We start from the raw sequence: 57,671 nt of genomic DNA on the forward strand, positions 1-57,671 counted from the left end.
ATTTGTATTTTTGAGCATATTTCAGAAAAATGGCAAATTTAAAAGAGCGTTGGGGCATTCAAAGCAATTGGCAGATGGCTGTCATTTTTGTTGTTTTTGCCATTACCGGAACAACCGCTTCCTATCTTTCAAAACCAATTCTTGAAGCTTTGGGAATAACGCGCGACACTTTAAGTCCGTTTTTATATTGGCCGCTTTACATATTGATAATTCTTCCGGTTTACAAAGTTTTGTTGGTTACCATCGGAACTATTTTCGGGCAACATACCTTCTTTAAAAATTTCGTTTTCAAAATGCTTCGCGGCATGAAATTAGGTTTCATTGCAGATGCTTTCGGAAATAAAAAAGGAGCCTAAAAAGACTCCTTGTAATTCTATTTATTTTCTTCTTTCTTTATCAGATAAGTATAAATCCAGGTAAGTGTAAAGGTTGGAATAAAATCTACACCCGGTAATAATTCTTCCACAAAAACGGTTAATCCACCAATGGTTCCAACGGTTCCTTTGTACATTCTTGCTAAAACAAAACCTGCAATTGGTGCCCAAAACACATCGGTTAATTCTGCTACCAACGGAATTCCATACGAAGCATAACCAACCAAGTCTAAAATAATACTCCAGACTAATTTTTTGTTTTTACTATCGGTTTGCGTTTGTAACTCGGTGTTTGTCATTAATTTATCTTTTCTATACCTACTACAAAATAAATGCCAAATTTTATTTTTGACTTATTCTTTCAATTTCGATTTATAGTTTTTACGCAGTTTATCCAATTTCGGGCTGATCACTGCCATGCAATAGCCTTGATTTTTATTGCGGTTGTAATAATTCTGATGATAATCTTCTGCCGGATAAAAAACCGTAGCGGCTGAAGTTTTCGTTACTACTTTCTTCCCGAAAATGTTCTGATCGGTCAAAAGTTTTATGAAATTTTCCGCAGCTTTCATCTGATTATCATTGTGATAAAAAATTTCGCTTCGGTATTGGGTTCCAACATCGGCGCCTTGTCTATTTAGTGTTGTCGGGTCGTGGGTGGCAAAAAACACTTCCAAAATATCTTCATACGAAATTTCATTTGGGTCGAAAGTTATCTCAATCGCTTCGGCATGACCGGAATAACCTGAACAAACTTCTTCATAGGTTGGATTCTTCGTTGTTCCGCCAATATATCCGGAAACGACTTTTTTCACACCTTTCAATTCCAAAAATAAAGCTTCGGTACACCAAAAACATCCGCCGGCAACCGTGGCTACTTCCAATCCTTTTTGTTCGTTCATTGTATTGTTTTCCTTATTTTGTTCTGCAGACAGGCTTTTCTCTTTCGACTGACAACTTAGCGTCGAAAATGCAATTAAAAATACAAAAAATGCTTTCATGGCGATTCTTTTTTCAAATGTAACAATTCTTAAATCCTGATTTTTCATCGTTAACGAAACTTTATACTACTTACGGAATAATGAACGATTCGGATTTCATTCAACTCAAAATTTTCGTTTCTTTGTAGAAATTCAGAGCGATGATTCAGGCAAAAAACATTCATAAATATTTCGACAAACTTCATGTACTGAAAGGCGTAAACCTTACCATCAACAAAGGCGAAATCGTTTCCATTGTTGGTGCTTCGGGTGCAGGAAAAACGACTTTACTTCAGATTTTAGGAACGCTGGACAAACCTTCTTCCGAAAAAAACATGGAACTGCTTATCAATGACGAAGATGTTTTGAAGATGAACGACAAAGCCTTATCCAAATTCCGAAACCTGCAATTGGGATTCATTTTTCAGTTTCATCAATTGCTTCCTGAATTTACGGCTTTGGAAAACGTTTGCATTCCCGCTTATATCGCCGGAAAAGACAAAAAAGAAACTGAAGAAGAAGCCAAACGCTTATTGGATTATTTAGGATTATCACATCGTTACGACCATAAACCAGGCGAACTTTCAGGTGGTGAACAGCAACGTGTGGCAGTGGCTCGTTCCTTAATCAACAAACCAGCTGTAATTTTTGCCGATGAACCTTCCGGGAATTTGGATACACATTCGGCAGAAAATTTGCATCAGTTATTTTTTAAACTTCGTGATGAATTTGGACAGACGTTTGTAATCGTTACGCACAACGAAGAATTAGCCAATATGGCCGATCGAAAATTAGTCATGGTTGATGGTGATATCCGTAACGAAGTGACCAACGATAGCCCCATTTCTAACGAATAACATTTTGGATTTTACCGAATTAAAAGATTTTCTCGATAAAAAAGTCGAGTTGTACAACCATCCGAATTTTATCGAAAGTGATCCGATTCAGATTCCGCATCAGTTTTCGTTGAAGGAAGATATTGAAATTTCGGGTTTTCTGGCATCCGTCATCGCTTGGGGCAATCGTAAAATGATTATCAAAAACGCACAGAAACAAGTTGAATTGCTAGGAAATTCACCATATGATTTCGTAATGTGTCATTCGGAATCCGATTTGGAAAAACTCGAGAGCTTTGTACACCGAACTTTTAACGGTCAGGATTTTATCGGGTTCATCAAAAGCTTGCGCAATATTTACCAGAATCACAACGGATTAGAAGCGGTTTTTGCTAAAAATCAAGATTCGGATTCCATGCAAAGAAGTATTTCGGAATTCAAAAAAATCTTCTTTGAAATCAATCACTTATCCAGAACTGAAAAGCATTTACCAAATCCATTAAGCGGTTCTGCTGCCAAACGCATCAACATGTATTTGCGCTGGATGTGCCGCCAAGACAATAAAGGTGTGGATTTTGGTATCTGGAAAACTATTTCGTCGTATAAACTTTCATGCCCGTTAGATGTACATTCCGGAAACGTGGCAAGAAAATTAGAACTACTTTCCCGTAAACAAAACGATTCCAAAGCTTTAGCGGAATTGGATGCAAATCTTCGAAAATTAGACACAAACGATCCTGTGAAGTATGATTTTGCCTTATTTGGATTGGGCGTTTTTGAAGGATTTTAAAACTAGAAAACTTCCTAACTTCTACTACTAAATTTAGAAATTGTATCTTTGCCCAAAATATCCGTGTTATGAGCAGTTTTGAGCAATTTAACTTACCGAAGTCTTTACAGAAAGCCATCGACGAAATCGGGGTGACTACGCCTACTCCAATTCAGGAGCGTGCGTTTCCCGTAATCATGTCGGGCCGTGACGTAATGGGAATTGCCCAAACCGGAACCGGTAAAACTTTTGCTTACCTGCTTCCCATCTTAAAACAATGGAAATTTACACCAACGCATACGCCAAAAGTTGTGATTCTAGTTCCAACTCGCGAATTAGTAGTTCAGGTTGCCGAAGAAGTGGAAAAACTGACCAAATACATGTCTGTTCGTGTTCTGGGCGTTTATGGTGGTGTGAATATCAACACTCAAAAAACATCGGTTTATGAAGGCGTAGATGTTTTAGTGGGAACGCCTGGTCGTGTAATGGATTTAGCGCTTGATAACGTAATCCGTTTTGACGAAATGCAGAAATTGGTGATTGATGAGTTTGATGAAATTCTGAATTTAGGTTTCCGTTTTCAGGTAACTTCGATTTTGTCGATGATGAAACCGAAACGCCAAAACATCTTATTTTCAGCGACAATGACCGATGAAGTAGACGAAATGCTGGAAGAATTTTTCGATTTTCCGGAAGAAGTTTCCTTGGCACCATCGGGTACACCGCTTGAAAAAATCAAGCAATTAGGATATCACGTTCCGAACTTTTTGACGAAAATCAATTTACTGAAACATTTGCTTTCCGAAGATGAAACCTTGGAACGTATTTTGGTTTTCGTAAACAATAAAAAAGTAGCCGATATCGCTATGGATTTATTGGAAGAAGATTTTCCGGAGCAATTTGGAGTAATTCACTCGAACAAGTCACAAAATTACCGTTTGAATACTATGGCGAGTTTTCAAAATGGTGAAATTCGCGGTATTGTTACTACTGATATCATGGCGCGTGGTTTAGATATTTCCGATATTACGCACGTGATTAATCTGCAATATTCTGAAGTTCCCGAACAATATATTCACAGAATTGGTCGTACCGGACGTGCCGACAAAGAAGGTATCGCCATCAGTTTAATTGGTCCGAATGAGGAAGAATTGAAAATTGAAACCGAGCTTTTAATGGAAAAGGAACTGGAAATTCTGGAAATTCCTTCATCAGTTAAAATCGAAGAAAAACGTTTGGAATTCGAAAAGGAAAAGAAAAAAATCAAATTCCTTTTAAAGAAACCAAAACAAGAAGGCGGCGCCGCTTTCCACGAGAAATCGGATAAAAATAAAAAAGTGAATTTGGGCGGACCGGGAAAACGAACCCCGAGAAAATCAGCTCCAAGAAACCGTGAAGTGGAACGCAAAAGAGCGCAGAAGAGAAAGAAAAAATAATTATCTTTGAAAAATCTTTACAACTAAATGCAATTCAAACATCCTGAAATTCTGTATTTCCTCTTCCTGTTGGTGATACCAATTTTAGTGCATTTATTTCAGTTGCGACGTTTTAAAAAGGAATATTTTACCAACGTTAAACTTCTCAAAGAGCTTTCCATACAAACTCGAAAAAGTTCGACCATCAAAAAATGGCTGTTATTAGCAACGCGCTTATTGTTGCTGACTTGCTTGATTTTGGCTTTTGCGCAACCTTTTTTCAAAGCAAAAGATAGTGAAAGCACTGGTAATGAAATGGTTATCATTTTAGACAATTCCTTTTCGATGCAAGCCAAAGGCAGTAAAGGCGAATTACTCAAAAGAGCCGTTCAAGATTTACTGGAAAACACGCCGGAAAAACAAAGATTCTCTTTAGTGACCAACACCGAAACGTTTTGGGACACCGATATAAAGTCGCTACAGAAAGATTTACAAAACTTGCAATACAGCTCGACGCCTTTTCAATTAGATTTTTTGCTGACCAAAATCGAAACCAAGAAACACAACATTCCGCTTGATATCGTGGTGATAAGTGATGTCGTTGGAGTTGAACAGAAAGAAGTTCAAAAATTAGCCGAACGAAAATCGGTTTACAGTTTGCTTCCGGAAGCTGAAAATAAAAACAATATCAGTATTGACAAGGTTTCCATCAGCCAACAACTGGAAAATTTCTATGAAATTAAAGTCGACATTGCTGTTTACGGTAAAGTGGATACTGAAATTCCGATGTCGGTTTACAATGGTAACAACTTGATTGCCAAAACATCGGTTAAACCAGACTCGGACAAAAAATCGATCACATTTACACTGCCTAAAAAAGATTTTCACGGTTATGTGACAATTGAAGACAACAGTTTGACTTACGACAATCACTATTATTTCAGCATTTCCAAACCTGAAAAATCAAATGTTACTGTAATTGGTGATGCTGCTAAAAATCAATTCCTTACCCGAATTTATACCGCCGATGATTTCAATTTCACCAATACTGAATTAAACACTTTAAACTATAATTCTCTTGAAAATCAAGATGCTGTGGTTTTGAATGAATTGAAAGATATTCCGCAGGCGTTGGGAACAACTTTAAAAGATTTTTACGCAAAAGGCGGCAATATCGTACTGATTCCTTCTTCGGAAAATTCGGTTCAAAATTTAAATACTTTTTTAGGGAATTTTACCGGATTGAAAGCAAATGCAATTCAAAATCAGGAAAAACAGATTACGAAAATCGCGTTCAGCCATCCGTTATACCAGACGGTTTTTGAAAAGAAAATTGACAATTTCCAATATCCGAAAGTAAACTCGGCATTTACCTTTAACGGTAATACTGCTCCGGTTTTAAGCTACGCAGATCAATCGTTTTTCTTAGGTTCGGTGACCAATAAAATCGGAAACTTTTATGTGTTTTCCTCGCCGATTAATAAAACGAACAGTAACTTTCAAAATTCGCCATTAATTGTTCCGACGTTTTACAATATGGCGCAAAACAATCAGAAAACCGGAATTTCTGCTTATACAATCGGAGAAAATGAAAACCTGATTTTAGACGTTTTACTTTCTAAAGATGAAGTAGTTACCATCGCAAATGATGCTTCCGATTTCATTCCTATGCAACAGATTCTGAATAATAAAATCAAATTGTCTTTTGGGGATTATCCGGAAACTTCAGGCAATTATTCGGTATTGAAAAACAAAGAAAATTTAAAAAATATCAGCTTCAATCACGCCCGAACTGAAAGTGATTTGAGCCAACGCAACGACAACTTATTTGATAGTTTTACTTCAGCAGATTCAGTTTCTACAGTGTTTGACGACATTCATTCGGCACGAACCGGGAACGAAATCTGGAAGTATTTCATCATCGCAACACTACTCTTTTTATTACTCGAACTACTAATCCAAAAATTCGTAAAATGAACGTAATTTTTAAAAACGCAACGATACTCGATAAAGAAAGTCCTTTTCACAACCAAAAAGTGGATGTTAAAGTGGAAAACGGCAGCATCGCAACTATTGGACAAAATCTGTCTTCTGAAAATGGTTTTAAAGTGGTGGAATTAGACAATTTACACCTTTCGCAAGGTTGGTTCGATTCGTCGGTTTCGTTTGGCGAACCGGGTTTTGAAGACCGCGAAACTATCGCTAACGGTTTGAACACTGCAGCAAAAAGCGGATTTACGAACGTGGCGCTGCAACCCAATTCCTTTCCGGTAATCGATAACCAATCGCAAGTGAGTTTTGTTCTGAATAAATCAAACGGTTTTGCTACCCAATTGCATCCAATCGGAGCGTTTACAAAAAACAGCGAAGGAACCGATTTAGCCGAAATGTTCGACATGAAAAATGCCGAAGCGGTTGCTTTTGGGGATTATAATAAGAACATCGACAACGCCAATATTTTAAAAATCGGTTTACAATATGTTCAGGATTTCAACGGATTAGTGATTGCCTACTGTCAGGACAAAACCATCAAAGGAAACGGTGTAGTTCATGAAGGTTTGGTGAGTACGCGATTAGGATTGAAAGGAATTCCTGCTTTGGCAGAAGAATTGGAAGTAGCCCGAAACTTGTTTTTATTGGAATATTCCGGTGGAAAAATGCATATTCCGACAATTTCTACTGCAAAATCGGTGGAATTGATTAAAGCTGCAAAGGCTAAAGGACTGAACGTAACTTGTTCTGTAGCAATACACAATTTAGTTTTAACCGATGACGTTTTGAGCGGATTCGATTCAAGATATAAAGTAACACCACCATTACGCGACGAGAACCACAGAAAAGCTCTTATTGAAGGCATTTTAGACGGAACGATTGACATGATTACTTCCGACCACAACCCAATTGATATTGAATTTAAAAAGATGGAATTCGACAATGCTAAAAACGGAACTATCGGTTTGGAAAGTGCTTTCGGGGCATTGCAGACTATTTTACCTACTGACGTTATCGTTGAAAAACTAACCAAAGGAAAATCGGTATTCGGAATTGAATCATCGGCAATTAAAGAAGGAAATAAAGCTTCTTTCACATTATTCACCACAGCAGGAAATTGGGAATTTACCAAAGAAAATATTCTTTCAAAATCTAAAAATTCTGCGTTCTTAGGCCAACCGATGAAAGGTCGCGCCTACGGAATTTACAATAACGGACAATTAATCTTAAACTAATCGTCATGGAAAACAACACGGTAGAACAAGGAAAAACTACGGCAATTATAAGTTATCTAACCATTTTGGGAAGTATCATTGCGATTTTCATGAATCTGGAACCGAAAAATTCGTTTGCCAAATTCCACATTCGTCAGGCGTTGGGAATCAATTTAATGTTTTGGGTATTAGGCTATTTCATTGGCTATTTTGACAGTTGGATGATTTCATCTGCCTTCTATGTTTTTGGATTCATTTTATGGGTTTATGGTTTTATTGCTGCTGTTCAAGGTGAAGAAAAAGTAACGCCTTTGGTTGGTTCTTATTTCCAAGATTGGTTTAAAAATTTATAATTCATGAGTTTTTCATTATATCATTTAGTTCGAGAACCAAAGGTTAAACTCGACAAAAACCCATTATTGCTATTGTTACACGGTTACGGTAGTAATGAAGAAGATTTGTTTTCTTTTGCTTCGGAATTACCTGAAGAATATTATGTCATTTCAGCTCGTGCACCCTATTCACTTCCACCGTACGGAAATGCTTGGTATGCCATTCATTTTGATGCCGATGAGAACAAATTTTCCGATAATGACCAAGCGCGTGATTCCCGTGATTTGATTGCGAATTTCATTGATGAACTAATTGCAAATTACCCAATTGACAAAGACAAAGTTACTTTAATTGGATTTAGTCAAGGAGCTATTTTAAGTTATAGTGTTGCGCTTTCGTTTCCTGAAAAAGTACAGCGTGTAGTAGCTTTAAGCGGTTATCTGAATTTAGATATTATTGACGAGAACTTCCGAAACAACAATATTAGCGATTTAAAATTCTTCATTTCCCACGGAACCGTTGATCAGGTTATTCCAGTGGATTGGGCACGAAAGGCACCAGAATTTTTAAAAGATTTAGGCTTAGACATAGTCTACAAAGAATATCCCGTAGGTCACGGTGTAGCACCACAAAATTTTTACGATTTCAAGAACTGGTTACAGTCTTAAATAAAAATCCCGCTTTAATTTAAGCGGGATTTTTTTATTGTTCTACTTTATCGCTGCCGACAAATTTCTTTTCTTGTGCAATGGCCGAAACGTATTGAATTTCAGTTCCTTTCTTAAGCACGTAACCTTTCCAGGATTCCAGCATCCAATCGTTGTTTACATAAGGTTTTCCTTCGCTTTCTCTTTTCAGTATGATTGATTTGGAAGACGTTGGTAAAAACAATTCGGCTTTGTCTTGCTCTTCGTTGAAAATGATATAAGCATTCAAGGTTGCTTGCTCATTGTCTTCTTCAGTTGCTTCAGCTTCATTTTTATAAGGAGCCAAACGATAACCTTCTTCGAAAACACGAATACAACCGTTTTTAATTTCAGACCACATATAGCCCGCCGAAGTCACACAGCCTTTTTCGTCTTTATCCGTACCTAAAACGACTTTTTTATCTCCTAAATCTACTTCGTTATCTTTATCTCGCGGCTTCAAAATCAAGTCGCAAGACGCCAATAAAAAAGGGATGATAACTACTATGAATAAATTTCTTTTCATGATTCGAAAATAGCGGTTAATTAAAACTCGAAAAACAACAAATTATTGTCCTGGTTTTCTCGGTTGATGCAAAAGCGTTTGTATCGTTTCAAAATCGGTTGGTTTTCCTTCATTCAGGAATTATTTGATTAGAATTTCACCGCGAAAATTTCCGGAATACACATCGGCTATAATCCATCGGTGATTAATGATTTTAAATTTGTTGATGATGAATTTATTCCCGTCAATGGCATCATACGGCACTAAACGATTCCCCTTCGGATCATCATTCAAGGCCAATAACTCATTGCGAAGTTGCTCCGTAAGCTCAGTAATACTATAATTTTCCAGATAATTCTGAGATTCATCGTTCATTTCCAAAGAAAAATAATTCGCGTCAATCATCTGATTGTAAACAATGTTCGACGAATCGCGTACCATTTTAATTTTGGCATCACAATTTTCAATCTCTTTGCTTTGGGTTTTTAGAATCTTTGTCGAATTCATATATTGAAAAATGTTGAACAACAAAGACAAAATGAACAGATATAAGACGATTTTTTTCATGGTTTTAAATTGTAATTTCTAAATTATCGTAAGCCAAAAATACGTTTTTCGGCAGTTTTTTTTCTACTTCTTGGTGAAAACCTAGCAAATGACTGATGTGCGTTAAATAAGTTCGCTCCGGTTTGATTAGTTCTACGAAAGCCAAGGCTTCTTCCAAATTGAAATGCGTCGCATGTGGTTCTTCACGCAAAGCGTTAATTACCAAAACCTTAACACCTTTCAATTTTTCAATTTCGGCATCATCTATGGTTTTTACATCCGTTAAATACGCAAAATCGTCCACCCGAAATCCGAAAACCTGCAAATCACCATGCCACACATTAATCGGAATTGCTTTTTTATCACCAATAATGACCGTTTCTTGTTCTTGTATTTCAAATTCCTGAACAGATGGTGCTCCCGGATAACGGTTTTCAGTCGCAAATATGTATCCGAAACGTTGGTGTAAATTATTCAAAACTCGTTGATGTGCATAAATCGGTAAATCGCCCTGACGAAAATTATACGGACGAATATCATCTAAACCCGCAGTATGATCGGCGTGTTCGTGGGTAAAAAGGATTCCGTCGAGTCTTGTGCATCCGCATGCTAACATCTGTTGACGAAAATCGGGACCACAATCAATTACATACGAAAATTCTCCCCAATGCAACCAAACAGAAACCCGCAAACGCTTGTCTTTTGGGTCATTACTTAAACAAACAGGATGATTGCTCCCGATTACCGGAATACCCTGCGATGTACCTGTTCCCAAAAAATATACTTTCAAACGGATGATTTTTTACAAAAATAGAATTATTTATCTTTTGTAAAAATAGCTATTTTGTTAACTTTGTCAATATCTATTGAAAACATGAAGATTACCGAAGGAGAATTGATATTAAAAGGCGACCGAATAATTGAGCACGTTCCCGCCATTGCCGATAAGGCTTTACGAATAAATCTAAACAAAAACATTTACGGAACTTTTGCCGAAATTGGTGCGGGTCAGGAAACGGTTCGTCACTTTTTCCGTGCGGGTGCTTCATCCGGAACGATTGCAAAAGCGATGTCTGCCTATGACAAAGACTTCAGTGACGCCATTTACGGTATCGAAGAAGACGGTCGTTATGTAACCGAAAGCCGTTTGCGTAAAATGTTAGCCCACGAAACTCGTTTGATTGAAGAACGTTTGGGGCGTGAAAAACATCCGGAAAAATTATTCTTCAGTTATGCTAATACTGTTGCGACCATAGATTTTGCAAAGCAATTCAAAGGTCATGGTTGGATGGGCATTAAATTTCAGGTAGATCCGGGAGAAGATTACAACGAGATTATCCTTCACATTCGTTTCAAAGAAAATGATTCCAAATTACAACAGGAAACCCTTGGTATTCTTGGCGTTAACTTGATATACGGTGCTTTTTACAAGCACAATGATCCGAAAAAACTCTTACGTTATTTGTACGACCATTTGGATAAAGACCAATTGGAAATTGATACAATCAACTTTTCCGGACCGAAATTCAAAGACGTTGACAACCGTTTGATGAGTTTACAATTGGTTAAAAACGGAATGACCGAAGCCGTAATGTTCGGACCTGACGGTAATAATGTTTTACCAGCTGCGGTATTGTACAAGAAAAATATTTTGGCCCTACGCGGAAGTTTCCGACCGGTTACCAAAGTAAATATGGACATGTACGAGAAGTCGTTGGAGATGTTTTTGCAGGAGAAAAAAGTGGATAAAGAAAATGCCTTGGTAGTTTTCGAAATTACACTTTCCAATTTGCGCTCTGAAGGAGAAATCGACGAGCGTGACTTCATGGACAGAGCTGAATTGCTGTGTTCTTTAGGACAAACCGTAATGATTTCCAATTTCCAGGAATACTACAAAGTAGTGGAATATTTCTCCGAATATACCAAAGCCCGCATGGGATTAGCCATGGGTGTCAGCAACTTAATTGACATTTTCGACGAAAAGTATTACCGTCATTTGAGTGGTGGAATTCTGGAAGCTTTCGGAAAATTATTCTACCGCGATTTAAAAGTATTCTTGTATCCGATGGAAGAAAACGGCGAAGTAATCAATTCGCAAAACTTAAAAGTACATCCGCGTATGAAAGAATTGTACAAATTCTTCGCTTACAACGGAAAAGTATTGGATATCACGGATTTCGATAAAGACCACCTTAAAATATTCTCCCGTGAAGTTTTAAAACTGATTTCAAAAGAAAAATCGGGTTGGGAAGACATGCTACCGGAAGGTATTGCGGAAATCATCAAGAAAAACAACCTATTCGGTTGTGGTGAAAAGAAGGAACTGGAAGAAGCAGAATAGTTTGCAGTATTCAGTGGTCAGTTTGCAGTTGTAATACAGGCCACTGAATACTGAACACTCCTCACTTTTTACTGAACACTTAATATCTGAGCGCTGTGCTCTTTGGTTTTTACTTTCGTAATTACTTCGTCGATGATTCCTTTTTCGTTAATGATGAAAGTCGTTCGGTGGATTCCGTCAAACTCGCGCCCCATGAATTTCTTTGGTCCCCAAACCCCGAAAGTTTCAATCAGTTTTTTATCTTCATCCGCCAATAACGGAAACGGCAATTCAAATTTGTTCTTGAAATTCGACTGCTTTTTTTGCGTATCGGCACTCACACCCAACAACGAATAACCTGCTTTTACTAATTCCGAATAATTATCCCTCAAATTACAAACTTCGATAGTACAACTTGGCGTGTTCGCAGCAGGATAAAAGAAAACGATTAACTTCTTTCCTTTATAATCCGATAGTTTATGTGCAATTCCGTCTTGGTCAACCGCAGTGAAATTTGGTGCTTTGTCACCTTTTTGAAGCATTTTCATTATATTTTTATTTGAATGGTATAAAGTTTAAATTTGTTCAAAGTTGCCACATTTTCTAATAATAAAAAAATGACTAAAGACGAAAAAGTACAATTTATCATCAATACTCTCAACGAATTGTATCCTGAAATACCGATTCCGCTAGATCATAAAGACGCTTATACGTTGTTAATTGCAGTTTTGCTTTCGGCGCAATGTACCGATGTTCGGGTAAATCAGATTACACCAATTTTATTTGCCAAAGCCGATAATCCGTACGATATGGTCAAACTATCAGTGGAAGAAATTAAAGAAATCATCAAACCTTGTGGCCTTTCTCCAATGAAATCAAAAGGAATTCACGGATTATCTGAAATTTTGATTGAAAAGCACAACGGTGAAGTTCCTCAGAGTTTTGAAGCTTTGGAAGCATTACCGGCGGTTGGTCATAAAACGGCAAGTGTGGTGATGAGTCAGGCTTTCGGAGTTCCTGCATTTCCGGTAGACACACATATTCATCGATTGATGTATCGATGGAATTTAACCAATGGAAAAAATGTTCAACAAACTGAAAAAGATGCCAAACGAATCTTCCCGGAAGAACTTTGGAACGATTTACACCTTCAGATTATCTGGTACGGACGAGAATATTCACCGGCTCGCGGCTGGAATTTAGACAAAGACATTATCACCAAAACCATTGGGCGAAAAACGGTAATTGACGAGTATCACAAAGGGAAATAAACAAGAAATGCCCCGATTTCTTATCGAGGCATTTCCCTAATTAGCAAGGTTTTCAAAAGTTAAGTCACCTACTTTCGTAATGCTCAAAGCCTTTGAGTAATTGAGCAAAAAATTAACCGTTTCTTTCTTAGGCGACATTTTTGGACTTGCTTTTTTCTTCTTAGAGTAGAGTTTTGCCATTTTTTAGTATTTCAATTATACTACTATAACGCAACTCAAGTCCTAATATTGTCTAATTGGTCAAAATAATTTGATTTTTTTCAATAACCTTTCTCAAATTCATCAACGCATAACGCATTCTGCCTAAAGCCGTATTAATACTTACTCCGGTTGCGTCTGCAATTTCTTTAAAACTTAGATCTTCATAAATACGCATTACCAAAACTTCGCGCTGATCATCCGGAAGCTCGTTAATCAAGCGTTGTAAATCTTGTTCTACCTGAGCCGAAATAATTCTGCTTTCAATATTCGGACTGTTGTCTGACATGATTGAAAAAATAGAAAACTCCTCAGTTTCACGATAGTACGGCATTTTCTGATTTTTACGGAAATAATCCACAATCAGATTGTGCGCAATTCGCATCACCCAAGGCAAAAATTTACCTTCTTCGTTGTAGTTTTTTGCTTTTAAAGTTTTAATTACTTTGATAAACGTATCCTGAAAAATATCTTCAGTTACATCTCTGTCGGATACTTTAGAGTAAATAAAACCGTAAATTTTAGATTGATGTCTGTCAATTAATGTAGCTAAAGCAGTTTCGTCTCCACCTACATAATTTTTCACTAGGACTGCGTCCGGAAGTACAACATTAGCCATAATAATACCTTTTAGTTTTTGGTTTTGGGAATCGATGTTACAATTCTAAAAAGTATTTTTGTCGAATAGGCGAATGTTTTGGTGATGATTAATAACCCAAATGTACTGAATTTTATCTTTAATACACAAATAAAAATTCAATATTTAACATATTTTGATACAATAAATTCAAAATAAGCAATAGAAAATCTTCAAATTAGCAATTTCAAGCCTTTTTAACATTGAGAATAACAATAATAAAAACTTCAGCTTCAATTCTTTAAAAAGCAGTTTTTGGTTATCTTTGCAAATCATTGAATTTTGCTATGCAAACCGACATCACAACACTAGAACCGAAGAAAAATATCATCATTAAAGGCGCGCAGCTTCACAACTTAAAAAATGTGGATGTGGCGATTCCTCGAAACAAACTTGTGGTTATCACGGGCTTATCCGGTTCGGGAAAATCCAGTTTGGCTTTTGACACGCTTTATGCGGAAGGACAACGCCGCTATGTGGAAAGTTTATCTTCATACGCCCGCCAGTTTTTAGGCCGATTAGACAAGCCGAAAGTCGAATACATCAAAGGCATTGCGCCTGCTATCGCCATTGAGCAAAAGGTAAATACTACCAATGCGCGTTCAACGGTTGGTACTTCTACGGAGATTTATGATTATCTGAAATTACTCTATGCCCGAATCGGGAAAACTTATTCTCCGGTTTCAGGTTTAGAAGTCAAAAAACATACCGTTTCCGACGTAATCGAACAGGTAAAAACCTTTGATTTAGACAGCAAATGGCTACTTCTTTCTCCGATTCATTTAGAAGAAGGCCGAGCACTGGAAGACAAATTGAAAGTGCTTTTACAACAAGGTTTCGCCCGTATTTTGGTGGATGGCAACATGGTTCGTTTGGATGAAATTGATCAACATTCGCTTGATAATAAAGACATTCTGTTGATTATCGACAGAATTGTGGTTAAGGAAGAAGAAGAATTTTTCAACCGTTTAGCCGATGCCATTCAAACCGCATTCTACGAAGGAAAAGGCGAATGTTATCTGCAGGAATTGAATTCGGAAACTAAATTCACGTTCAGCAATAATTTTGAATTGGACGGAATTACGTTTTTAGAACCGAATATCCATTTATTCAGTTTCAACAATCCTTATGGCGCTTGTCCGAAATGTGAAGGCTACGGCAATGTAATTGGTATTGATGAAGAATTGGTCGTTCCGAATACGGCTTTATCGGTTTACGAAAACGCAATTTATCCGTGGCGTGGCGAAAGCATGGGTTGGTATCGTGACCAATTGGTTAACAACAGCCATCATTTCGATTTCCCGATTCACAAACCTTATTTCGAACTATCGGAAGAACATAAAACCTTAATCTGGAAAGGCAATAAATATTTTGTTGGCCTAGACGCGTTCTTTCAGGAATTAGAAGAGAAAAATTATAAAATACAGAATCGTGTAATGCTTTCCCGTTATCGAGGCAAAACCAAATGTAACATCTGCAAAGGAAAACGTTTGCGAGAGGAAGCGAATTACGTTTCAGTTGGCGGAAAAACTATTTCTGATTTAGTCGATTTGCCGATTAAAAACCTAATCGATTTTTTTAAAGAACTTACTTTATCAGAATATGACGAAAAAGTTGCTAAACGCCTTTTACTGGAAATTAACAACCGTTTGCGCTTTTTGGACGAAGTTGGCTTGAGTTACCTGACTTTGAACCGAAATTCCGCAACCTTATCCGGTGGAGAATCACAGCGAATTAACTTGGCGACTTCACTAGGAAGTAGTTTGGTCGGTTCGATGTATATTTTAGATGAACCAAGCATCGGTTTACACCCAAAAGATACTGAAAGACTTATTAAAGTTTTGGAAGATTTACGCAATTTGGGCAATACCGTAATTGTGGTGGAACACGACGAAGACATCATGAAAGCTGCGGATATGATTATCGACATCGGTCCCGAAGCAGGAACTTTTGGTGGTCGATTGGTAGCCCAAGGTACTTACGATGAAATCCTGAAATCCGATTCTCTGACGGCACAATATCTGAACGGTAAAATGGAAATTAAAGTTCCCGAGAAACGCCGCAAGTTCAAAAATCATATCGACGTTATCGGTGCGCGTGAAAACAACTTAAAAAACATTGACGTTACTTTTCCTTTGGAATGTTTAACCGTAATTACAGGCGTTTCAGGAAGTGGAAAAAGTACATTGGTTAAGAAAATACTATTCCCGGCGCTGCAGAAAAAACTGGAAGGTGTTGGCGAAAAAGCTGGTCAATTCACTGATTTGGCTGGAAGTTATTCGCACATCAAACATATTGAATACGTTGATCAAAACCCGATTGGAAGAAGTTCGCGTTCCAATCCGGTGACGTATATTAAGGCGTATGATGACATCCGTGATTTATTTTCAAAGCAGCAGCTTTCTAAAATGCGCAGTTATCAGGCGAAACATTTTTCGTTCAACGTAGATGGCGGACGCTGCGAAACCTGTAAAGGCGACGGTGAAGTTACCATCGAAATGCAGTTCATGGCTGATGTTCACTTGGAATGTGAAACCTGCAACGGTAAACGGTTCAAAAAAGAAATTCTGGAAGTTAATTTCGAAGGCAAAAACATCGACGATATTCTAACCATGACGATTGATGATGCGATTGCTTTTTTCAACGACCATAAACAAGTAAAAATTACCCAAAAACTGCAACCGCTTCAGGATGTTGGCTTGGGTTATGTTCAATTGGGACAATCCTCTTCTACCCTTTCTGGTGGTGAGGCACAGCGTATTAAACTGGCTTCGTTCTTAGTAAAAGGAGCAACCAAAGAAAAAGCGTTATTTGTTTTTGACGAACCTACAACCGGCTTGCATTTCCACGATATTAAAAAATTACTGGCTTCGTTTGATGCTTTGATTGAAAAAGGACATTCGATTGTCGTAATTGAACACAATCTCGATTTAATCAAATGTGCAGATTACATTATTGATATTGGCCCTGAAGGAGGCGAAAACGGCGGAAAACTAATCGCATTCGGAACACCGGAAGAAGTAGTAAAAAACACAAAATCCGAAACCGGAAAATATTTAAAAGAAAAACTATAAAAGAAAAGACCTCTTAATTGAGGTCTTTTTTATTCTATTACAAGTTTCTTCGTTATTCTTTTGTCGCCAGCTTCCAAAATACCTAGATACATTCCGGAGCTTAAGTCTGAAACATCAATAGTTTCTATTTGTTTGGCCTCTTTGAAAACATAATCTGCCACTTTCTTTCCGTTGATATCGACTATAGAAAACACATAATTCGGATTGGTTAAACTGCCCAAATTAATACTTAATTTTCCTTTTACCGGATTAGGAAAAACACTTACCTGAAAATCATCTGCAAATTCACTATTAGAAAGCGTTGTTGCTGCTTTGGCAAAGTGAAGTGTTGCGCCTGCCGCAGCTTTTGCCACGTTAAAATTATACACCGGGTCCATATTTACCAATAAATCATTAGTTGTATGTGCGTAAGGTGTTTCGTTGGTTTCAAAAAAACCGGTAATGATTTCATTGTTTTCTTCAAAAGGCATATAATCTGAGGCATAAGCATACGATAAAACTGGTGTTAAAGTTGAATACAAACTCACGCAGTTCATCAGTTCCTGTGTCATTGTGTTGGATAACGCATTGTTGGTTGTCGGATTCCCGGTATCGCGTTCACAGGTAATGGAATTGTTTGCCATTCCGGCTCTTCCGCCTACTTCATCAATATTGAAAACCAAACGGATGTCCATTTTGGGATTGGTCGCATTCACAACATTGGATACGTAATGCGAACTTCCGCGCAAACCGTCTTCTTCCCCACTGAAATTGATAAACTTCACAGAATATTCGGTTGGAATGTTCTGAAGCAATCGCGCTATTTCCAGAATCGTTATTACACCGCTTCCGTTGTCATTTGTTCCAGTTCCGGTAATCGAATCATAATGACCACAAACAATTACGTAAGTATTTGGATAAACCGTTCCGATTTTAGTAACCACAACATTTTTACAAGTTACCGGAGAACCTGAATAATTGTATGTATACGAATCTTCAACAATTTGAGAAGCCGTATAACCATAACTCAAATACTTGTTTTTAAGCCAATTTAAAGTGTTTTGTAAAGCCGACGAGCCTCTTACTTTTACGCCTAAACCTTCATACTCGGTCAAATTCGTGGTAACGTTTGATTGTGAAGTTTGATTGACAACATCAGCGTACGCCTGAATAAAAGTCTGCGCTGTGGTGGTTTGCAAACAAACTATTACTGATAACAACAGTAATAGTTTCGTGAAACATCGTTTCATTTTTAGTTAGTTTTAGTTAAGTCAGTTAGTTTGGTTCACGAATGTATAAAAATTTAACTTATTTGATGATTTATTTTAAAATATTATCATCTATAAATATAAAAACAATCTAACAACTAAAATTTTCTTCGCTCAACAAACACAATGATTATGAACACTTTAAACATTTCAACAAAAAAATCTAAACCCTACATTCATTTTTTGGCACGCAAATTGGATACTATTAAACAACAAGAAATTTTACTTGTTCGAGAAAGCTGAAAATCGAAAGAGTAAGCACAAGAATAAAATTAAATTGTCATGAAAAAAATTACTCTATTAGTAGCCAGCACTTTCCTGGTAGGAAGTATGGCTTTAGCGTCAGAAAATCCTGTTTTTTCTGACAACGGAAGAAACCCACGTCATTATGTGGATTATCGCAACGCAGAACCGATTATGTTCATGGAACGCGGAGTTGAGTTTTACGTATTCCCAAACGGTGAATTCGATTTCAACACCAGACCTTCAGGACCAAGACGAGCAGCGGTAAACACCACTTATGGAGCGCCTGGGGTTCGTGTTTCAACAACCTATTATGGTCCTGCAAATTATGGAGTTCGCGTAGAGCATGATAACTTCGGACGTGTAAGACGTGTAGGTAATGTGTTCATCAACTACGATAGCCGTAACCGTGTAAAACGTGTCGGTTCCATATACATGAGCTATAACAGTTATGCATTGACTCGTGTTGGTGGCTTAAGAATCTATTACAACCGCAGAGGCCAAATTATCGATGCGATAGGTTTTGTAAACGGATCAAGTCATGCGTATGCCTACAACCCATTCGCAACAACAGGAGGATATGGTGGAAATTATGGTGCCGATACCGATTATGACTACGGTTATGATAGCGGATCAGGTTACAACGACGACGATTACTACTACTACAAATCAGATGGTACAAAAGCCAAAATGAGTGCAGCAGAAATCGAAGAAGTTAAACAAGATGAGAAAGCCGTAAAGGCAAAAAATAAAAGATCGTAATTAAGATTTTGGTTGGTTAGTTTGGTTAGAATCCCGTGGAGCAGCAATGTGAAGCGGGATTTTTACTTTAATAGACTAGCCAGCTCTTTTGTCAAACTCTTACGACTGTATTGCTGTAAACCAACTGGAAACACTTTTAAATTCTGGTTTAAATACAAGTTGAAGTACTTCAGAATCGTTTCTTTTACTTTTTCTTTTTCGTCGTACAACGCGAATGTTCCGGTGTTGGTTTGTTGTAAGATTACCGAAAAATCTGCGCCTTTTGGGCCAATAGCTAAAATCGGACGTTCGGAAACCATGTATTCGAATAATTTCCCGGGAATGATGCTTTTAGTATCTTCGGAATCAATTTCAATCAACAATAAAACCTGTGATTTTCGTTGTTGTTCTACAGCTTCCTGATGCGAAACATAGCCTAAATTGTTCACAAAATCCGTCAGTTTGAATTCTGCAATCGTGTCTAAAACTTCCTGACTGGTGGCACCGATTAATTTCAATTCAAAATATTTGCGAAACTCTTCATTTTCTTTGGTCAGTTCACGCAAAGCTTTCCATAAAATTCGTGGATTGCGTTCCGATAAAAACGAACCGATATGCGCCAACGTAAATTTCCCATCCAAAGCCGGTCGTCCTACGTTTTCTATATCGTAACCGTTGGTGATTACGTGTATTGGTTTTGTAGTAATCGCTTCGAACTCCTTTTTCGTCGTTGGACTCGTTACCAAAAGAAAATCGGCAGTATTCATCACTTTTTTCTCTAAATCTTTATGCTTTTTAGCTGATGAATTCGATAGTTTCAACGCTTTATGATATCCAATAGTTGTCCACGGATCACGGAAATCGGCAATCCATTTTACCTTTAAATTTTCTTTCAGTTGCAAACCGATTAAATGTAAACTGTGTGGCGGACCAGTTGTTATTATCGTATCAATTCCGTTTTCCTTAATGTATTTTGTCAGATAGTTTACCGATGGCTTTACCCACAAAACGCGCGCATCCGGTATGAACAAATTTCCGCGAACCCAAAGCATCATTTTCTGAACAAACGATTGCTTCTTCTGATTTGGAATGATTCCGGAACTGATTTTTTTGGTACTTTTTTTCGAAAAAAACGACGCCCAGGCATACGGCTCAATAATTTTGTTTTTAAGAATAGTTACGTTTGCCGGCACTTCGGAAAGTAACTTTTCATCCATTAACGGATAGGTTGGATTCTCTGGAATGTAAACAATCGGTTCAATGTCAAAATCGGGTAAGTACTTTACGAATTTCAACCAGCGCTGAACACCGGGTCCTCCGGCGGGTGGCCAATAATACGTTATGATAAGTACTTTTTTCATTTACAATTTTGAAAGCATTAAACCTGCCCAAGTGGCGGTCAATCCTAAAATCACACTTAATCCGATGTATAAAAATGCTGCTCCGATTTGATTGTTTTGCATCAATTGTACATTCTCGTTAGAGAAGGTTGAAAAAGTCGTATAACCACCGCAAAAACCGGTTATCAAAAAGAATTTCAAATCGGAATTGGTAATGTTATTTTTCTCCAAATACCCCAAAAACAAACCAATAAGCAAACAGCCTAAAATATTAGCCGTAAACGTCGCATACGGAAAAACCGATGCAAAATTTTTATCAATAAACTGGGCAGTCAGGTAACGAAAAACGCTGCCTAAACCTCCGCCCAATGCTATTAATAAAAGGATTCGCATTATGCTATAACCTGTTTACGTTTTTTAATTTCTGCAAAAATTCCAAAGCCGATTAATGCAAGCATTCCAATGAAACTTACTAACGAAATCATACTTCCGGTTTTCACTACTTCTGGTTCGAATTTAAATTCGATTGTGTGTTTTCCTGCTGGAATTTGCAAACCTCTTAAAACGTAATCTACATTTAGAATCGTGGCTTCTTTTCCGTCGATTGTAGCAATCCAACCTTTTGGATAATAGATTTCTGAGAAAACTCCGAAACCTGCGTTTGCGTTGTTGGATTCGTATTTTATATGGTTCGGTTTGTATGCTTTTAACTGAATTGTTGCTGTTGAATCTTTCGTAAAACTTCCTTGCATCGATTTTATACTCATGGCATCATTCGACGCAAAGCTAATTACAGCTTCTTCTTTTGAATTCAATTTATCAAGAGCTTTCATTTCCTGATCTGCTGTCATAACATCCTTAACTTTAGACACAAACCAAGCATTTCCATTCGCTTTGGGATTTAACATCGGAATGTCTTGCCCTTGTTCGTCTTTCTGAATGATGTATTTCACGTTCAGCATGTTCAAGACTTCAATATTGTTTTTAGCAATCTGATAGTCGAACAACTGTTGCATTTTTCTAGGCTTGGCTGCATGATAACCACCAATCGATTTATGAAAATAAGACGAACGTGCGCTCGACATGTTTCCGTCCACTTCAAAAACGCGGTAATTTGTGGTGTCTTGTAAAATATGTTCGTCTGCTGGTGTTGCCTCGAATGGTAAATCCGCTTGACGGGCCGAAACGAAACTGTCATTATTCACGTAATTTTTATCCACGAAGAACAAATCGCCAACCATCAAAACGCCAACAATAATTATCGCTGTCAGTTCGGATAATTTATTTTTAACAAACAGCCAAAGTGTTCCTGCTGCCAACAAAATAAGGATTCCCGAACGCAACAAATCGGAAGTGTACATCGCTTTTCTTTGTTCAACCAAAGCATCAATGAATGGTGGTCCCATTTCGCCGTACATTTGTAAAAACATACTGTCGCTACCTCCTGTAAATCGGAACATTCCTTTTGCTAAAAACAGAATTACGATTGTGCTTAATGCTACTGCAGCAGTTTTCCATAAAGCTGAAAAACGTTCTTTTTCTTCGGCTTTAAAGAAGGCTTGTAATCCTAAAATTGCCATGACCGGCATACACAATTCTAACAAAACCTGAATCGATGAAACGGCTCTGAATTTGTTGTACATCGGCACAAAATCGATGAAGAAATCGGTTAGTATTGGAAAATGTTTTCCCCACGACAATAACAAAGATAAAATCGCACCGCCTAAAAACGCGTATTTGATTTTACGTTTATCCACAAACATTGCTAAAACAAACAAGAAGAAAACGATTGCACCAATATACGCCGGGGCTGTCACAATAGGCTGATCGCCCCAATAAGTAGGAACTGAGGAAGCAAAATCTTTCGCCTCAGCCGGTGATGCGCCTTGCGTTAAGACAAAATCATACATTGGTGAACCTTCACCTACGTTTTCATGGTTAGAACCACCAAACAAGCGCGGTGCAATTAAATTGAAACTTTCTGCAATTCCGTAACTATACTCTGTGATGTAATCGTAAGACATTGCGTTGTTGCTTTCGGCTTTTTGACCGTCTGCTGAAAAAGTCAATTCGCTGTCACTTCTTGTGGAATATTTGGCGTATTCCGAAGTTGCCATTAAGTTCGTAGCATTCGCTCCAACAGCTAAAATCGCAGCGATGGCAAATACTCCTGCTACTTTCCAAAGTCCTTTAAAATCTTTCTCTTTTAAGTATTGAATTTTATAATAAATCGCAATCACCAACAACAAAAACAGTAAATAATACGTCATTTGAAAGTGATTCGCATTGATTTCCAAAGCAGCGGCAAGCATCGTGAGCAATCCACCAACAACATACCGTTTCTGATAAACCAGAATTACTCCGGCAACCACCATCGGCATATAGGCAATCGCGTGGGCTTTTGCATTGTGACCAACACCAAGAATGATAATCATATAGGTTGAAAACCCAAAGGCTAAGGCTCCAAAAAACGATTTCAGCGTATCAACCCGAAGCGATTTCAACAAAATGAAAAAACCTAAAAAGTATAAAAACAGATAATCGGCAGGTCTTGGCAAAAAGCGGAAAACACTGTCTAATTTCTTGATATAGTTGTGCGGATAATTCGCTCCTAACTGATAGGTTGGCATTCCTCCGAAAGCACTATTCGTCCAGTACGGTTCTTCGCCAGTGGTTTTTCTGAAATCGGCTTGTTCTTTTGCCATTCCGATATATTGGGCTATATCACTCTGGAATACTTTTTTACCCTGCATTACCGGATAAAAATAGATAATGGAAATAATCGCAAAACCTGCTATAACCAGCAAATAAGGGTAGATTTTGTTTAGGTTTTTCATAGAAGTATGTAAAATTGCTTCGATTCGCTTAAAAATCAGGCTAAAATAACAATAAAAACCCTTTTAAAAAAAGAAAACGAACAACTGCTGTTATTCGTTTTCGTATTGTTTACTCAATTTCTTCAAAATCAATATACTCGCCAACTTTTTTCTTCTCTCGAGGCATTTCATTTTTAGGTGCCTGCTGCTGATTTTGTTGTGAGTATTGCTGTTGCGTATTTTGCTGATAATTCTGTTGTTGCTGTCTGAAATTTTGCTCGGCTTTCTTCACTACTTGCTGAAACAAATACGGCGCTAATAAACGCATTAAAAATTTCAAAGCGTAGTAAATGAAAAGTATCCAAAGTAACGTTTTTAACAGTCCGGTAAATGAGGCCGTCTCCATAATCCAAATAAAATTTTTCAAATTTAAGCAAAGCTAACTTTAAAATTCGGTTTGATTTCTTAAAATAATAATAAAAATGCTATTTTTGAAAAGCTTAATAAAAACCGAAACTACAAGCATATGCAAAACATAAAAACAAAACTTCTTCCCTTTTTTCTTTTAGCCACCGGAATTTCTTTTGCTCAATATACAGAAGAAATTAACTCGAATCGTCCCGGAAAATCATTCGGTGCGTATTCTATCGGAAAAACTGTAATTCAGGCAGAAACAGGTATTTATTACCTAAAAGAAGAACATGATTTAGCGGAAACAGAATCAAAAGGTTTCGGACTGGATTTAGCACTTCGCTATGGTGCCTTTTTAGAACAATTGGAATTCATTGCTGAAATGCAGTACCAAACCGACAAATTTGAAACTCCGGTTTCAAGCGAAAACCGCAATGGTTTCAAACAATTAATCGTTGGTGCAAAATATCTGGTTTACGATCCGTGGAAAAATTACAAGGAAAAAGTAAATGTATACAGCTGGAAAGCCAACAAAAAATTCAAATGGAGAAAATTGTTGCCGGCTGTTGGAGTTTATGCTGGAGCCAATTTCAATGTAGGTGAAAATCCGTATACCTTTCCAAACGATCCGAGTTTCAGTCCGAAAGTGATGTTATTATTGCAAAATCACTTTGGAAACAAAACGGTATTAACGACAAACATTATCTACGACAAATTCACAACAGACTATCCATCAATGGGATACATCCTTACTTTAAGCCGTGCAGTTGGTGAGCGTTGGTCGGTCTATTTAGAAAATCAAGGCTATAAAAGTGATTGGTATGGCGACAGCGTTTTACGTGGTGGAGGTGCTTTCTTGCTGAAGAAAAACATGCAAATTGATGTTTCGTTAGGAACCAATTTTAAAGATACGCCGTCTATTCTTGGTGGCGCTGTTGGTTTTTCGTGGCGTTTTGACAAAAACTACAAACCGATTGAAATTAAAGAAGGTAAAGAAGTGAAAGGCGATTCGAAAGGAAAAGCTGCTGAAGAAAAGAAAAACCGTACCGACGAAGTAAAATAACATGATTACAATACAAGAGGTAACCTCAAAAAAAGAGTTGAAGGAGTTCGTTTTGTTCTCCTTCGAACTTTTTAAAAACAATCCGTATTGGATTCCGCCGATTATTGCTGACGAATTGGAATCGTTTGATGCGGAAAAAAATCCTGCGTTCCAATCGGCTACGGTAAAATTTTATTTAGCGTTTAAAAACAATAAAATAGTCGGAAAAGTAGCTGCCATCATCAATTGGGATGAAGTAAAATTACTTGGAAAGACAAAAACTCGTTTCGGTTGGTTTGATGCTATCGACGATATCGAAGTAACCAAAGCACTTTTGAATCAGGTAGCCGAATTCGGAAAAGCTAACGGCATGGATCATATTGAAGGGCCAATGGGGTTTTCCAATCTGGACAAAGTCGGTGTTTTAACCGAAGGGTTTGATCAGTTAGGAACGATGATTTCCTGGTACAGCCCGCCCTACTACAAAGAACATTTCGAAAAACTGGGTATGGCAATGGAAAAACAGTACTATGAAAGTTATTTTTCCATGGAAGCAGTAAATCCGGCACCCTTTCAACGAGCGAGTAAAATGATTAAAGAGCGTTACGGATTAAAAGTTCTCAACTTCAAAAAAACCGAAGACGTAATGCCATATGTTGATCAGATGTTTGAACTTTTCAACAGTTCGTATGCTTCGTTACAATCGTTTGTGGCTATTAATGAAGAAACTCAGGAATATTTCAAGAAAAAGTACATCAGTTTTATCAATCCGGAATACATCAAATTCATCATTGATAAAAACGAAAAAATGATTGGTTTTACGGTAGTAATGCCATCGTTTGAAAGAGCTTTACAAAAGGCGAAAGGCAAATTGTTTCCGTTTGGTTTTATTCATTTATTGTGGGCGAAAAAGCATTCTAAAGAAGTTGTTTTTTACTTGATTGGTGTAAGTCCGGAATATCAAAACAAAGGGATTACCGCTGTAATTTTTGATGAATATTACAAAGAATTCAAAAGTAAAGGTATCAAACGTTTCATCCGAACTCCGGAGCTTGAGGAAAACCATGCCATGCATAATTTATGGAAGAATTTCGATCCGACAATTCACAAATGGAGAAGAACTTACCGTAAAGATATATAAACAAAAAACCGAAGATCGCTCTTCGGTTTTTTTATAATTTGTCTTACTGAAATTACTCTGCAGAAACGTCTACTGTAGTTTTTTCAGCAATTGCTTTATAGGTTCCGTTGGATAATTTTTCACGAATAGCTTCGAAGGCTGATAATGTTTCATCAATATCCGCAATCGTGTGTGAAGCCGTTGGAATCATACGTAACAAGATAATACCTTTCGGAATTACCGGATAAACCACGATAGACAAGAAAATGTTGTAGTTTTCACGTAAATCGTTTACCATTACCATCGCTTCCGGAATTGAACCTTCTAAATATACTGGCGTTACACAAGTATTCGTATCACCAATGTTGAAACCTTTAGATTTTAATCCGTTTTGCAAATAGTTTACATTTTCCCAAAGTTTGTCTTTCAACTCTGGCATCGTACGCAACATTTGTAAACGTTTCAAAGCTCCAACGGTGAAAATCATCGGTAAAGATTTAGCAAACATTTGAGAACGTAAGTTGTATTTTAAGTAATCGATAATGTCTTTATCTCCTGCTACGAAAGCTCCGATACTTGCCATAGATTTTGCAAACGTTGAGAAATACACATCAATTCCTTCCTGACAACCTTGCTCCTCACCTGCTCCTGCTCCAGTTTTACCTAAAGTTCCGAAACCATGTGCATCGTCAACCAATAAACGGAAGTTGTATTTTTTCTTTAAAGCAACGATTTCTTTCAGTTTACCTTGTTGTCCTCGCATTCCGAAAACACCTTCCGTAATTACTAAAATCCCACCTCCTAATTCGGTAGCCATTTTAGTAGCACGTTGTAAATTTTTCTCTAAACTTTCAACATCATTATGCTTGTAGGTAAAACGTTTTCCCATATGAAGACGAACACCGTCGATGATACATCCGTGACCATCCACATCGTAAACGATAACGTCATTTTTAGTAACCAATGCGTCGATAGTAGAAACCATTCCCTGGTAACCAAAGTTCAATAAATAAGCTGCTTCTTTACCAACGAAAGCTGCTAACTCATCCTGTAATTGCTCGTGTAAGGTTGTGTGACCAGACATCATACGCGCACCCATTGGATAAGCGGCTCCGTATTGTGCAGCTGCTTCAGCATCAACTTTACGGATTTCAGGATGATTGGCCAATCCTAAATAATCGTTAATTGACCAGTTTAAAATTTCTCTTCCGTGGAATTGCATTCTTGGTCCTAATTCTCCTTCTAACTTTGGAAACACGTAGTAACCCTCTGCTTGTGAAGCCCATCTTCCTAAAGGACCTTTATTGTTTTGTATTCTTTCAAATAAATCTTTTACCATAATTCAAGAATGTATAAGTCTGATTTTAAATCGCTCCAAAAGTAATTATTTCTGTTTTCCTATCATAATTATTTTGAAAAGATAGTGGTAAAAATATTTATTTAAAAAAATGACAATATTCTAAAAGTTTGAATTACATTTGCACCCGAACGCACAGCAATGTGGTTACACGTTCAACTTAAAAGTCGGGGGCTCCACCTCGGCTTTTTTCTTTTATAAAAAGCTACACAGCTTTCCTTCACATATCAAAATACACTAGAGACAGTGACTTATTCCTATTTTCTAATATGAATACACTATAATTTCCGTCATAATTATTGGTAGTAAACATAAACTTGATATGCTGCTACCAAAAAAATAATTACAGCTAGAATAGCAATCCAAAATTTTTTAATAAAATTCATGGCTTATAGTTTAAAATTGATTTCTATCTGAAGATAGCAATAGAAGAACACTATTAAAATGTTCTTCTATTGCATAAAAAAGATTTTATCGTTGAAAACTGGATTCTTTATCCAAATTTGTGCTCTAACTATTTTTCAACAATGATAAAATCTGACCTTCTGTTTATAAAATGCTCGTCTTCAGAACATTTTACACCGTTACTGCACTGATTTCTTAATCGGGATTCTCCAAATCCTACGGCGCTTTCAATTCGCTCCGGAGAAATTCCTTTAGATAGAATATAGGTTTGTGTTGATTTGGCGCGGTTATCTGATAATTTTAAATTATACAAATCCTTCCCTCTGGAGTCTGTGTGTGATTCGATTCTGATTCGCACTTTAGGAAAGTTTTGCAAAACGTAAACCACTTTATCCAACTCTGTTGCGGCTTGTGGTGTAATGTCCCATTTGTCGTAATTGAAGAAAATCGGGTTGATGTCTATTTTTTCATTACCGTTATCTTTTACAACAAAATCTTCCAATTTACTGAGTTCAAAATCAAGTTTGTGAATGGCGCCGTCTTTATCCAGAGTTATCAGTTCTTTTTCCTGAGTACTGTAATCTGGTTTGGATGCACTGATTTTATAGGTGTGATTACAAGGTAACTGAAATTCGAAGGTTCCATCTGCTTTTGTAGGGAATTCATTTTTAAGATCTCCGAACGGATCAAACACTTTGATTGTTGCTCCTGAAAGTCCAATCTTATCTTTTGTGGTTACCACTCTTCCTTGAACAATTTGATTGCATTCCGGCTTTTTCTTGATAAAATGATAGATGTCATCGTCGCCTTTTCCCGTTTCACGATTTGATGACAAATAACCGTACTTTAATTCTTTATCAATGATGAATGCAAAATCATCTTTATTACTGTTTGCCGGCTCGCCTAAATTTTTAGGCTCGGAGAATTTTTTACCATGCTGTTTACTTTCTAAAATGTCCAATCCTCCAAAACCATAATGCCCGTCAGACGAGAAATACAAAACGCCATCGTTGTAAAAAGGGAACATTTCCCTGCCAATAGTGTTAATTTCAGGTCCAACGTTAATTGGTGTATTAATCTTTCCGTCTGAAAAAACCTCAGCCATGTATATATCTGTTTCTCCATAACCGCCCGGCATATCTGAAACGAAAAACAGCCACTTTCCGTCTGGACTTAAATTAGGATGCCCTACACTATAATCTAAACTGTTGAAAAACATTTTTTCGGTTTTAACTACCTTATCCCCTTCCAGCCATCCTTTAATGATTTGAAAATTATTGGTTCTCTTTTTCCCGTTTTTCAATCGGTTACCTTTTAAAGTGTTTGTCGTGTAATAAAAGGTTTTTAAATCTGGTGAAAACGTAATTGTTGCATCATGATAGCTAGAATTAATTTCTTTTAGAAACAGCTGCTCGTTGGTTAACGCACCGTCAGAAACACTTCTGTCTGCAACATACATGCTTAAAAAAGGCTGTTGGTTCCAAGTATAAATTTTGGTATCACCTTCAACACTCTCCTTACTTGATGAAAACACCAACTGATTACCATAAAATGTTGCTCCAAAATCTGAATTAGCGCTATTATTTTCAAGGTTTCTCAAATCATACAACGGTGTTCTTTTAGAAATACTGTCTATGTATTTCTGATTGTTAGCAAAATGAGTGATTTGCGTGTTATCACCCTTCTGTTTTAAAAAATCTTTGGCTATTTGATTCGCTTTATCGTAATCTCTGACACTTCTTAGAGTTTGAGTATAACGCAATATGTATTTATCCGACAAACTCAATCCTTGCATATCGTACAACTTTTGATACCACGTAAGCGCTTTTCGCATATCATTTAAATAATAATAGGTATCTGCAATATTTGAAATGGTTTCAGCTGATGTTATCGACGGATTAGTTTCCAAATACGATTCATATAACTTGGAAGCCTCAACATAAGACATTTCATCAAACAATTTTTCAGCAGCTTTTAATTTCGATTGGGCAAACAGGACGCTTGTAAACAACAATAATCCCAGTGTATATATAGTTCTCATATGCATTAGTATTAAAAGAAACGTGGCGATTTAATAGTAGATGATTTGGATGTTAATTGATATCGCAATATAATTTCGTGCGTACCATCGTTATATTTGTTCAGGTCTGTAACCGTATAATCGAAAGAATATCCTAAGAAGAAATCTTTAAGAAACTGAATACCAACTAAAGCACTGACAGAATCATCCCAACGGTAGGAAGCTCCTAAAGTGACTTTTTCCTGAAGCAGAAAATTTGCAGAAAGATCCGTAGACAATGGTGCACCTCCAACAGCTTTTAAAAGCACTGATGGTTTGAATTTTACCGATGATGACAAATCAAAAACATAGCCTCCGATAAAATAATAATGAAGTTTATCTGATACTACAGACTCTTGGACATCATCGTAATAATCATATCGCAAAAAGTTAGGTACAGATACTCCGGCGTACCATTTATCTGAATAAAAGTAGATACCGGAGCCTATTAAACCCATCATTTTGTTGTTGATATTGGTATTCAGCAACACATCGTTACTATCGTAATAACGACCTTTTGACCAATCGATATCCAACACCCGAATACCCGCTTTTGCTCCAAATGCCAGTTTTGTTCTGTAATTTAAATCTATAGCATAGGAAACATTTCCCGCAAGAGTATTTTCACTAGACGGCCCTAATTTATCACTGATAATATTAAGCCCCAAACCGATTTTTTTATTTCCTACTGGCGAATGAACGCCTAAAGTACCGGTTTGTGGCGCTCCGTCAATTCCAACCCATTGCTTCCTGAGCAATAAATTAGCCTCTAAAGCTCCTACCGAACCTGTGTATCCGGGGTTTACCATCATAGTATTGTACATGTATTGGGTATATTCGGGGCTTTGTTGTGACAGCGTTACTTGCGGAAGGAAAACCAAAGTCAATACTGTGATTAACTTTGATAATGTGGTATTTATCTTCGTTTTCATAAATTGTTTTTTTGTGGATTTTAAAAAGACTGATTTTCACTTATCGCATTATAAATAACCATCCTGACTTAATGATGTTTTCAGCATCTCCAGATTCGAAAGTATAGTAGTACGTGCCTGTTGCCAAAACATTACCATCAAAAGTGTTACTAACATTGGAAATTCCTCTCCAATCGTTTGCATAACCTCTGGTTTCGAAAACCAAATTGCCATAGCGATTATAAATTGCCAATTTGTTATTAGGATAAAACTCTGCACATTTAATATTAAAAGTATCGTTGGAACCGTCTTCGTTTGGAGTAAACTCATTGTAAACAGTAAGACAAGGATCTTCCCCAACGCCTCCAACACAAATTTCCACCACAATATTTAAGGTTTCAGAACTCGGTAGATTACAAACCAAGCTGTTGTTGTATGACACCCCAACTGAATTTACGCCCGGCTGCTGCCATGTTATAGTAACAAAGTCATCATTAACTCCTCCACCTGCAGTAATAAGACCATCGTCGCTTACAGTCCATATATAATTACTCATGCCGGATTCTGTTGTATACGTAACCGATGACAAAATACAAGTCGTGTTCAATCCTCCGTTAATTGTTGCCGGACCACTGGCATTAAAGTTAACCGTTATTCCTAAAAGTGTTGTACTCAAACATCCAGTAATCGAATCAGTCATTCCTGCGTAATAGGTAGTTCCATCTTCTAAAAGTGTGGTTGAAGCTAAAACATTTCCTCCAGTTGGTGCATCGTACCAAATTACTCCAGCTTCATTAACCTGAAGCGAAGCAATTGTTGGATTGTCAGCTTCGCAAAAATCTTGTATTGTTCCAGTGGTTGTAGGAGTCTGTCCCTCATCAAGATTTGCAGAGACTGCAAGAAGAATTTCACTTGAACAGCCAGTTACACTATCTGTAATTCCAGCATAATAAATTTGTCCGTCAACTAATAGTGTTGTTGATGATAAAACATTTCCACCTGTTGGCGCATCATACCAAATCACACCCGTTTCATTAACCTGAAGCATTCCTATAGTAGGACTATCCGAAGCACAAAACTCCTGAGTAGTATCGGTTGTGGTTGGTGTTGAAACGCTATTAAGGCTAACAGTAACCGCAAGAAGTGAGACGCTAGAACATCCAGTAACAGCATCCGTAATTCCAGCATAATAAATACCGCCATCCGTTAATGGTGTTGTTGAAATCAAGACATTTCCTCCCATTGGTGCATCATACCAAATAACTCCAGCCTCGTTTACCTGAAGCATTGCTATTGTTGGATTGTCAGATCCACAAAAATCCTGCGTTGTGTCATTTGTAGTTGGTGTAGCAGTACTATTAAGATTAACAGTAACAGCTAAAAGTGATGTACTCGAACATCCGGTAACAACATCCGTAATTCCGGCGTAGTAAATTCCATCGTCTACTAAAGCTGTTGTTGGAGCGATTACATTACCACCTGATGGTGCATCATACCAAATTACCCCTGTCTCGTTTACCTGAAGTGAAGCCACTGTTGGACTGTCAGCACTACAAAAATCTTGTATCGCATCGGTTGTAGTCGGTGTAGCAACAACATTTATTTGCGCGGTGACCTCTAATCGGGTTGAACTGGAACATCCCGTTACATTATCTGTCAAACTTCCGTAATAAATCATTCCGTCAACCAATGCAGTTGATGAAGAAATAATATTCCCATTCGCTGGTGCATCATACCAAATTGTTCCAGCTTCATTGGTTTGTAGCATTGCTACTGTTGGATTTTCAGACTCGCAAAAGCTTTGTATCGCTTCTGTAGTTGTTGGTGTTACAGTATCATTTACCTGAACGGTAACCGCTTTTAACGTTCCAGGCATATTGGAACAGGTCGTATCACTTGCCATCGAAATATAATACGTATACGGACTATTCAAAGTGGTTAATCCTGTAACCGTTAATACGCCGTTGGCATCTATCAGATAAGTAATTCCACCAAAAGTTCCATTTGAAACCGGTTGGGTTGTATCGTTTGTAAAATACCAGCTGAACTGCGGATTTGTCAGTGAACTGTTTGGTTCTAAAATTACTGGATTTCCAATACAAACATTTTGATTAGCAATTTGAATATCTGCATCTGTAGAAAATGGTAAAATTGTGAAGGTTACAGATTTTCTGTCTGGTTGTAATGTTTCACAATATTCATCAGAACTAACTCCGACATAATAGGTGTATGTACCTGGTGTCAATCCTGTTAATTGTAATACATTTCCGTTTTGTCCCGGTATCAAAACCTGATTGGTTCCGTCAAAACTATACCAATAATAAACCGGATTGGTTACTACTGCTGCTACTGAACTTAACTGTGCTGTTAAAGTGACATTTCCTGTATCGCTACAAATGGTCGTATCTGTCGTTGCATTCACCAAAACATCCATTAAATAAGGTTCAGGTGCAGCAGGCATCACTGTTACGGTTACTTTTGTACGTGATAAAACTTCGCAACCTCCACGAATCGGCTGAACAAAGAAATCATAAGTTCCTCCTGTAATATTGGCTGGAATTGTATATGAAATTCCATCCGCCAAAACATTCCCTCCCGTTGCAGCATCATACCAACGGTAAGTTGTACAGGCATCCGGAACAATACTTACGCTTCCTCCCTGACAAACTGTAATGGTAGTATCTGGAGTATCTGTGATATCAATTAATGCCTCACGTTTCACATAGTGTACTTGCACAAAATCTAAAACATTGGCAACACCTCCTAAACGGATTCTTACTCTGTCATAGGATGGTAATTGCGTGTTTGAAACAAAGATTATTTCACTACCCCCATTAAGCAGTTCTATATTTGCAGTGGAACCATCAGCGATAAGAGGATTTCCAACCGGAACATTGCCCATATAAGCCTGCACAGTAAATCCTGCCAATGCTCCTACGGATAATACCGAACCGGATTTAGTCAATTTTATTTTAAGAATATCTGTTGGTTGTGAAGCGGTTTTAAATTTAACCGTTAAATCTGAAGCTGATAGCACTCCTACTCCGTTGTACATTGTAGCAAAACTGTCATCATCATTATCAACGGCATTCCACGGATTTTGAACACTTGTTGTACTGGTTAAAACTCCTATTCCCAAATCGTAAACTCCATGAAAAACATCTTCTATATCTCCCGGTGAACAAACTGCGGGGTTTTCTTCAACATAATAATAAGCCTCATAAACTTTGGCATTTTGAGCCACACTTAGCACAGAGCCAACAATGATTCTAACACCATCGTATGGTTTGGGTCCCGTAATATTTGACGGTACAAACGTATACTCAAAACAATTCTCTCCTGGAAGCAAATCAAGTAAAGTCCCCGAAAGTGGCTGAATAACTCCGATGTCTTCCGGTACACCCATTCCGTTTCTTTTGGTTCCGACAACTGATATGGCTCCAATTAACGCTAAACCACTGTATTCGGTACCTAATTTTACGGTTAATGGCGTACCGGCCGGTATGGTTGAATTCCATTGAAGTGTCTGCCAAGTTGTACCCACGCCTAAAAGACCTAAACCAGTTGTAATTGTGGAATACGTTTGTGGATTGTTGTCTATGGCTTGGTTGTTATTTGAAACTCCACCTGTTATTATAGAACCTTCGGTTTGAGTTTCTGCATAAACTCTTCTTGTTGCTATGCCGCAATTCGCCGGATCATTAACAACAATTGTTACAGTTATTGTAGTATTACACAATGAATTACTCGCTACTGCAGTGAATGTAAAGCTTCCCGATGTAGTAAAAGGCCCCGCAATATTTGAAGCCAATGCATTACCATCTGAATCATACCAAATAACTGTTGCGTCTGAAGTGTACGTTAACGTTACACTATCTCCTATATTCACATTATAAGTAGTTGGATTAACTTGTAATACTGGTAACGGATTAACCGTAACGACCACTTCCTGCATAACCGAAGCACAAACATTTGAAGCATTTGAAGCCTGAACATAATACGTTCCGTTTACGCTAATATTTTGAGCATCTTCCGCTGTTATTGGATTACTAGCTCCATCAAAAAAACTGTAGGTTGTTGCACCGGTTGTGTCAAAACCGACAATAGCATCAGCTAGATTTACAGAACCACATCCTGATAGTGTCGGGGAAACTGTTAGCAAAGTCTGAGTTGGGAAAACAACTTCAACAGGTAACAAAGTATTCGCTGCATTTTCACACAAACCGGCTACTTCGACTGCTATGAAATAAGTCATTGGAGTATTTCCAGAATTCAAACCTGTTATGGTTAATTCACCGTTCGTTGTATTTTTAACATACGTAAGTCCCGAATGTCCTGAAAAACCAGTATCAATTTCCTGACTCATCAATTGGTCAGTGTAATAATTGAAAGAAGAATTTGCAATAAGCGTTGTTGGATTTAAAATGGCCTCACCCGAGCAACTTGCAGTTATTGGACTACTTATAGTAATGTCTGCTGCTGTTGGTAAATCTAACACCGTCACAACAACCGGAATCCTTGATGATAACTGTGGACATCCAATTTTGCGACTTGCCACATAATATGTTGTGGTAGTATTTAAAACTGGCGTGGTATATCCGACGTTAAATGCGGTAACCGCTATTGGAGTATTGCTAGTAGAAGAATCAAACCATACTAATTCGTTGTCATTGGCCGTATCTGCTAACAATGTAACCGATTGTCCTTCGCATATTGTTGCGTTTTGAGAACTTAACGCAATAGTTGGAGCAGCGGGTGATTTGTATACGTCATAAAAACGAACGCCTTTGGTAAGATTCAACTGAACAAGTGATGACAAAGTCAATTTAACCCTATCAAATGGTTGCCCAGGCGAAATCGGTATGGTGGCTTTTTGACCTCCACTTAATAAGCCTAACAAATCTAAATCTAGAACAGTTCCAACATCGAGGGTATGTACAACATTCGTTCCGTTTAAGGCTTCAATTTTAAAGCCATCAGACAAGCCAAGCGATAATATAGACGGATTATCCAACTGCACTGTAACATGCACCTGATCTGTTGGATTTGATAACGCGTCGAAATATACCGTCTGACTCATCGTTCCGGCCAAAGACAACACACCTAAACTTATATGGGAATAACTATTAGCATTAGTATCAATTGCATTTTCAGAATTAGAAACGCCAGCTGCGCCTAAACCTAGCAAATCAACAGTTCCACCGGTTCCGTCAAAAGAAGTTGCAAATGGAGAAATGCAGACATTCGTACCATCTGTATAATAAGCGTGATAAACCCGCATACTATTAAAAGTTCCCAACAGAAGTGCACTAGTAGTATCTGTAATCTCAACTCTATTATATGGCTGATTGGGCGTTATGGCAAAATAAAAATTCCCATTAACGTCTTTTATCAGTTTACCAGCTTCTGTAGAAAAGTTATTTTGACTGGAATAAATTGCTACTGTTGACGCATTGTTTTTGGCCGCAACCGTAAAATAATGATTCCCCAAAACAACTGTTCCTAAAAGATCTGCTAATCCTCCTCCTAAATTTCCTCCTAACAAGGCATTAAGAACATCCTGATCAAAATCGATTCTAATAAATGTTGTTTTACCTGCGGGCAAAGTAGATGGGAATTCGAGTTCAACTTTTCCACTATAACTCCCTAGACCAACAGCTACACCTCCATACGAATTAAGAGTCGTGTATGAATTATCATAAATAGTAGCATTTAAAGGGCTAGTTGCGTGATCTGAAGACACCAGTGTACTGGCATTCACATAGCTAACCTGTCCTGTAGCAACGGTTTGAATCATAAAAGACAATACCGAAAGACAGCATACAAGGAAAGATTTATCCCTGAGAGTAGGCTTCCAATTCATAAGCGATAATTTTACGGGTTAATTTATTTTTGCTTTATGAGCTTAACTCATATACTTGTAACCACTTAAAAAATCAAACTTTTCACCTCTCCCTTTCTTACTCTGTCTGATGCTTTTACAACACCTTCAAACCATCATCATTAAATCATTCTCATTTTATTTTTGCAGATTTAGGGATAATCTTTTGACTTAAGATGCATAAATCACTCAGATTTAATTTTTAAATCAAAAAATCGCAAAAAGTCATTTTATTTGAATGCAATTTTCTTTTACTTGACATTTAATATTTTTATTATTTGAGGCTTTTATCTTGTTAAATATTAATTTTAATAAATTTTTATATAGACTTCTTCTAAATAATCACAATTTCATTGTAAATATTTATTTTTTTTATAGCTTGCTAATCATCAACAAAATAGCTAGTCGTCTCTCACACACAAAGATTAGCGGCATTTGTTAAATTATTAAGGAGTGAGAAAATATTAATTATTGCGAATTTAAATCATTACCGTAACGAATAACTCGTCTTATTCTTACACTTTATAGTAAAGCTAGTCTAAAATTTATTCTTATGCAAGAAAATAATTCGCAATTTGCGAAAAATACGATAAAAGGATTGAAAAAATCGTTAAACGTAAAGACCGATCTCGAGTTAGCGAAAATTTTAGATGTAAAACCCAATACCATTTCTACCTGGAAAAAGAGAAACACGCTTGATTATCAAAAAATAATTCAGAAATGTCTTGAACACAGTATCGATTTACACGAATTGTTCAGAAAGGAAAACGAACAAATAACAGATGAGCAGGAAATTTCCATCATTTCTAAAGAATTAATCTATCAATACACTCGTGGTCAATTAAGTTCGCTATCAAGACTTCCATCGGCTAAGTTGCCTTTTAACTTTGATAAAGACACGCTTATTTTTCAAATTGAAAATCAAAAAAAAGAGAATCAGAGCCCCACGAGTACATTCGCAATCTGTAAAAAAATTGAATTACCAGAAACAAGAGAAAACGAGTTATATATTGTAATCAGCCAAAAGAAAGGTTTTTTTATCGCTTTTATCCAAAAAGATAGTGATTCCGAATCTATTATCTTAAAACAAGAAGATCAACCCGCTTTTAATGATTCGATATCCATTGCTCTTGATGATATTGACGAAATATGGGAAATAAAAGGAAATCTTTCTATTTGGTAGTTTAACACTTTAAAAGCAAATTGACTTCTTCTCGAATTTCAAGTACAAATTTTAATTCATCCGAAATCACAATTGTTTATAAACTCTATTGTCAAATTCAAAAACCCATAATCAGTATCTAAAAAAGTAAATTAGTTTTTTAGATACTTTATTCAAAATCAGACAAAATTTCACATACTGGATTATGCAATAAAGCAACTTTGATAATGTCATTTGTACTAAAAAAGCCTTCCACACGCAAAACTCTGTCGATATCCTCAAGGTCAAAATCAACTTTAAGATTTGGGTATATGAAAAGTAAATCACTTTTAATTTTCTGCATTTGTTTACCATTTTTAATAGAAGTTTTAAAAACTTCTATTTGATACTTACTTACATCATTCATCATTTTCCGTTTTGCATTAAGAATTCTTTTGTAGACAATTGTATTATTTTTAAAAACCCATTGAATATCACTTAAACTCATATCTGTTTTCATTATGGAAAGAAAATAATTTATATTACTTTTTCTTGTTATGTTTAATTCTGTTTTTGGCGATTTTTTAAGAAATTCATAATTAATCCAGAAAAAATCATATTCTGAAATATTTTTTAGATTAAAATGATAATTCTCCAGTTTTGCTTTTATCATATTTAAAAAATTAAGGTTTTATCTTTTTCTTGGATCTGTATTTTTATATTCTCTCAATACTTTTTGAAACGCAATAATATCAACAGGCTTATGAAACAATTCTATTGCTGAAGGGTATTTCAAAAGTAATTTTTGTGGTCGTGTTGGTCTTTTCTCGAAACCTCCATCGCAATTTGGGCATGTATTTTCTAATATATTTTGTACACAGTCTAAACAGAATGTACACTCGAAACTACATATCATGGCTTGATCGCTATCATTTGGAAGCGATTGTCCGCAATTTTCACAATTAAGTCTTAATTCTAACATAAACTATTATTTTGGGTTTAATTAGACATTGTTTAAATCTTCATAAAGCGTTCTTCACATACTTTATGATTGTAATTTTTACTTTTATAGTTGTTCTTAAAACGTCATTATTTTAAAGTAGCTAATAAATAGATTACATAACCCGATTTCCCTTTCACTTTATTGATTTCCCAATTGAAAGCATCTTGATTTTCAAGCCCTTTAACCAATTCTTTCATTTCTTCAACAGAATAGGTTCTTAAGGACGAAACTACTCCGTCCCATAAAACACAGATAGGAACTATTGGAATCAAATAGGTAAAAATTATGCGCCCAAAACTAAACGGCTTAATGAATGGCGTTACCAACAAAACCGATATTGGTGAAAGCAGCATTACCATAATACTCAGAAAACTTCGCTCCTGAGCTTCAAAAATGGCTATATTACTTTTGGTATTTACTGCATTTTGTAATATCTGCTTGGCGTCATCAGTTTCAAAATGATGGAATGACAAAAATTGAGTACGTAATCCTTTAAAATTCTCAGGAACATTGCGGGCATCCACAGGTTCTGCAACAAATTCAAAATTTTCGGCTTGTTTTTGAGTATAGCGAAAAGCTTTTTTGTTGGGATAATAGTCGGTCAAGAGAATTTTCAAATCTGGCTTAGTTTTTAAAAGTTCGGTATTGAGCCAAAGCAGACCACCTCCGCCGCCTGAAGCTAAATCTATTATTTGATTGTTTTTAGAAGCCTCTAATCCTTTTTCAATTACAGGAATTACAGGTTGGTACAATTTTGTTTTATTGGATAGAAACTGTAAAAAATCTGTCATGTAATTTCTAAGAAAAGTTGGAAACCATTTTTGGTCTTCAATTTCAAATAAGTGAATACGACTCATACACTTTTAATTTAATGATTGATATTAATTGGTTTTTTTATAATTGATTACTGCCCAAATATTAAAAACTAAAGCAAAAACGATGATACAGGCAAAATGTGGCAATACGTTGTGAAAACCGCTGCCTTTTAAAATAAACATCCGCATCACATCAATCAGATAGGCAACAGGATTCAATTTGGAAATCCAGATGGCCCATTCCGGCATACTATCGATAGGCGTAAACAAGCCACCCAAAAGCAAGAAAATCAATTGAAAGAAAAACATGACCAGCATCGCCTGTTGTTGAGATTCACAGTAAGTTGAAACCAACAAACCAAAACCTAGTATTGCTAGCAAATAAATCGCCACAAAAGCATACATAACCAACATATTGCCTTCTGGCACAATACCATATATGTATCGTGCCAATAACAATCCTATCGTAAAAACGATATTAGCCAATATCCAGAATGGAATAAGTTTACCAAGTATGAAATGGTGTTTTTTTATAGGAGTTACGTTAATCTGCTCGATAGTACCAATTTCCTTTTCTTTAACAATATTGAGCGTAGCAAGAAAACCTCCAACCAAAGTAACCAACAGGGCCAGAATTCCGGGTACAAAATACTTTTGATAATTGAGGTTTTTATTGAACCAGTTTTCAGATCTTATTTCGATTGTTGGCATTTCATAGAAAGATGAAGGATTTTTCAATTTCATTCGGATATTATGATTAAAATCGGCTATGGTCTGTTGCAGATAATTGGCTCCCAAACCCGCTTTACTTCCGTTAATGGCATTTACGGCAACAAATAACTTTTCTTCATTATCACGGATTAGATTTCGCTCGAATCCTTTTGGAATTTCCAAAATTAAATCGGCTGCATCGTTTTCAATATTTTTCAAAGCTTTTGTATAAGACGACTCATAACTCTGTAATTTGAAATAAGGAGTCCCCGAAATTTTACTGATTAATTCTTTAGAATAACCCGATTTATCATTATCAACAATAGAAATATTGATGTTTTTCACTTCATAATTGGCAGCTAAAGGCAATATCAATAGCTGGATGGTTGGCATCATAAAAATAATAGCCAAAATCGATTTGTTCCTGAATATCTGACGGAACTCTTTTCGTAGGAGAAAAAGTAATGTTTTCATAATTATTCCAATCTGATTTTAAATTTTCTTAAGCTCACTAATAGCAGAAACAAAGTGATACCCAAAAGAATAAGCGTTTCCTTCCACACAGATTCAAACCCCAATCCTTTTATCATTATATTTTTGACAATTATATAAAACCACTTCGATGGTACTATATTGGAAAATAATTGCAATATTTTGGGCATGTTTTCAATCGGGAACATGAATCCGCTGAAAATCATTGTTGGCATTAACATCCCTACTAATGAAACCAGCATAGCTAATTGTTGTGAAGTAGTATTTATGGATATCAAAATACCTAAAACCAAACAACAGGTTATGAACAATGCGCTTTCGAGAACGAGTAACAACAAACTTCCTTGAATGGGCAAATCCATCGCATATACGCTCAACAATAAGATGGTACCTAAATTGATTAACGATAAAATGAAATACGGAACTGCTTTAGCCAGAATAACCATTATTGGCCGGAATGGCGACACCAAAAGAATTTCCATAGTGCCCATTTCTTTTTCCTTGACAATTGAAATAGCCGTCATCATCACACAAATAAGCATTAGCACCATTGCCATTACACCCGGAACAAAATTGTGAACTCCTTTCATTTGCGGATTATACAACATTCGGGTTTCCGCTTTAATTTGGTAAGGTATTTGAACCGTGTTATTTATGTCTTTTTGGTAATCGTTAATAATTGCCGACGCATAGTTGGTTATTGTCGTTGCGGTGTTCGGATCTGATGCATCTGCCAAAACCTGAATTTGTGCTTTATGCTGGTGCATTAAATCATTATTGAAATTGGCAGGTAACACTATAGCCGCCTTGATTTTCCCGTTCCTGAATTGCTCCAGAATTTCTTTTTGTGAAAACGGAGTCTTCTCAATTTCAAAATAACGACTGCTCTCAAACTTGGTGATTATTGCTTGTGAACTTTGGTCTTTTGCATTGTCAACTACGATAATTTTAGAGTTTTTCAATTCATTGGTTAACGCAAAACCAAATAACGTAATCTGGGCGATTGGCATTCCAAACAAAATGAACAGCGTTTTTCTATCACGCAATACGTGGAAAAACTCCTTTAGTACAAACATTAAAAACTGTTTCATATTTTTAAGTGCTAATGTTAATCGCCTCTTTGGGCAACTCGCGCCAATTGATAAAATACCTCATCCATAGTGGCGACGTTAAACTGATTTTTCAAATCGGTTGGTGATCCTAATGCGGAAATCGCTCCATCAACCATCATCGAAATACGATTACAATACTCTGCTTCGTCCATATAATGTGTGGTTACAAAAATGGTAATACCCCGTTCAGCTGCTTCATAAATCAAATCCCAAAATTGTCTCCTAGTTACCGGATCGACACCTCCTGTTGGCTCATCAAGAAATACAATTTCAGGATCATGGAATACGGCTGTACAAAATGCCAACTTCTGTTTCCATCCCAAAGGAAGGCTGGCTACAAGTTTATTTGCTTCTTTCTGTAAGCCCAGTTTTGTAATAAGTTGCTCACTTTTTGATTTAATCTGCTCATTGGAAAGGCCGTATATGCCTCCAAAAAATTCCAAATTTTCCAAAATAGTTAAATCTTCATACAAGGAGAATTTCTGACTCATGTAACCAATGTGTTTTTTGATTTTTTCAGTTTCCTTAAACACATCATAGCCTGCAATGGTAGCAGAACCCGAAGTTGGTATAGACAAACCGCACAACATACGCATGGCGGTGGTTTTCCCTGCTCCATTCGCTCCTAAAAAGCCAAATATTTCACCCTTATACACTTCAAAGCTGATTTCTTTTACCGCTGTAAAATCACCAAAGCGTTTGCATATTTTTTCGGCCTTAATAGATATTTCCCTATTCGTTTCCATCATGTTTATTTTTATCAAATAATAACAGCATGAAACTATCTTCTACTGTTGCTTTAGCAAGTTTTACTTCTATATCAGAATGTCCTTGTGTTTTCAGATAGTTTTCGATTTCTGAAATAGTATCACTTTGCTCATTCAAAACTGTTAGATGAGCATATTCCCCAAAGGCATAGCTATTGTCCGTATTACCCCAATGGCTTAAAGATTTCAACACTCCATACATATTATTAGCCTTTACATCATACAATTGCTTTGGATAATTGGACATAATGTTTTGTGGTGAATCGATCGAAAGAATTTTACCATCCTGCATCAATGCAATTCGATCACACATGGTAGCTTCGTCCATATAAGGTGTAGAAACCATAATAGTGATGTTTTGCTTTTTTAACCTTTTCAGCATTTCCCAAAATTCTTTTCGTGAGACAGGATCTACCCCGGTTGTAGGCTCATCTAGAAAAAGTACTGTTGGTTTGTGGATAAGAGCACAGCAAAGAGCTAATTTTTGTTTCATTCCTCCCGATAACTTCCCTGCCCGTCTGTCTTTAAACTTTTCAATCTGACTGTATATATCCTCAATCAAATGGTAGTTTTCCTCTATAGTTGTATTGAAAATAGTGGCAAAAAAACGTAGATTTTCTTCGATAGTCATGTCTTGATACAGCGAAAATTTACCAGGCATGTAACCTACATTGTTTCTGATTTTTTTATAGTCTTTTACAATGTCAAAACTATCTACTGAAGCTATACCGCTGTCTGGTAAAACCAAAGTAGTCAATACTCTAAACAAACTCGTCTTCCCTGCTCCGTCTGGACCTATGATGCCAAAAATTTCGCCACGGTTTACTGTAAATGAAACATTGTTTACTGCTACTATTTCCTTTTGCTTACCATAAGCTTTTGAAATATTCTCAACTCGTACGGCAATTTCAGCATGGCTGTTTTGTTCGGAATGGTCAATATCTTTTTTAATAGCTTCCATTATTGCACGTTTTACAATTTAACTTCGCCGTACATGCCAATTTTAAGCAATCCGTCGTTTTTCACTTTTATTTTAACAGCATAAACCAAATTAGCTCTCTCTTCTTTTGTTTGTATCGTTTTTGGTGTAAACTCGGCTTTGTCGCTAATCCATTCAATAATTCCTTCGTATTTTTTATAGCTATCGGCTTCAGAATCAACAAAAACAGTTACTTTTTGCCCGATTTTAACTTTAGAAAATTGATTACCAGTTATGTAGGCTCTTAAGGTTATCGTCGATAAATCAGCTATTTTGTACAATGCTTTACCAGTTGATGTCATCTCGCTCTCTTCAGCAAATTTTGTAATAACGCTTCCATCCAATTCATTGATAATCTGTGATTTTTCGAGCTGGTCGTTGATTTGCTCAATTTGTGCCTTAATAGCTTCCGCCTCTTCACCTAAACTTGAAACAGAATTTCCTAAAGAAGTGTGTTGCGCAGCAATTTTCTTCTTAATGATATCTATCTGACTACCGGCATCATCCAATTGCTTACGGGTTGCTGCATCCGCTTTTACCAAATTTGCAATACGGTTTTGCTCTCTTCTAGCATGCTTCAAATCTTCCTGTAAAGCAGCAGTTTCAGCGGCAATATTTGGTTTTCTACTTATAATTGCACTCATTTGTGCTTCCAATTGTTTTTTCTTTAGCGACAACTGAACGGTATCAATATATCCTAATTTTTGACCTGCTTTAAGAACCTGTCCTTCTTCAATACTCAATTCTTTGATAAGGCCACTTGCCTGTGCTGATACAATGGTTTCTACAGCTTCAAATGTTCCTGTTGCATCGAATTCATTTTCGTTGTTACCACATGATAATAAGAACAGTGCTGCAATTACTATGATTAATTTAGTTTTCATATTTCTTAAAGAATTAGTTTCCAGTTATTGTTTTTTCTTTGTACAATGCCATGAGTAATTCTATTTCATGGGCTTTTTTGTTTTGCATTGCTTTGTTTTCTTCGTTTACCTCCTGCAAGTAATCATTACTGTCAATGACACCATTTTCCAGTTGTGCTAATGAAGCTTTTTTAATACTGCTTCTTAACATTATTATCTTTGCATCTGTATCAATGAACTCTTGTAACTTACTGATTTCGGCATTTTGTTGTTTGAGTTGCTGATTAGTATTGAAAAGAAATGTTTCTCGATCTGCGTTATTCATTTCTTTTTTGATATCTAAAATTGCTTTCTCTTTTTTCTTGGTAAACGACATCGACCAGTTTAGACGAATACCTCCGATAAAATAACTTTGCACACCTTCTTCAAACATATTTAATCCCGGGTTTGACATTCCAGATTGAGCAAACAAACTTATTTTGGGAGTATCTCTTATACTGATTAATTTTTTATCGGCATCCAGCTTCTGATTTTTATAATCGAATAATTGCAGTTCCGGGCGATTGATTGTTGCAACTGTTGATGTCGGAACTGGTTTTTCAAAAATGCTCTTTTCATTGATTTCAAAACCTGTAAAAAGCGACAACATTTGAACAAAAGCAATTTTGCTGTTTTTGATTTCGATGGCTTGTAATTCTGCTTTTAACAGTTCTGCCTTCAGGATTTCAGCACTGCTGCGAAATGCGGTACCATTAATAATTTGTGCTTCCACTGTTTTAAGCCCGATTTTAATATCGGTTTTCAACAATTCGTTTTGTGCTGCTTGTTCGTCTAAAAGCAGGATTCCAAAATATAAATTATTAACTCTGTCTTTTACCGCATACAATTCAACCTCAACAGATTGCAAATCAATTTTATTGATTGCCTGTTCAGTTTTTTTTCTGTTTTTGATAACACCTCCGTCAAAAATCAATTGGTTAACATCCGTATAAGCTTTGTATTGTGTTTGGCTTATCTCGGGCATATCAACACCCGGAATTGATACCGGAAATTTAGTTACATCAGATTGCCAAGACAATTGATTAACCCCCGAAAGCTGAGGAAGATATCCCTTAGAAATATTAGAAATCGAATACTCAAGGCTCTTTGAAATAAGTTCCTTCTTTTTCGTCGATGGATACTGCTCTATGGCAGCTTTTTGACATTCTTCTAAAGTTAGGATTCTCACTTCCTGAGCTTTAGAAAACGTTGTTAAAAACAACAACAGTAATACATAATTCATTTTCATTTTTTTGTTTTTAATTTAAAAATTTGTTTTAATCATTTGATTAATTTATGGATAAAAAAATAGCTATTCTTTTTCCAGAAGAATTTTTACCCAATGTGGAATTAAAGTTCTCCTTTCATCCATCAGCACTTCAAAAGTTTCATTAGTTGCCATTCCTGAAGCAAACATCATTGGTTTTGCCAAAAAAGGAAAAACCGTAAGACCAAGAACACTAATCATAAAATGAACTGGATTAACCTCTGGCTTTTTATCATACAATTGTTTTGCAAAGGATGAATTAACAATAGCATCGAGCTTGATTCTTCCGTCAAAAAGCTGAGGATTATTTTTCAACTCACTAAATACAAAAATTGGCAAATCAGGATTCTCAAGGAGCATTTTTGTATACGTTTCAACAATGGCTTGTACTTTATCTTCTAGCGTTAAGCTTTCGTTTGTTAGAACCGGAAAAAGAACACCAAAAATTTGTTGCACTTTTTCAAATATCACCTGATGAAACAACTTTTCTTTACTTCTAAAGTAATAATTCAACAAGGCTAAATTAATTCCAGCTTCATCTGCAATATCTCTAGTCCTGGTAGCAGCATAACCTTTTTTCATAAACACAACTCTGGCCGCTTCTTTAATTCTCTCTTCAGTAGTTTCGTCTTTTTTCAATTTTTAGGGCTTTAATTTCAGGACAAAGATATAACTTTTTTTGATTTAAACAAATTTTTTAATCAAATGATTGATTTTTTTAACTTTGCTCCTAATCGACACTGATTCAAACCTATAGAATTAAACTTTAAAACTAGAAGAAAAAAATATAAAAGAAGATTCTAAGTATAATACTTAATTCCATTTAACCGCTCAATATCAAACAATAAGCTAACATATTATTCACTAACTTTATAAAACCTATTTGAAATACAATGAATTTTAACGAATTTAAGCATAGCCCTTTTGAAATAAAGATTTCTTTCCACAAAGTATTAGAAACCTTAGAAGATATAGCTGCTTCCAATATTGATTATCGCTCGAATTATGCGAAAGCATTGATAGAAAAAACTTCGGAGATTTCCAATATAAGGAACGGTTTTGAGAATATGGATCAAATTAATGAGAATGAAACATTAATTCAACATTTGCTTGCAGATTTATTTCCAACAGCTCTAACTCATAATGAAATAAAAGCCGTTACTATTCCTTTTTTAAATATTACTTTCAATTATACTGAAAGATTTAAAAAAATATTGGCTGATGCTGGAAGTGAATTTGACATTTCCATCAGAGATTTCGACAAAGATCAGTTTTATGTAATGAATTGTTGTTTGATTCTCAACGCCCATTACAATCAAAAGTTTGATTTCAGCAAACCACTCTACTATGATATTCCTGATTCTGAAGGCATAACAAGACACTATCGCATTCTATACAATGCCGATTTTCTAGAAATTATACCAACAGAAAAGTCCGTTACAATTACTCAAAAAGATATCGAAATTCTAATTGACAATTTTGAAAACGTAGAACTATGGAAAGAAAAATTTCCACCTCAAAGTTGGCTATTGAAAGGTTTTGGTATCGTTGTACTTTATGATGCAACTACAGAAAATGCAATTTCAAATCTTAAAACAGGCTTGAACAAACTTAATGATGAAGAAACAAAACCTAATATTGATAACTTTTCTAAAATATTTCAATCGATTTTTAGAATATCAAACATCAAGATTGGCTTTACCTCATTATTAGGAAAGGAAATCATTCCGAATGAAAGACGAATTAATAGTTTCATTTTAGGCAATCGATCCGAAATTATGTGCAAAACCATATTGCCTGTAAGCATATACGACACTTTAATTAATCAGCAGAAAAAAGTTGAAATTTCAAATGTAGAAAGATTAAAACAAAATATTGAATACCAAAGTTTTGCCAACCATCTGCTTGAGCAAAATATTCATAGTTGCATACTGGCTCCCGTTGTCAAAGAAAATAAGCTGTTTGGAATTTTAGAAATTGTTACCTCAAAAAAAAATGAACTAAATAGTCTTAATTCGAATAGACTAGACATAATTATGCCTTTTATAGCCGATACAATTGATCGATACAATGCCAGTGTTTTGAATAAAATAGAAGCAATTATACAAAAAGAGTATACTAAAATACATTCAAGCGTTTATTGGAAATTTCAAGACAATGTTTTAAACTATATCATTTCAAGCGATCATAAGTCGGATTACGAATTCAGTGATATTGTCTTTAAAGATGTTTATCCGCTTTACGGACAAATAGATATCAAAGAATCATCGGGTACCAGAAATTATGCTGTTCAGCATGACATTCAAAACCAATTGAACGATTTAATTAATATTATTTCATTACTGCATCAAAAATCAAATCTGAAAATCCTGGAACAACGAAAATTCGAACTCGAATCCTATTTAAAGGAACTCCAAACCAATTTAAAAGCCGATACAGAGCAACAAATAAACCGTTACGTAGAAACAGAAATTCATCCAATTTTACAAAACGCAATAAATAGTGCTACTGGAAATTCAGAAAACATCCAGGAGTATTTTGAAAAAATAGACGATACAACAGGTACTTACTACAACGAACGTAAAAAATTTGACGCCACACTTACCACTATTAATAAAAAACTTAGTGTGGTTTTGGATGACAAACAAAAAGAAGCACAAGCCATCTTTCCGCATTACTTTGAACGCTTTAATACCGATGGTGTTGAACACAATATGTACATTGGAAACTCCATTGCGCCACAATCCAACTTTAGTCTAACTTATTTGTACAACATGCGTTTGTGGCAACTTCAGGTACTTGCAGAAATGGAAAGGGAACACTACGCTTTAAAAGATTCGCTTCCTTATCCGTTAGAAGTTACTTCACTGATTTTGGTTTTCAGTTCACCGATTACCATTCGTTTCCGTATGGATGAAAAGCGCTTTGATGTAGACGGTTCGTACAATGCTCGTTACGAAGTCGTTAAAAAACGAATAGATAAAGCCATGGAAAAAGGAACCCAAAAGCGCATAACTGAACAAGGCAAAATAACCATTGTATATTCTCATGCTGATGAAGAAAAAGAATACAAAAAATACATCGAATACCTTCAGTTTCAAAAAATTCTGGAACCAACAACTGAGTTTTTGGAAGTAGAAGATTTACAAGGTGTTTCCGGTTTAAAAGCTATCCGTGTAAAAGTAAAACTGAATTAATATCCAGACGTTTTAAAAGCCCAGACAAAAGCAAAAACCGATGCAATTAGTCCTATCATAAAAATAGTGTACGTCATTCGCAAAAGTTTGTATTTTCGGTTTAAAACCAAGCCGAGATAATACAAGTCTTTTATCATGGAATTGTACAAATAATCACGGTCTTTCATCAGTTCATTTACTGCCCATTCATATTCGGGCAACGGCATTTTGTAGAAATTCCCGAAGAACAACAAATTCACTTTTTTGTCTTCAATGTCTTTTCGGGTAAATGTGCCACTGGTTACTTTTGGCCGTGTTGACATAATCGCAAAAATGATAGTTACAACACTAGACATTAAAAGTATAAAAGTAGGAATTACCAAATGAGCATTTCCCGGACTATCCAGTTTCGGAATCAAGGTCGATAACGAAATCGAAATAATAATCGCATTTACCGAAAGTAATATATTGGCCTTGCTGTCTGCAATTTCACTCAAACGGGTGTGGTTGTTTAACGTAGTACGAAACATTGTATCGATACCGCGTTCCGGTCGTTCCAGCTTTTCCAGCTTCTTCTTATTGATTTTGGATTTTGAAAACTCTTTTTCGCCGCCGGAAAGTTTCTTGATTTGTTCGTGTACCAAAAAAATGTTTCTGTCTTTTTGCTGCTGCCAATTGGCCTTAGCGTAATCTGTAAAATAGCGATGACAATTAACCAAAACGTGACGATTTTCGGTAGCCCATTCTATATCGGTGTAGGTTTTATGCTGTATTAGCTGCCATTCATCTCGCAATAATTGACATATAGCCATATAATTTTCATTACCAAAATGCCAATAGTCAGCATCTTTTATGATTTTCTCCAATAAATTTTCCGGCTGATAATCTACTTTGGTAGCTTGAATTAATTTAGCCACCTTGTCAATAAATTCTTTATCTTTATTGTGATTTTCAAGGAATCCGCGAACAATCGATATACTTTGTTCTTCATGATTTGAAAATCCTTTAATATAACCGGTATCGTGAAACCATGCTGCAAGAAGTACTATTTCTAAATCTTCTGTTTTTACATTTTCATTCAAGGCAAGTAAATTAGCTGCCGAAACCACTTTTTGGGTATGGTTGAAGTTGTGATAAACGTAAGAATCCGAAAGCTGTTCTTTAAAAAGATTGAACACGAAATCTTCAGCAGTTTGCATGATATTCATAAACGTATTTTTAATACCACTAATTTATGAAATTGTTTTGTGTAATTAACGTAAAACAAATACGTAAGCCATTTACTTACGCATTAATACTCTTTTTTCTGCATTCTTGTGCAACATACAAACCAGATTTTGGTAAAAAAACTGCTGCTACACTTTCCGAAAATCAATCGGATTCTATAAAAACATTACATACCTTTTATTTAATTGGTGATGCCGGAAATGCTGACGAACCTCAAACCCAAAACACTTTAGCACTTTTAGAAGAAAATTTGAAAAAAGCAGATAAAAATGCTACACTCCTATTTCTTGGCGACAACATTTATCCTTTAGGAATGCCGGCCAAAAAGAAAGATCCTGAACGGGAATTAGCGGAAATCAAATTGAAAAATCAGCTTAAAATTACTGAAAACTTTAAGGGTAAAACCATTTTTATTCCCGGAAATCACGATTGGTATCACGGTATCAAAGGCTTAAAAGAACAGGAAACTTTTGTAAATGATTACTTGAAAGCTAAAAAAGCGTTTTTGCCGCAAAACAGTTGTGCTTTAGAAAGTGTAAAAATCAATAATGATGTAACCCTGATTATCGTTGACAGTCAATGGTTTTTAGAAGATTGGGATAAAATTCCGCTAATTAACGACGAGTGCGACATCAAAACCCGTGAAAAGTTTTTTGAAGAATTTGAAAGCCTCATCAACAAGAACCAAAATAAGGTTACGATTTTGGCAATTCATCATCCGTTAATGAGCAACGGACCACACGGCGGTCAGTTTTCGTGGGACAAACAAATTTATCCGTCAAAAGCCAAAATTCCAACGCCAGTTTTGGGTTCATTCATTAATTTATTGCGAAAAACATCCGGAATCAGTCCTCAGGACATCCAAAACAAGCAATATTCTGCTTTTATCAACAGAATTTTGCCAATCATTCAGAACAATGACAATATTGTGGTCGTTTCCGGACACGAACACAATTTACAATACATAGAAAAAGATGGTTTAAAACAAATTATCAGTGGTTCGGCATCCAAAAGAGAAGCGGCAAAAGCGATTTATCCAGTCAATTTTTCTTTTGGCGGTAACGGATATGCCGTCTTAAAAGTAAAGGAAAACAAAAGTACCGAAGTACAGTTCATCAGCACCGAAAACAACACCGAAAAAGAACTTTTCTATCATCAGGTTTTAAAGCCGCATATTGCCAAAGATTCTATTTATCCGTATAAAGCGGACAAGACTTTTGCAGCATCGGTTTATCATCCTGAAATGACAAAAAAGAGCGGATTTTATCGCTTTTTGTGGGGCGAACATTATCGCAACTATTACGGTAAAGCTATTGAAGCTCCCGTTGTCTACCTCGACACCCTTTACGGTGGCTTAAAACCCTCAATCGAAGGCGGCGGTCATCAGTCGTTATCATTGCGCTTAAAAGATAAAAACGGAAAAGAATACGTAATGCGCGGTCTCAGAAAAAGCGCTACCCGATTTTTGCAAACCGTTGCGTTTAGAGACCAAAACATTGAAAACGAATTCAAAAACACGACTGCAGAATCTTTTATTTACGATTATTACACTACAGCGCATCCGTTCACACCATTTATTATTGGTGAGTTAGCTGATAAAGCCGGAATTTATCATTCAAATCCAAAACTGTTTTATGTTCCCAAACAAAATGCTTTAGGAAAATACAATGAAAATTTTGGCGACGAATTGTATATGATTGAAGAACGTCCTACCGATGAGCACAAAGATCTTGCGAGTTTCGGTAAACCGGACGCCATTGTTGGCAGCGATGATGTTTTGGCAAATTTGCGCAAAGATGAAAAATACGAAGTTGATGAAACTGCCTATATCAGAGCGCGATTATTCGACATGCTCATTGGCGATTGGGACCGACACATTGACCAATGGCGTTGGGCGGAATATAAAAAAGACGACAAAATTATTTACAAGCCAATTCCTCGAGATCGCGACCAGGCTTTTGCTAAAATTGACGGTAACTTACTGGAATTAATTGCCAATGGAGCGCCTGCAACAAGGCACATGAAATCGTTTAAAAAAGAGTTTGCCGATGTAAAATGGTTCAATTTTGCGGCAAATTCGCTTGATTTGGCGTTCATTAAAAATAATGATATTGAAACTTGGAAAGCTCAGGCTCAAGATATTGTGAAAAACTTAACGGATGATGCTATTGATTCGGCTTTTGCAAAACTTCCGAAAGAAATGAATACTGATGCGACAACTGCTAACATTGTTGCAACCTTAAAAGAAAGAAAAAAAGGATTAGAAGCCTATGCCGTAAAATACCATCATGTTCTTGAGAAAAAAATTCTGATTTTAGGAACCGACAAAAAAGACAAATTCATAATAACCCGACTAAACAACGGAAAAACAAAAATCGAAGTACTGCGAATTATCAAGGGAGAAGAACAACTTCAGTTTTCCAAAATTTATGATAAAAAATACACTAAAAACATCTGGATTTATGGTCTTGATGAAGATGACGATTTTATCGTAAACGGTGATGGCGGTTCTCCTATTTTTATCCGATTAATTGGTGGACAAAACAAAGACACTTACACCATCAACAACGGAAAAGGATTAAAAATTCATGATTTTAAATCGAAGCCGAATACTTTCAACTCCAACAAAAATGCAAGAGTTGCGCTTTCTGACGATTACGACATCAATGAATATTATTACAAACGCCCAACATTAGATGCAACGATGGTTTTACCTTCGATCGGTTCCAATCCGGATGATGGTGTAAAATTAGGAGCTGCAATTACTTATACCAAATACGGGTTTATTAATGCTCCGTTTACCCGAAAACATACTTTTAAAGGCAATTACTATTTTGCCACCGAAGGTTTTGAACTCTTTTACAACGGCATTCTCACCAAAGCCATCAAAAATTGGAATTTTGAATTGGATGCGCAATACACTACACCCAATTTCAGTATTAATTATTTTGGTTATGGCAATGAAACTATAAATGAAGATGATGCATTTGGCATGGATTTCAATCGAGTTAAAATTCAGCAGTTTAAAGTGGCTCCATCCATTAGACGAATTGGCCGTCATGGCAGCGATTTACAATTTTCTGCAAGTTTTGAAAATATCGAAGTGGAAGGAACCAATAATAGATTCGTTAATATTCCGGGAGCCGTTTCTTCTACAATATTTGAATACCAGCAATTTGCCGGTTTAGGAATGCGATTTGGTTTTGAAAATTATGACAACATTTCCAATCCAACTATGGGAATGACGTTTTATGTTTTAGCGAATTGGAAAATGAACCTTTCAGACAACAAGCGAAACTTTCCATATCTTGAAGGTGCTTACGGAATCAGTCATAAATTATCCACCAATGGTCGCCTTGTTTTCGGAACACTTTTAAAAGGAAAAATGCTTTTAAACAACAATTTCGAGTTTTATCAAGGTGCAACATTAGGCGGAGATTACGATTTAAGAGGTTACCGAGCGCAACGTTATTTGGGTAAACAATCATTTTATCAAAGCTCGGATTTGCGTTTCACACTAGGTAAAATCAGTCAAAGTTTAATACCGATGCGTTACGGAATTTTGGGAGGATACGATTACGGACGCGTTTGGGTTGATGGCGAAAATTCCAACAAATGGCATCAGGCTGTTGGTGGCGGAATTTGGCTTAACGGCTTAAATTCAATAACTGGCCGCTTAACCTATTTTAATGGAACTGACGGAAACAGAATAGCGTTCGGATTAGGTTTCGGATTCTAACAAAACAATTATGGATTCAAATCAAACTGATATACAATGCCACCACTTTTCTTCACTTTCTCATCAGCAATAAAAAGCGTGTTGCCGTTTTTAAAAGCAATCGCTTCTTTTTGGGAATTATGATTCAGATTAATTTCCGATATTTTACCATCGAAAAAAGCATCCTCTTTAAAATCTTCAAAAAGCCATACTTTCTGGTGACTTAAAATTGCAATCCGCTTTTGATTAGGACTAATTGCCGCACCCGTTACTGCTCCGGAATTGAATGTATCATCGGTTTTATACGAACCCATTAAAGTCGCCTGATGATTTCCAGCAGTCATCGGAACACGATACAACAAAGTGGTTCCGTCAAAATTCTTGCTTCGGTTTTTGGTAAAAATATAGAAGTGATTGTTGTACACGATAAAAGCTTCGGCATCATATAACAATTCCAATTTTTTAGGTGGAAAATCTTTTTGTTCGGGATAGCTGAAACTAATTTTAGCAACGGCATCGGTTTCTTCAGTGTCTAACGAATCTTTACTGATTTTATAAATGTACAAATCTTTTCGGATATTGTCGTTGTTGCCGAAATCACCGATGTAGATATTCCCTTCGGTATCGCTGGCTAAATCTTCCCAATCGATATTTTCGGCATTGGCAATTGTAATTTCATTAGCAATATCACCTGCTTCGGTTAGCTGAAAAAGAACATTTTTATTTCCACTATCGGCAATAGCCCAAATAGAGTTATCCACTGAAGTTATCCCCGAAATCTCTTTTAATTTTTTCGGTAAATCGAAGAGCTTTTCCGGTTGGGTTTCCGAAGGTGTACAACGCAAAAACAATAATCCTATAACAAAAAATGGAACGACTTTTTTCATGCTTAATTTTTACACTACTAAATTACTGCTTTTAACAACATTCTCTAAAACAATAGTTATTTTTGTGCTGCAGAAAAAAAAACTCATTCATGTTACAGCTCGTTTTCGCTTCCAACAACAAAAATAAAATCAAAGAAATTCAACAATTAGTTCCTTCAGATATACGAATTCTCAGTTTAGAAGATATTGGTTGCGATGTCGATATTCCTGAAACTGCCGAAACCATTGAAGGAAACGCCATTCTAAAAGCCAATTATGTAACCAAAAACTATGGTTATCCTTGTTTTGCTGACGACAGTGGCTTGGAAGTCGATGCTCTAAACGGCGAACCCGGAGTTTATTCTGCTCGTTATGCCGGATTGCAGCGAAATGATGATGATAATATGATCAAAGTCTTGACCAATCTTCAAAATCAATCCAACCGCAAAGCCAATTTTAAAACGGTTATTGCTTTAAACCTCAACGGAGAGCAACATTTATTCACCGGAATCATCAACGGAGAAATCATTCATGAAAAACGCGGAACAAATGGTTTTGGCTACGATCCGATTTTTGTAGCTGAAGGATACCACAAAACCTTTGCAGAACTTTCTATGGAAGAAAAATCCGCCATCAGTCATCGTGGAAAAGCGGTGAAACAACTGATTTCATATCTTCAAAAAATGTAGTTTTTATTGTAAAATTCTCAATAAAAAGGCACAAAAATCTTAAAATATTCAAGGTTTACATTTACTTATTTTTGTAATTTACTGATTATCAAATATTAATAAATTCACAAATAAATATTTTCCGCTAGTTTATCTCGTTAATTAGCAGTACTTTTGCACCCAATTTAAAAATAACAAATGAACAAATTTGAACAATTGGGTCTTAACGAGTCGCTACTGCTGGCGATCAAAGATCTAGGATTTGAGAATCCGTCAGAGGTACAGGAAAAAGCGATTCCCCTATTATTGGAAAAAGACACCGATATTGTGGCGTTGGCGCAAACAGGAACAGGAAAAACAGCCGCTTTCGGTTTTCCGTTGATCCAGAAAATTGACGCTGAGGACAGAAACACTCAGGCTTTGATTTTATCGCCAACTCGCGAACTTTGTTTACAGATTACCAACGAAATTAAGCAGTATTCTAAATATGTAAAAGGACTTCACACCGTAGCGGTTTATGGCGGTGCAAGCATTACAGAACAAGCGAAAGATGTAAGACGCGGAGCGCAGATTATTGTAGCGACTCCAGGTCGTATGCAAGATATGATCAACCGTGGGATGGTGAACATCAAAAACATCAATTTCTGTGTTTTGGATGAGGCCGATGAGATGTTGAACATGGGATTCTATGACGATATCACCTCTATCCTATCCGATACACCAGAAGATAAATCTACTTGGTTATTCTCGGCTACAATGCCTCAGGAAGTTGCGCGTATTGCACGTGAATTCATGAGAAAGCCGTTAGAAATTACTGTTGGTCACAAAAACTCAGGTTCGCAAAATGTATCGCACGAATTTTATTTAGTAAATGCTCGTGACCGTTATGCAGCTTTAAAACGTTTAGCGGATGCTAACCCGGATATTTTCTCGGTTATTTTCTGTAGAACTAAAAGAGATACTCAGGCTGTTGCCGAAAAATTAATCGAAGACGGTTATAATGCAGCTGCTTTACACGGAGATTTATCGCAGGCACAACGTGATGCGGTTATGAAATCGTTCCGTGGAAGACAAATTCAGATGTTGGTTGCGACTGACGTTGCCGCTCGTGGTATCGACGTCGATGATGTTACTCACGTTATCAACTACCAATTACCAGACGAAGTTGAAACGTATACGCACCGTTCAGGTCGTACAGGTCGTGCCGGAAAATCAGGTACTTCTTTGGTAATTATCACGAAAAGTGAATTGCGTAAGATTTCTCAAATCGAGCGTATCATCAAGATGAAATTCGAAGAGAAACCGATTCCTTCTGGTATTGAAATCTGCGAAATTCAGTTATTCCACTTAGCTAACAGAATTAAAGATGTTGAAGTAGATCACGAAATCGACACCTATTTACCAGCTATCGAGGAAGTATTGAAAGATATTCCGAAAGAGGAATTAATCAAAAAAATGGTTTCTGTTGAATTTAACCGTTTCCTTGCTTATTATAAAAAATCAAGAGATATCAGTTCTGAAACAGCAGGAAACCGCAGAGATGCTGGTGCTGCTCCAACTGAAGGCGCTGTTCGTTATTTCATCAACATCGGAGCCAGAGATGATTTCGATTGGATGTCATTGAAAGACTTCTTACGCGATACGATTGGCTTAGGTAAAGACGATTTATTTAAAGTAGACGTAAAAGAAGGTTTCTCTTTCTTCAATACTGATGCTGAGCATGTAGAAAAAGTAATGGACGTTTTGAACAACTTCCATTTAGAAGGAAGAAAAATCAACGTTGAAATTTCTAAAAACGACGGAGCATCTAACAGCCGAAGAAGAGATCACGGCGGACGCGGTGGAGAAAGAAGAAGTTTCGGTGGTGGAAGAGACAGAGATTCAAGAGATCGCGACTCAAGAGGTGGTGACAGAGACAGAGCGCCACGCGGTGATAGAGGCTCAAGAGGTGAAAGTCGATTTGGCGGAGAAAAACGTTCAGACAGAAGAAGCAGTTCTTCAGATGACAGAGCGCCAAGAAACGAAAGACGTTCAGACAGAGCACCACGTCGTTCCGACTCAAGCGCACCTAAAGAAAGAAGACCAAGAAGAAGCTAATTCTTTT

Annotated in this window: 48 protein-coding genes; 19 read left to right on the forward strand and 29 right to left on the reverse strand. The window is 36.5% G+C overall.

Going from position 1 to position 57,671, the window contains the following annotated elements; all coding sequences use genetic code 11:
- The first annotated feature begins 29 nt into the window (after positions 1-29).
- A complete protein-coding gene (locus tag RUH60_RS05855) occupies positions 30-356 on the forward strand; it encodes a DUF6787 family protein (protein ID WP_313806364.1) in 327 nt (108 codons plus the stop codon).
- Between the two features lie 17 nt (positions 357-373).
- Here the strand turns inward: RUH60_RS05855 and RUH60_RS05860 are convergent, their stop codons facing one another.
- Together RUH60_RS05860 and msrA are read right to left on the reverse strand one after the other, a co-directional pair.
- Complete coding sequence (locus RUH60_RS05860; RefSeq protein WP_313806366.1) at positions 374-673, reverse strand: hypothetical protein; 300 nt, start codon at positions 671-673, stop codon at positions 374-376.
- Positions 674-727: 54 nt separating this feature from the next.
- Positions 728-1,276 carry a peptide-methionine (S)-S-oxide reductase MsrA gene (gene msrA, locus RUH60_RS05865; RefSeq protein ID WP_313806461.1) on the reverse strand — a complete coding sequence of 183 codons (549 nt, stop codon included), beginning with the start codon at positions 1,274-1,276 and terminating at the stop codon, positions 728-730.
- 239 nt (positions 1,277-1,515) lie between these two features.
- Between msrA and RUH60_RS05870 the strand changes: the two genes are divergently transcribed.
- The 7 genes from RUH60_RS05870 (at position 1,516) to RUH60_RS05900 (ending at position 8,581) form a co-directional block, all read left to right on the forward strand.
- On the forward strand, positions 1,516-2,211 hold the full coding sequence (locus RUH60_RS05870; protein ID WP_313806368.1) for an ABC transporter ATP-binding protein: 696 nt from the start codon (positions 1,516-1,518) through the stop codon (positions 2,209-2,211).
- A 4-nt stretch (positions 2,212-2,215) separates the two neighbouring features.
- Positions 2,216-2,980: a TIGR02757 family protein gene (locus RUH60_RS05875; protein ID WP_313806370.1), complete on the forward strand. Its 765-nt coding sequence runs from the start codon at positions 2,216-2,218 to the stop codon at positions 2,978-2,980.
- A 68-nt stretch (positions 2,981-3,048) separates the two neighbouring features.
- Positions 3,049-4,395: a DEAD/DEAH box helicase gene (locus tag RUH60_RS05880; RefSeq protein ID WP_313806371.1), complete on the forward strand. Its 1,347-nt coding sequence runs from the start codon at positions 3,049-3,051 to the stop codon at positions 4,393-4,395.
- 27 nt (positions 4,396-4,422) lie between these two features.
- Complete coding sequence (locus RUH60_RS05885) at positions 4,423-6,351, forward strand: BatA and WFA domain-containing protein (protein WP_313806373.1); 1,929 nt, start codon at positions 4,423-4,425, stop codon at positions 6,349-6,351.
- Positions 6,348-7,601: a dihydroorotase gene (locus RUH60_RS05890; RefSeq protein ID WP_313806375.1), complete on the forward strand. Its 1,254-nt coding sequence runs from the start codon at positions 6,348-6,350 to the stop codon at positions 7,599-7,601. Before RUH60_RS05885 ends, RUH60_RS05890 begins: the two co-directional genes overlap by 4 nt.
- Positions 7,602-7,606: 5 nt before the next feature.
- Complete coding sequence (locus RUH60_RS05895) at positions 7,607-7,933, forward strand: hypothetical protein (protein WP_313806377.1); 327 nt, start codon at positions 7,607-7,609, stop codon at positions 7,931-7,933.
- Between the two features lie 3 nt (positions 7,934-7,936).
- The gene (locus RUH60_RS05900) at positions 7,937-8,581 is read left to right on the forward strand and encodes an alpha/beta fold hydrolase (RefSeq protein ID WP_313806378.1); all 645 of its coding nucleotides are present in this window, start codon (positions 7,937-7,939) and stop codon (positions 8,579-8,581) included.
- 34 nt (positions 8,582-8,615) lie between these two features.
- Here the strand turns inward: RUH60_RS05900 and RUH60_RS05905 are convergent, their stop codons facing one another.
- The 3 genes from RUH60_RS05905 to RUH60_RS05915 all read right to left on the reverse strand — a co-directional run bounded on the left by RUH60_RS05905 (position 8,616) and on the right by RUH60_RS05915 (position 10,440).
- A complete protein-coding gene (locus tag RUH60_RS05905; protein ID WP_313806380.1) occupies positions 8,616-9,125 on the reverse strand; it encodes a hypothetical protein in 510 nt (169 codons plus the stop codon).
- Between the two features lie 120 nt (positions 9,126-9,245).
- Positions 9,246-9,671 carry a hydrolase gene (locus tag RUH60_RS05910; protein ID WP_313806382.1) on the reverse strand — a complete coding sequence of 142 codons (426 nt, stop codon included), beginning with the start codon at positions 9,669-9,671 and terminating at the stop codon, positions 9,246-9,248.
- A gap of 4 nt (positions 9,672-9,675) precedes the next feature.
- Entirely contained in the window at positions 9,676-10,440 is a 765-nt protein-coding gene (locus RUH60_RS05915) for an MBL fold metallo-hydrolase (RefSeq protein ID WP_313806384.1), read from the reverse strand.
- 84 nt (positions 10,441-10,524) lie between these two features.
- Here RUH60_RS05915 and RUH60_RS05920 point away from each other — a divergent pair, with 84 nt between their 5' ends.
- On the forward strand, positions 10,525-11,991 hold the full coding sequence (locus RUH60_RS05920) for a TonB-dependent receptor (protein WP_313806385.1): 1,467 nt from the start codon (positions 10,525-10,527) through the stop codon (positions 11,989-11,991).
- A 68-nt stretch (positions 11,992-12,059) separates the two neighbouring features.
- Here RUH60_RS05920 and bcp read toward each other — a convergent pair whose 3' ends face one another.
- Positions 12,060-12,518 carry a thioredoxin-dependent thiol peroxidase gene (gene bcp / locus RUH60_RS05925; RefSeq protein WP_313806387.1) on the reverse strand — a complete coding sequence of 153 codons (459 nt, stop codon included), beginning with the start codon at positions 12,516-12,518 and terminating at the stop codon, positions 12,060-12,062.
- A gap of 69 nt (positions 12,519-12,587) precedes the next feature.
- Between bcp and nth the strand changes: the two genes are divergently transcribed.
- Entirely contained in the window at positions 12,588-13,241 is a 654-nt protein-coding gene (gene nth, locus RUH60_RS05930) for an endonuclease III (RefSeq protein WP_313806389.1), read from the forward strand.
- A gap of 36 nt (positions 13,242-13,277) precedes the next feature.
- Here the strand turns inward: nth and RUH60_RS05935 are convergent, their stop codons facing one another.
- Both RUH60_RS05935 and RUH60_RS05940 read right to left on the reverse strand, forming a co-directional pair.
- Entirely contained in the window at positions 13,278-13,421 is a 144-nt protein-coding gene (locus tag RUH60_RS05935) for a hypothetical protein (protein ID WP_313806390.1), read from the reverse strand.
- Positions 13,422-13,473: 52 nt separating this feature from the next.
- Positions 13,474-14,058 (reverse strand): sigma-70 family RNA polymerase sigma factor, encoded by a 585-nt coding sequence (locus tag RUH60_RS05940; RefSeq protein ID WP_313806392.1) that lies wholly within the window; start codon positions 14,056-14,058, stop codon positions 13,474-13,476.
- Positions 14,059-14,363: 305 nt separating this feature from the next.
- Between RUH60_RS05940 and uvrA the strand changes: the two genes are divergently transcribed.
- Complete coding sequence (gene uvrA, locus RUH60_RS05945; RefSeq protein WP_313806394.1) at positions 14,364-17,150, forward strand: excinuclease ABC subunit UvrA; 2,787 nt, start codon at positions 14,364-14,366, stop codon at positions 17,148-17,150.
- Between the two features lie 29 nt (positions 17,151-17,179).
- Here the strand turns inward: uvrA and RUH60_RS05950 are convergent, their stop codons facing one another.
- Entirely contained in the window at positions 17,180-18,379 is a 1,200-nt protein-coding gene (locus tag RUH60_RS05950) for a M28 family peptidase (RefSeq protein ID WP_313806396.1), read from the reverse strand.
- A gap of 300 nt (positions 18,380-18,679) precedes the next feature.
- Here RUH60_RS05950 and RUH60_RS05955 point away from each other — a divergent pair, with 300 nt between their 5' ends.
- Complete coding sequence (locus RUH60_RS05955) at positions 18,680-19,402, forward strand: hypothetical protein (RefSeq protein ID WP_313806398.1); 723 nt, start codon at positions 18,680-18,682, stop codon at positions 19,400-19,402.
- 62 nt (positions 19,403-19,464) lie between these two features.
- On the opposite strand, the gene RUH60_RS05960 is transcribed toward RUH60_RS05955, so the two are convergent.
- The 4 genes from RUH60_RS05960 to RUH60_RS05975 form a co-directional block, all read right to left on the reverse strand.
- Complete coding sequence (locus RUH60_RS05960) at positions 19,465-20,742, reverse strand: glycosyltransferase family 4 protein (RefSeq protein ID WP_313806400.1); 1,278 nt, start codon at positions 20,740-20,742, stop codon at positions 19,465-19,467.
- Positions 20,743-21,114 carry a fluoride efflux transporter CrcB gene (crcB, locus tag RUH60_RS05965; protein WP_313806402.1) on the reverse strand — a complete coding sequence of 124 codons (372 nt, stop codon included), beginning with the start codon at positions 21,112-21,114 and terminating at the stop codon, positions 20,743-20,745.
- Positions 21,114-23,558: a YfhO family protein gene (locus tag RUH60_RS05970; RefSeq protein ID WP_313806404.1), complete on the reverse strand. Its 2,445-nt coding sequence runs from the start codon at positions 23,556-23,558 to the stop codon at positions 21,114-21,116. The genes crcB and RUH60_RS05970 overlap by 1 nt, the downstream gene beginning before the upstream one ends.
- Before the next feature lie 109 nt (positions 23,559-23,667).
- A complete protein-coding gene (locus RUH60_RS05975) occupies positions 23,668-23,943 on the reverse strand; it encodes a DUF4834 family protein (RefSeq protein WP_313806405.1) in 276 nt (91 codons plus the stop codon).
- Positions 23,944-24,063: 120 nt separating this feature from the next.
- Between RUH60_RS05975 and RUH60_RS05980 the strand changes: the two genes are divergently transcribed.
- Together RUH60_RS05980 and RUH60_RS05985 are read left to right on the forward strand one after the other, a co-directional pair.
- Positions 24,064-25,011: a transporter gene (locus RUH60_RS05980; protein WP_313806407.1), complete on the forward strand. Its 948-nt coding sequence runs from the start codon at positions 24,064-24,066 to the stop codon at positions 25,009-25,011.
- A 1-nt stretch (position 25,012) separates the two neighbouring features.
- A complete protein-coding gene (locus RUH60_RS05985) occupies positions 25,013-26,131 on the forward strand; it encodes a GNAT family N-acetyltransferase (protein ID WP_313806409.1) in 1,119 nt (372 codons plus the stop codon).
- A 52-nt stretch (positions 26,132-26,183) separates the two neighbouring features.
- Here the strand turns inward: RUH60_RS05985 and RUH60_RS05990 are convergent, their stop codons facing one another.
- From RUH60_RS05990 to RUH60_RS06005, 4 genes are all read right to left on the reverse strand, one after another.
- Positions 26,184-27,449 carry an aminotransferase class I/II-fold pyridoxal phosphate-dependent enzyme gene (locus RUH60_RS05990; RefSeq protein ID WP_313806410.1) on the reverse strand — a complete coding sequence of 422 codons (1,266 nt, stop codon included), beginning with the start codon at positions 27,447-27,449 and terminating at the stop codon, positions 26,184-26,186.
- A 532-nt stretch (positions 27,450-27,981) separates the two neighbouring features.
- Positions 27,982-29,913 carry an OmpA family protein gene (locus tag RUH60_RS05995; protein WP_313806412.1) on the reverse strand — a complete coding sequence of 644 codons (1,932 nt, stop codon included), beginning with the start codon at positions 29,911-29,913 and terminating at the stop codon, positions 27,982-27,984.
- Positions 29,914-29,924: 11 nt separating this feature from the next.
- Positions 29,925-30,863 carry a type IX secretion system membrane protein PorP/SprF gene (locus RUH60_RS06000; RefSeq protein ID WP_313806414.1) on the reverse strand — a complete coding sequence of 313 codons (939 nt, stop codon included), beginning with the start codon at positions 30,861-30,863 and terminating at the stop codon, positions 29,925-29,927.
- 40 nt (positions 30,864-30,903) lie between these two features.
- A complete protein-coding gene (locus RUH60_RS06005) occupies positions 30,904-36,705 on the reverse strand; it encodes a gliding motility-associated C-terminal domain-containing protein (protein ID WP_313806416.1) in 5,802 nt (1,933 codons plus the stop codon).
- 571 nt (positions 36,706-37,276) lie between these two features.
- On the opposite strand from RUH60_RS06005, the gene RUH60_RS06010 reads away from it, so the two are divergent.
- Positions 37,277-37,906 carry a helix-turn-helix domain-containing protein gene (locus RUH60_RS06010; RefSeq protein WP_313806418.1) on the forward strand — a complete coding sequence of 210 codons (630 nt, stop codon included), beginning with the start codon at positions 37,277-37,279 and terminating at the stop codon, positions 37,904-37,906.
- A 148-nt stretch (positions 37,907-38,054) separates the two neighbouring features.
- On the opposite strand, the gene RUH60_RS06015 is transcribed toward RUH60_RS06010, so the two are convergent.
- The 10 genes from RUH60_RS06015 to RUH60_RS06060 form a co-directional block, all read right to left on the reverse strand.
- Complete coding sequence (locus tag RUH60_RS06015; protein ID WP_313806420.1) at positions 38,055-38,537, reverse strand: hypothetical protein; 483 nt, start codon at positions 38,535-38,537, stop codon at positions 38,055-38,057.
- Between the two features lie 18 nt (positions 38,538-38,555).
- Complete coding sequence (locus RUH60_RS06020; protein ID WP_313806422.1) at positions 38,556-38,846, reverse strand: DUF1272 domain-containing protein; 291 nt, start codon at positions 38,844-38,846, stop codon at positions 38,556-38,558.
- Positions 38,847-38,953: 107 nt separating this feature from the next.
- Positions 38,954-39,724, reverse strand: a complete 771-nt coding sequence (locus RUH60_RS06025; RefSeq protein WP_313806423.1) for a hypothetical protein — start codon at positions 39,722-39,724, stop codon at positions 38,954-38,956.
- Positions 39,725-39,748: 24 nt separating this feature from the next.
- Positions 39,749-40,867 carry an ABC transporter permease gene (locus RUH60_RS06030; protein WP_313806424.1) on the reverse strand — a complete coding sequence of 373 codons (1,119 nt, stop codon included), beginning with the start codon at positions 40,865-40,867 and terminating at the stop codon, positions 39,749-39,751.
- 2 nt (positions 40,868-40,869) lie between these two features.
- The gene (locus tag RUH60_RS06035; protein WP_313806425.1) at positions 40,870-41,976 is read right to left on the reverse strand and encodes an ABC transporter permease; all 1,107 of its coding nucleotides are present in this window, start codon (positions 41,974-41,976) and stop codon (positions 40,870-40,872) included.
- 17 nt (positions 41,977-41,993) lie between these two features.
- A complete protein-coding gene (locus tag RUH60_RS06040; RefSeq protein WP_313806426.1) occupies positions 41,994-42,743 on the reverse strand; it encodes an ABC transporter ATP-binding protein in 750 nt (249 codons plus the stop codon).
- Positions 42,730-43,725, reverse strand: a complete 996-nt coding sequence (locus tag RUH60_RS06045; protein WP_313806427.1) for an ABC transporter ATP-binding protein — start codon at positions 43,723-43,725, stop codon at positions 42,730-42,732. Before RUH60_RS06045 ends, RUH60_RS06040 begins: the two co-directional genes overlap by 14 nt.
- Positions 43,726-43,736: 11 nt before the next feature.
- The gene (locus tag RUH60_RS06050) at positions 43,737-44,627 is read right to left on the reverse strand and encodes an HlyD family efflux transporter periplasmic adaptor subunit (RefSeq protein WP_313806429.1); all 891 of its coding nucleotides are present in this window, start codon (positions 44,625-44,627) and stop codon (positions 43,737-43,739) included.
- Between the two features lie 13 nt (positions 44,628-44,640).
- Positions 44,641-45,894 carry a TolC family protein gene (locus RUH60_RS06055; RefSeq protein WP_313806431.1) on the reverse strand — a complete coding sequence of 418 codons (1,254 nt, stop codon included), beginning with the start codon at positions 45,892-45,894 and terminating at the stop codon, positions 44,641-44,643.
- A gap of 63 nt (positions 45,895-45,957) precedes the next feature.
- Positions 45,958-46,551, reverse strand: coding sequence for a TetR/AcrR family transcriptional regulator (locus RUH60_RS06060; RefSeq protein ID WP_313806433.1), 594 nt, complete (start codon positions 46,549-46,551; stop codon positions 45,958-45,960).
- 254 nt (positions 46,552-46,805) lie between these two features.
- On the opposite strand from RUH60_RS06060, the gene RUH60_RS06065 reads away from it, so the two are divergent.
- Entirely contained in the window at positions 46,806-49,109 is a 2,304-nt protein-coding gene (locus RUH60_RS06065; RefSeq protein ID WP_313806435.1) for a GAF domain-containing protein, read from the forward strand.
- Here RUH60_RS06065 and RUH60_RS06070 read toward each other — a convergent pair.
- Positions 49,106-50,296, reverse strand: coding sequence for a Pycsar system effector family protein (locus RUH60_RS06070; protein ID WP_313806437.1), 1,191 nt, complete (start codon positions 50,294-50,296; stop codon positions 49,106-49,108). The genes RUH60_RS06065 and RUH60_RS06070 overlap by 4 nt on opposite strands.
- Before the next feature lie 26 nt (positions 50,297-50,322).
- On the opposite strand from RUH60_RS06070, the gene RUH60_RS06075 reads away from it, so the two are divergent.
- Positions 50,323-54,054 (forward strand): metallophosphoesterase, encoded by a 3,732-nt coding sequence (locus tag RUH60_RS06075; protein WP_313806439.1) that lies wholly within the window; start codon positions 50,323-50,325, stop codon positions 54,052-54,054.
- Positions 54,055-54,062: 8 nt separating this feature from the next.
- Here RUH60_RS06075 and RUH60_RS06080 read toward each other — a convergent pair whose 3' ends face one another.
- Entirely contained in the window at positions 54,063-54,920 is an 858-nt protein-coding gene (locus RUH60_RS06080; protein WP_313806441.1) for a hypothetical protein, read from the reverse strand.
- Between the two features lie 89 nt (positions 54,921-55,009).
- Here RUH60_RS06080 and RUH60_RS06085 point away from each other — a divergent pair, with 89 nt between their 5' ends.
- Together RUH60_RS06085 and RUH60_RS06090 are read left to right on the forward strand one after the other, a co-directional pair.
- Positions 55,010-55,588: a non-canonical purine NTP diphosphatase gene (locus RUH60_RS06085; RefSeq protein WP_313806443.1), complete on the forward strand. Its 579-nt coding sequence runs from the start codon at positions 55,010-55,012 to the stop codon at positions 55,586-55,588.
- Positions 55,589-55,765: 177 nt separating this feature from the next.
- The gene (locus RUH60_RS06090) at positions 55,766-57,664 is read left to right on the forward strand and encodes a DEAD/DEAH box helicase (protein WP_313806445.1); all 1,899 of its coding nucleotides are present in this window, start codon (positions 55,766-55,768) and stop codon (positions 57,662-57,664) included.
- The last annotated feature ends 7 nt before the right edge of the window (positions 57,665-57,671 follow it).

Source organism: Flavobacterium sp. (assembly GCF_032153895.1).
In the GTDB taxonomy this organism is placed as follows: domain Bacteria; phylum Bacteroidota; class Bacteroidia; order Flavobacteriales; family Flavobacteriaceae; genus Flavobacterium.

Excerpts from the sequence above, each read along its gene's own strand:
- RUH60_RS05855 (WP_313806364.1), top strand. The coding sequence starts at position 30 with ATGGCAAATTTAAAAGAGCGTTGGGGCATTCAAAGCAATTGGCAGATG.
- RUH60_RS05860 (WP_313806366.1), bottom strand. The coding sequence starts at position 673 with ATGACAAACACCGAGTTACAAACGCAAACCGATAGTAAAAACAAAAAA.
- msrA (WP_313806461.1), bottom strand. The coding sequence starts at position 1,276 with ATGAACGAACAAAAAGGATTGGAAGTAGCCACGGTTGCCGGCGGATGT.
- RUH60_RS05870 (WP_313806368.1), top strand. The coding sequence starts at position 1,516 with ATGATTCAGGCAAAAAACATTCATAAATATTTCGACAAACTTCATGTA.
- RUH60_RS05880 (WP_313806371.1), top strand. The coding sequence starts at position 3,049 with ATGAGCAGTTTTGAGCAATTTAACTTACCGAAGTCTTTACAGAAAGCC.
- RUH60_RS05885 (WP_313806373.1), top strand. The coding sequence starts at position 4,423 with ATGCAATTCAAACATCCTGAAATTCTGTATTTCCTCTTCCTGTTGGTG.
- RUH60_RS05890 (WP_313806375.1), top strand. The coding sequence starts at position 6,348 with ATGAACGTAATTTTTAAAAACGCAACGATACTCGATAAAGAAAGTCCT.
- RUH60_RS05895 (WP_313806377.1), top strand. The coding sequence starts at position 7,607 with ATGGAAAACAACACGGTAGAACAAGGAAAAACTACGGCAATTATAAGT.
- RUH60_RS05900 (WP_313806378.1), top strand. The coding sequence starts at position 7,937 with ATGAGTTTTTCATTATATCATTTAGTTCGAGAACCAAAGGTTAAACTC.
- RUH60_RS05905 (WP_313806380.1), bottom strand. The coding sequence starts at position 9,125 with ATGAAAAGAAATTTATTCATAGTAGTTATCATCCCTTTTTTATTGGCG.
- RUH60_RS05910 (WP_313806382.1), bottom strand. The coding sequence starts at position 9,671 with ATGAAAAAAATCGTCTTATATCTGTTCATTTTGTCTTTGTTGTTCAAC.
- RUH60_RS05920 (WP_313806385.1), top strand. The coding sequence starts at position 10,525 with ATGAAGATTACCGAAGGAGAATTGATATTAAAAGGCGACCGAATAATT.
- bcp (WP_313806387.1), bottom strand. The coding sequence starts at position 12,518 with ATGAAAATGCTTCAAAAAGGTGACAAAGCACCAAATTTCACTGCGGTT.
- nth (WP_313806389.1), top strand. The coding sequence starts at position 12,588 with ATGACTAAAGACGAAAAAGTACAATTTATCATCAATACTCTCAACGAA.
- RUH60_RS05935 (WP_313806390.1), bottom strand. The coding sequence starts at position 13,421 with ATGGCAAAACTCTACTCTAAGAAGAAAAAAGCAAGTCCAAAAATGTCG.
- RUH60_RS05940 (WP_313806392.1), bottom strand. The coding sequence starts at position 14,058 with ATGGCTAATGTTGTACTTCCGGACGCAGTCCTAGTGAAAAATTATGTA.
- uvrA (WP_313806394.1), top strand. The coding sequence starts at position 14,364 with ATGCAAACCGACATCACAACACTAGAACCGAAGAAAAATATCATCATT.
- RUH60_RS05950 (WP_313806396.1), bottom strand. The coding sequence starts at position 18,379 with ATGAAACGATGTTTCACGAAACTATTACTGTTGTTATCAGTAATAGTT.
- RUH60_RS05955 (WP_313806398.1), top strand. The coding sequence starts at position 18,680 with ATGAAAAAAATTACTCTATTAGTAGCCAGCACTTTCCTGGTAGGAAGT.
- RUH60_RS05960 (WP_313806400.1), bottom strand. The coding sequence starts at position 20,742 with ATGAAAAAAGTACTTATCATAACGTATTATTGGCCACCCGCCGGAGGA.
- crcB (WP_313806402.1), bottom strand. The coding sequence starts at position 21,114 with ATGCGAATCCTTTTATTAATAGCATTGGGCGGAGGTTTAGGCAGCGTT.
- RUH60_RS05970 (WP_313806404.1), bottom strand. The coding sequence starts at position 23,558 with ATGAAAAACCTAAACAAAATCTACCCTTATTTGCTGGTTATAGCAGGT.
- RUH60_RS05975 (WP_313806405.1), bottom strand. The coding sequence starts at position 23,943 with ATGGAGACGGCCTCATTTACCGGACTGTTAAAAACGTTACTTTGGATA.
- RUH60_RS05980 (WP_313806407.1), top strand. The coding sequence starts at position 24,064 with ATGCAAAACATAAAAACAAAACTTCTTCCCTTTTTTCTTTTAGCCACC.
- RUH60_RS05985 (WP_313806409.1), top strand. The coding sequence starts at position 25,013 with ATGATTACAATACAAGAGGTAACCTCAAAAAAAGAGTTGAAGGAGTTC.
- RUH60_RS05990 (WP_313806410.1), bottom strand. The coding sequence starts at position 27,449 with ATGGTAAAAGATTTATTTGAAAGAATACAAAACAATAAAGGTCCTTTA.
- RUH60_RS05995 (WP_313806412.1), bottom strand. The coding sequence starts at position 29,913 with ATGAGAACTATATATACACTGGGATTATTGTTGTTTACAAGCGTCCTG.
- RUH60_RS06000 (WP_313806414.1), bottom strand. The coding sequence starts at position 30,863 with ATGAAAACGAAGATAAATACCACATTATCAAAGTTAATCACAGTATTG.
- RUH60_RS06005 (WP_313806416.1), bottom strand. The coding sequence starts at position 36,705 with ATGAATTGGAAGCCTACTCTCAGGGATAAATCTTTCCTTGTATGCTGT.
- RUH60_RS06010 (WP_313806418.1), top strand. The coding sequence starts at position 37,277 with ATGCAAGAAAATAATTCGCAATTTGCGAAAAATACGATAAAAGGATTG.
- RUH60_RS06015 (WP_313806420.1), bottom strand. The coding sequence starts at position 38,537 with ATGATAAAAGCAAAACTGGAGAATTATCATTTTAATCTAAAAAATATT.
- RUH60_RS06020 (WP_313806422.1), bottom strand. The coding sequence starts at position 38,846 with ATGTTAGAATTAAGACTTAATTGTGAAAATTGCGGACAATCGCTTCCA.
- RUH60_RS06025 (WP_313806423.1), bottom strand. The coding sequence starts at position 39,724 with ATGAGTCGTATTCACTTATTTGAAATTGAAGACCAAAAATGGTTTCCA.
- RUH60_RS06030 (WP_313806424.1), bottom strand. The coding sequence starts at position 40,867 with ATGAAAACATTACTTTTTCTCCTACGAAAAGAGTTCCGTCAGATATTC.
- RUH60_RS06035 (WP_313806425.1), bottom strand. The coding sequence starts at position 41,976 with ATGAAACAGTTTTTAATGTTTGTACTAAAGGAGTTTTTCCACGTATTG.
- RUH60_RS06040 (WP_313806426.1), bottom strand. The coding sequence starts at position 42,743 with ATGGAAACGAATAGGGAAATATCTATTAAGGCCGAAAAAATATGCAAA.
- RUH60_RS06045 (WP_313806427.1), bottom strand. The coding sequence starts at position 43,725 with ATGGAAGCTATTAAAAAAGATATTGACCATTCCGAACAAAACAGCCAT.
- RUH60_RS06050 (WP_313806429.1), bottom strand. The coding sequence starts at position 44,627 with ATGAAAACTAAATTAATCATAGTAATTGCAGCACTGTTCTTATTATCA.
- RUH60_RS06055 (WP_313806431.1), bottom strand. The coding sequence starts at position 45,894 with ATGAAAATGAATTATGTATTACTGTTGTTGTTTTTAACAACGTTTTCT.
- RUH60_RS06065 (WP_313806435.1), top strand. The coding sequence starts at position 46,806 with ATGAATTTTAACGAATTTAAGCATAGCCCTTTTGAAATAAAGATTTCT.
- RUH60_RS06070 (WP_313806437.1), bottom strand. The coding sequence starts at position 50,296 with ATGAATATCATGCAAACTGCTGAAGATTTCGTGTTCAATCTTTTTAAA.
- RUH60_RS06075 (WP_313806439.1), top strand. The coding sequence starts at position 50,323 with ATGAAATTGTTTTGTGTAATTAACGTAAAACAAATACGTAAGCCATTT.
- RUH60_RS06080 (WP_313806441.1), bottom strand. The coding sequence starts at position 54,920 with ATGAAAAAAGTCGTTCCATTTTTTGTTATAGGATTATTGTTTTTGCGT.
- RUH60_RS06085 (WP_313806443.1), top strand. The coding sequence starts at position 55,010 with ATGTTACAGCTCGTTTTCGCTTCCAACAACAAAAATAAAATCAAAGAA.
- RUH60_RS06090 (WP_313806445.1), top strand. The coding sequence starts at position 55,766 with ATGAACAAATTTGAACAATTGGGTCTTAACGAGTCGCTACTGCTGGCG.